We start from the raw sequence: 57,671 nt of genomic DNA, 5'->3' as shown, positions 1-57,671 counted from the left end.
GCCGGCGGCCCGCGATGACCGCCAGCTTTGCCATGATGAGTGCCGCGGTCCTATTGTTAGCTATCACGCCATCGTATGAGACAATAGGACTTGCCGCTCCGTCACTGGTCGTCTTCGCACGCTTGCTGCAAGGCTTTGCTCTCGGAGGTGAAGTGGGGCCGACGACCGCCTACTTGATGGAAGCAGCTCCCGCTGACGCGCGTGGTCTTGCTGTCTCCTTTCAGCCCGCGAGCCAACAGATAGCTGCGACGGCCGGAGCGTTGGTTGGAGAAATACTCTCGCTCAGCATGACAAGCGAAGCGCTCAATGCGTACGGATGGCGGATCGCGCTGTTGCTCGGCGCCGCTACGTTGCCGTTTGGACTTTGGTTGCGAAGCGTCTTACCCGAAACGTTGCACCGGCCCGAGACGCACGTCCTGGTCACCCAGCCTGGAGGGCAAGCGCATTCCAATCGCCGCATCATGAGCTTGGGATTTGTCATTTTGACCAGCTGCACGATCACTACTTATGTAACGGGATATATGACCACCTACGCCTTGAACACCCTCCACGTTTCCGCGCCGCTCGCCTTTGGTACCACGCTCATCAGCAATGCGGTCGGGATTGCTGCAGCACTGCTGGGTGGCCTGCTCGCCGACCGCGCAGGCCGTCGTCGCATCATGATATGGCCGCAGGTCACTGCATTGCTGATGACCTATCCGGTGTTCTTGTGGATTGCAGAGAGCCGCAGTGCCTTCGCACTTCTAGGAGGTCTCGGCGCCCTCACCCTGATCGGAACGATTCCGTATAGCGCCTTCCACGTGAGCATGGCCGAAGGGTTGCCGAGGAACATTCGTGGTGGCGCCTTCGCGACGATCTACGCTTTTGCGATAGCGATTTTCGGAGGCACAGCTCAACCAATCGTCACCTGGCTGATCCACCTTACCGGGAGTGCACTCGTGCCCGCCTGGTACATGCTTTTCGCTAGCGCGGCCGGGCTCTTTGCCATGCTCATGATGCCGGAGACGGCACCACTCAATTTCACACCCAACCATAAACGAAACGTCGTCACGCCACGACGGCTACCCTAGGCATAGCGGGAACAATGGACATCCGTGGCGTCCGAAATGCGAACCATTGAATGGAAGGGCGCTATGGGCGTGGCATGGAAAGCAATAGAATCGACCAGTTTTAGTCGAGCTGGGGCTCGCATCGGAACAGATCGTGGGGGTCTAAAACGACTTTTCCGGTTTACGCCACGTTCGCCGATGCGGCGGTTGGTCACCGATGGGCTGAAAGACCAATCACTTTGATCATCTTAAGAGAATTAAGACGGCGCCGCTTGCACCGTCTGCCATTGTAACCGTACGGCACGAGGACGCGGCCGCTGTCGGAGCAAGCGGCCGCACGAGGCTCAATCCTCGTTTCTCTGCTTGACTTGTTTTCAGTCCTCAGTGTCGCACGCACGAGGGATCGGTCAAACAAAAGAACAGGTCGCAGATACCTTCCAAGGGGTCGTCCGCGCACTGAGGATATGATGTATCCGCTACCTCCACCCTGCCGGCAACCGGTTGCGCGGCAACTTTGGCAGAAAAAGGAGGCACCACCGCCGTCGCAAGCGCGAAGGCGCTCGCCGTCACTAACACAGACTTTTTCATTCGAGAAATCGCTTCCCTAGCTTAGCCCCAACCGTCCTCGACGGTCTATATGACGATCCTGTAAGCGGTAAAATATCTTGATCAGTCTATCTACGGAATGGATAAGCTCGGACATGACCGTATGGCTCAATCTTAACCCGCTCGGAACCTGCAAATCTGCTTCATGATCGAACGCTCGACGAGCCTCGGAGCCGTCGATGTATGTGCCGGAGCGCTCGAGAGCAGCCTCTTTTTGGATTTAACTTGTAGTGTCTGAGCGAGGCCGCAGTCGGTTGCATGGTCGCGAACATGCGCTCCCCGAACGCAGTTGCGTTACACTTTGACCCGCTTCCATCACCGCGACGGCGGAGCCGATCTCTGCGGCACGCTAGCAGCCAGCGTGGCTGCATTCGTGACAAGAGCTTGCCACCGCCGAATATGGTTGTTGGACGTAGCCTTTCCCGATCTCAAATTAGCCAGCCGAAGAGTTAAGACGGGATAGTCAACGTGGCAAGGCTTCGCCGACGAGCCCGGTGCGCAAGACTATGCTCGTTTCCTCGACCGGCTTGCCGGCACGGTGGGTTACCGCAATGAGGAATTTCGGCAGGCCATGGGCGAGGATCTGCGGCAGGCCGCGGCGAGGCCTCGACTATTTCCGCGCTTTCAATGAGTTTGCCTGTCCCTACAGCTCGGACAACATCCCGTTGAGCCGCGTTAACTTGTCGTGCACGGAACTTGCGAAGGGGTGAGCAGGCCACGTCGGCGACGCTCCTACAACAGGCCTCAATTTCTCCGGCTTGCGTCTGCAAGCGCGTAATTACGCAATCCAAGAGGTGTTCGGCGCCCTCGGGCTTCATCTGGCGCGTTTGCGAGACGCTCCTTTGCTGGGACGGCAGATCGAACTGCAGCAGCTTGTCCAATCGCTCAAGTAATCCCGCCAGTGCATCCTCCGACGGCGGCGCCTGCCACATCTGGGGGTACTCGGTTGCAGCGGAAGAGGTGCGTGCTTCCTCCGTGGTGGCGATTTTCTTTGTCCCGAGATCGGAGCGCACGATAACCCTGCGCGTCGGAGCCGTAGCCGTATCAGGCTTGCCTAGTTGCGGCTCGTATGAGCTGGCCGTTGAGCTTCCCTCGCCTCCAGCCGCTGCGCGCCTTCCTTTTTGCTTTTCCTTTTCCTTTTCTGCGACCTGAATTGCCTTGGCTCACCCCGGTAGTATTTTCCAGCAGCTCAGCCCAAGCCGGCGGTTCAATAGTGGCTGGCGTAGTTGGCTGCAATGCCAGCAGCCGCATGACCTCGTTCGCGGTCACCCACGCCCCTTCCACGATCTCGTCCAGCAACCGCAGGGGAACTTCAGCTCCCGTTCCGACCTGCCTCAGGCTGGCAACCATGCCGCTCAGCCCGGATGCAAATTCCGAAAGCCTCTCCATGACTCCTTCCAGAACTGCGCGATGCTCCGCGTCGAGCACTGCTCCATCCCGGTGCAGAACGGCGTCGCACGTGGAGACGAATGCCGTAAAAACATCCCCGATGAAGGTCCGAGCAGACGCACCCGCCCGACATCAGATCATCGCGTACGTCTGGGTCGAGCGTACTTGCTCGCAAGTCAATCAAGAGCTCCGCGAGAGCGATCCGCGCTTGCAGATACATGCACTTCGTATTGAGAGCCCAGCCAGTATGCAGTCATAGTGCGGCCTCTTCGGCCTTGCGCATCTCGGGCGTGCTGCTTGGCAAGCTGGCAGTAGCCGCACAGACAGACTGCACCCGCTCGAAGCGCAACACCTTCTTTCCCCACCACTCCATGCAGGCTGCATAGTAGTTCGCCACGCTTTTAAACGCTTCGCTCACCTGGTCGGGCGTACCGATGGGTGTGATCCCCTCGAGAACCAATGTTGCTTTCTTTCTATCCTTCTCCAGCTTGTAGACAATCTGGGTGGCCACTGAGTTACATTCATCGGCCGCGTCCAGCGTGTCATCGCGGAGCCGGCGAGCCGGATCGTCGGGCAAAATGCGACGCGCCAAAGTGACAGGCAGATCCGCGTAGTACTCCAGAACTGTTGAGCCTGCTTTGATGACCTGATCGATCAGCTCTTGCGCCTCTTCCAAGTTCTGGGCGTGCGTGGCCGCTCGGCGGCTGGTTTCAAGCTCCACAAGCAGGCTGGTCATTTTTCGCCTTGCTGCCTTGATCTCGTCCCGCGTTGGCGCCGCCCCATCCGACGTTGGGTTGCCAAGCGCCGCGGTTCTGTCTTGAGGCCCAGAGCGCATCCGCTCCATCACGGCATCGAAGGATTGATTGAGTCCTCCCGGGAAAGGCCTCGGCTCCAGGCTCGAACGGCTTACGTCCCCGGTGGTGTCGCCTCCTGCGGCCCGCCCCTCCGATGTGCCAGCTCGGCCAATCCCTGTCATGCTTCGTCTCCGATAAAAGTCGCAAATGTGCAGCCCGTCTGGATAGAGCGCGTGACTGAGGACTAGCTGACCAAAAGCGTTCTTGCGGATGCACAAGAAAGCCGATGTCGCCTGGAGTTCCATTTCAATCGGAGCTCCAATGTTTCTGAAGAGAGCGATGCCAGGGACGCCTCGGCTATATCCAGCTGAGACGAGATCGCGGCGGACGTGCGCTGGGCAGGATGCCGTCGGTACGAGTCCCGCCCGCTTTGTCGATGGTTCGATCCCGGCCAATTGGGACAAGTTATCCCGAAGCGTTTAGGCAACCTGGGGGAAGTTCGCAGCTTGCAAGCAAAATATGGTCAAACGGCAATGAGCATATATCGATTGGCAGACCTAAGATTGCCGTCTGGTCGTGCTAAGGGTAAGAGGACTTTGCCGGAGAGCGTATCGGCGGTCCTTTTACCGATGACGATGAGTGCAAGAGGCCGATCAGCAACGATATTTTTTCCGTTCGAATCGGCAGATTCGCCCTTCCGCAGCTTCGGTTCTCGCTGCATTTCGCAGAAGCCCGGCGCCCATTTAAGCTCCGTCAGATCACCTTCATAGAAATAGGGCAGCGAGCGCACCAAACGCACCGAGAACCAGCCCAATCAGCGAACCGGCGGTTGGTACGTCTCTAAAGAGCAGAACCGTGAGTATCGGCTCGATGACCAGGATGGCCCCCAGCGATATCGCGACAATGATCCAGATATTCTTCAGATGCATGTAACCCAGCGCGTATCCAAAAACGAGGAGGATGCCACCCAAGCTCACCAGGACAAACATCGGCCAAAGCATCGCCAGATCGCCACCGGCCTTTCCGAATTGCCTTGAGGCAATCAACTCGGCGACTATCGAAAGAGCTTCTCCAAGGAAAATCGCTGCCACAGCTACAATTCTCAACATCAAGGTCATTGGCCTCTATGGTTTCGGCTATTCGAGGTGGCCCGGAGACCTGCATCGGAGTAGCCGTTGAGGTTCAATTTTCGGCATGCCAAGCGTTTGCGACTCGAGACGCGCGCCTCACTTGTCGCTTCTCGCAGGTCCTTCTAAGCGTCTGCCGGGCCGGTAGTTAGCTTCCGATATACAGCATTGTTTCTCGTCGATCACCCCGTCTGGCATTGCTTGCAGAAACCAAAGAGGTTCAGGACAAGCCCGCCCGCCGCCTGCCCTCTGCGTGAGCAGAGCAATTTGAGCCTAGGCTGCAATCCGCACGGGGAGAGCGGAATAGCCGTGCACGAAGTTAGAGGCAATCCGCTCGGGTTCGCCGACGACCTCGAACCACAATCCCGCAGACAAAATCTCTTCCCAGAGAACTCTCAACTGCAGCTCCGCAAGATGTCGACCAAGACAGCGATGGATGCCGAATCCAAACGAGAGATGTTGCCTCACATTTTTGCGATCGATCACGAAACTGTTGGCGTTCTCAATGATCTCTTCGTCCCTGTTACCGGAGATGTACCACATGACGACCTTGTCGCCTTTCCTGATCTGTTTTCCACCTACGATGCTGTCGATCGCGGCGGTACGGCGCATATGTGCGATTGGCGTCTGGTACCGAATAATCTCGGACACGGCGCTTGAGATAAGCTCGGGATTGTCAATTAGTTTTCGCAGTTCGGAGGGGTACTGATTCATGAACAGCAGGCCGCCGGTAATTGAGTTGCGCGTGGTGTCATTGCCCCCAACGATCAGCAGAATCAGATTTCCGAGAAACTCACTCGGCTCCATCTGGCGGGTGGCAGGCGAATGCGCCATCAAGGAAATCAGGTCGAGGCGCGGCTCGGCTTTGATGCGCTCGTTCCAAAGCCTGGTGAAATAGTCCAGGCACTCGGACAAGATGGTGCTTCGCTTGTCCCAGCTGTCGATTGCATGGCCTGCTTTCGGAGCTGTAACAGCGACGTTTGACCAATAGGTCAGCAGTCGCCGATCCTCAAATGGGAAGTCGAACAGCGTGGCGAGCATTTGCGTCGTCAACTCTATGGACACCATGTCCACCCAGTTGAAGGCCTCATTGCGCGGCAAGCCCGCGAGAATCGCCCTGACCCGAGATCGGATCAAGCTTTCGAGCTTCGTCAAGCTTTCCGGTCCGACGATCGGGCTCACGGTATTGCGCTGCTCGGCGTGCTTTGGAGGCCCCATCTTGATGAAACTCGGGGTCCAGTGCTCGCCAGGCACGTCGACAATAGTGACACCTTGCTCTGACGAGAACGCTTTGTGGTTTGTGTCTACGGCTACGATATCCCGGTATTTCGTTACGGACCAATATGGACCATGAGCGCTGTCTTGACAGTAGTGAACGGGATCTTCCTTTCGCAACCGCTCGAAGCAGGTCCATATGCTGTCGTCTTGAAAGCGCTTGCCCTCGCTTACATCCAGCTTGCTCAACGGGATAACACACGAAGCCTCAGCCCCATAATCTTCCGATCGCCTTGTCATGATCATCTCTGCAGATTCCGCTCTCGAGAGTTTGCGGTGTGGCGCGATTCATCGCTTCGAGCTACCGCAGCGCTTAGCTGCGACGGGCCGCTCGACCAGGCTACCTCACAGTGCAGCTAGCCTCGCCCTACCACGTCGGGCAGTAAGGATCGTATTGACTTTCCAAGTCGATCTACTCAATGGATCAGTGAGCGCTCTCAGCGCTGGTTAGAGATCGCTATGCGCTGGAGGCAACATCAAGCCTAGTACACCTTCATAAGGCGACCCTCGCCTTGGGATACGGCCGGAGCGGATAGCTTTCTCAAGGTCATGGATGAATAATCGTCTGGCTAGGACTGTTCAGGCAGATCGATCCAGATATCCGAAGGACCCTTCATGAGGGTATCCTGATCTGGAACGTAGATATTATCGAAGATCCTGAGACCATGAGCCGTTGCCGCTCCAAAGATTATGAAAGGGATCTTGACTTGCTCCAGGTCTTCGAAGTTGTCGGCGCCGACGATTCGAACAAAATCGAGCTTAAAGTGTCGGAACTTGATCTGAGATGTAGCCGACGCGACCAGATCCTTGACGCTAGATACCCCGTGGGCGATCTCTTTCCTCGAATGGTTGAGTGCTGTGAAGAGACACGACAGCTCATCAAGCTCGGAACGGCCAAATCGCCTCAAACGCGACGAAATAGGCACTCCGTTCTTGTATCTCACGGTCGGCACAAACCTTATCTCGCAATCCAGAAGGAGGTCTGCGACGGCGCGCTTCACCAGGATCGCCTGACCGATATCTTTTAAGCCGAAGTAGCTGCGAGTTGGCCTTGCATAGCAGATCCAGCGGACTGCCCCGGTAACGGCTTCCTTCAAATACGCATCACGCCCCCCTAAACGCAAATGACAGTCGCCTTGCGATATAAAGGTTCGATAGCCAGGCGGGAACATTTCGGCGTCGTTGGAGGAAATCACGGCAGTTGCTCCCGAACGCAATGCAAGTCCAATATCCTCGTCCAAATTGAAATCGTAGCTCCCACCTGGTCTAAGCTGGATCTTGTTCGGGTAGACTGTGACGATCGCGACGTCATTCTCCGATGCCGCCCTTCTGATCAGTTCTGCATGCCCAAGATGCAGGGCGCCGAGAGTATGTACCGTCCCGATTGTCTGCCCTGTTCTCGCCACCTCCCGGATGAACGCTTTACCTGCGGAAAGACATGCCAGATGCATTTTCCTACTCCAGTCTCTTTGAACGCCCAAAGAGCGATCTGATTGGTCCGATCGCGCAGAAAGTCTGCCCTGCCTCTCCTATCCGCCGGCAATGCCAATACCCCCATAGCGCTTTAGCGCTCGCTCACAGCCCGGACGACCGCCCAAAGCTGTCCTAAGCTCACCGACACTGCATTCCGCAGTCTCCAAAGCCGTCAGGTGGACCCTTCTCGACCCCGTCTGATCAACGATGAGAATTCAGTTAGGTAGCTTGATGGCTCGCGTGGCTGATCCCCCTTCAAAGCGGCCTGTAGGCCCGGACATCGGTCTGCAAAGAACGGTGGCTCGAATGTGGTTATCTTAGCGCCCGAAAAGTCGACCTTTACCAAGCTGGCCTGGAACGGCGACATCCCACTCAGGTTCGCCTCGCGCAAGGACGATTGGTTCATGCGAACGTACGCGGCCCGCGTTGCCTCCAGATTGGTTCTCGTCATTCCTGCGGCCAGATATGCCTGAACGAGATTCGATCCTTCGAGATTTGCCTCATCCAGTGCCATTGATTGCGGGGGATCACCGGTGATCATCGACCTATAGAGATAAGCATTGGATAGGTCTGCGCGTTCGAGATCGCAGTCGCGCACAAAGGCACAGCGGCCACGAAAGCTCGATAATTTGGCGGCTCGCATTGTGCTCTCTGTTATCGAAATGCATTCGCCTGATGCCAGAGACAGGTCCGCTCCGTCGAGCTGGCAGGAATGAATGGATGCACCGTTGAGCACGGCACCGACGAGGTTTGCGTTGGACAAGCTTACGGACACAAGCCGCGCCTGGCTCAAGTCTGCCTGCTCAAGCTCTGCATTTGGAAGATTTGACAGGTGAATATCAGCAAATGGTGCGCTCATGGCTCTCGCTGCAATGCGGCCGCTTACCTTTGAGAGTCTCAGATACGGAAGATGAGCGCCTTCCAGGACAAGACCATCGACCGAGGTGGGACGCACGATCGATAAACAGTCCCCCTTTGACTGGACGAACGAGCAAGACGTCAGATGCGCTTTCGTGATCGTGAGTTGGCTCAGCTTGGCAAAGCGGAAGGAAGCGGATGGAAGGAAACATTCATTGATGGTCGAGCCCTGTAGCTCCGCGCCATCAAATACAGCATCACTCGCGTCGCATTGATAAGCGAGAAGCCCGCTGAGCATGGCGTTGTCAAAGCGTGTCCTTTTCATGCTGCAACCGTGAAATAGACTGCCGGTTGCATCAACTACATTGCGCAGACTGGCATCATCGAAGTCGCAGACCTGCGCAGCGAGCGCGTGCATATATGCAAAATCGAGCTTGGCCCCGCGGAAACTTGCTCTCTCTAGCCCCGGACAGATAAGATTCGCCCCAGAAAGGTCTGCTCGGTCCAATTTGGCTCCGTAGAGCTGCGCACGATTGAGGGTACAGCGTCGCAACGGGAATTCTGACAGGTCGAGACCATTAAAGTCCTCGGAGGATAGCTGCAAGCCAATCCCAGTCCTTCTGATCGCCTCTTCGGTTCGCCACCCGACGGCGGCCACCGCGCGCAGCCGATCGGCAGCTCGGCTCCAGTACCGAACAAAGTCGCCATCTGATGAAAGGTTGTTTTTCGGATCTGACCAGTGCTCTGCCCCTTCATTCGCGGTGCACGCGCTATCAGCGCCGATCGTTTGCGACATGACCACGATTCCGTATTGCCCGGATTACGGGGGGCCTGTTATTGACCTCTTTTTGCTGCGCCTTGGAGGTACGCTATGCGACCTGTGGCGAACTCGTCGGCGAAATGGCGACACGATGCGTCGATGAGGTGCCTATTGTGTCGGTGACCTCCGCAGCCGGCACGCTTGAGCACGTCAGCCGAATTCTAGTCATGCGCTCCCACTGCGGCTCGCTGAGACTGTTCACCGAGCCCGGCGACGCTGACCACGCAACGGTCGTTTGACAGTGTCGATATGTCCAGAAGTTGCGGTTTGGCTCGTCGGTTCTTATAGTCAAATCCAAATCGCTCTCCATCAAACCGAATGCGAAAACTTCAAGGTCTTGCTCCTTTTTCAGAATGGACCCACGGCTTCCGGGCGGATAAGTGATCGTTCACAGGGCTGAAGTCAGCCCTACTCGGCGTTACCTCATTTCCGATAGCAATGACCGTGCCAGCCGCATCAGTCGCAATTAAGGGCTGAATAGGCGTCATGAAATCGATAGTGATGCCGACTGTCTTGAACCTGACAAACACGCTCTCGTTGTCAGGGACCGCACCATGATCGACAACGCTATCGTGAAAGCGAAGATTGCGAGCTCGTCTGCACGAGCACAAGAGCCGCCCGTCCTAGCGGGCATGCAATCGATAACTTGCAATCCGACAATTGCGGATCGCCGACCTCACGGTTAGCGAGCGTTCGAACTCGGCTAACTCTGCTCCGCGCGCCGACCAGTCCATCTAGCGGGAACCCGTGCCACAGACTGACGGTCGCGCGATGAACGAGCGCTAATCGTGACCAACTCGGTGCGCAAAGGCGAATGCCCCGCGATTGGAGATAGACAATTTTATCATAAAGGATCGAATTCGAAGGCGTTCATGCGATGCCTTCTTCGAGGATCGTAGCTGAATGACCTATCCGCTGGTCCCGCACAAGACGCGGCATGGCGGCGATAAGGCTCTTGGTATATTCAGACTGTGGATTACGAAATATCTCGTCAGTGGCGCCACTATCGACAATTCTCCCCCGACGCATAACTATGACGCGATCGCTGATATGACGAACAACACTGAGATCATGCGAGATGAAAAGATAACTTACGCCGAGGTGGTCTCTCAGATAGCCGAGCAGGTCCAAGACCTGGGCCTGAATCGAGACGTCGAGGGCCGAAACCGGCTCATCGCAGACGATTACGGCAGGATTCGGTGCGATCGCGCGTGCGATCGCAACGCGCTGGCGCTGACCGCCCGAGAGCTCGAGCGGTCGTCGGTCCAGCAAGGCCTTGGATAGCCCGACCAGATCGAGCAGCTCGATAACACGCTCCTGCCGCTTGCGCCGTGTCTCAACGTCGCTCGAAAGGCTGTCGGATATGATGCGTCCGACCGTCCAACGTGGATCAAACGAGCCAAGAGGATCCTGGTAAATGATCGATAGCGACCGCCGCCGAGCCCGCCGTTCGCGCTCGGCGAGCGTGGTCCAAGGCCGGCCTGCAAACTGAACGGCTCCCTCGTCAGGCTCGTCGAGCGCCAGGAGCATGCGCGCCATCGTTGACTTTCCGGATCCGGACTCACCCACGATGCCCAAAGTCTCGCCGGATCGCAGTTCGAAGGAGACGCCGTCCACAGCCGCCCGTAAAGTGCCATCCGGGCCCTTGAAGCGCTTCACCAGACTTGTCGCTTCGAGCAGGATGGGACCAGATTTCGGCGGCGATTGCACGGCTAGCTGCGTTTGCCGGGCAGGCGAACGCACAATAGTCGATGGTGAGAGGCGAGAGCCGCGCGGCCGGCCTGATGGCACCGCGTCCAGCAGCTGCTTAGTATAAGGGTGCACGGGATCTTTGAATATCTGGACGGCGTTACCGCGTTCGACGACCTCGCCTCCTCGCATGACGAGGATCTCATCCGCCACGTGGGAGACCACTGCCAGATCGTGACTGATCAGGATCAGAGCCTTGCCCCTCGTTTTGGTCTCCTCGAGCAGTGCCAGCACATGAGCTTGCGCCGTCACGTCGAGCGCGGTCGTCGGTTCGTCTGCGATCAGGATGCGCGGATCGAGTGCAAGTGCCGAAGCGATGAGAGCCCGTTGACGCTGGCCGCCGGATAATTGATGCGGCCGCTGCTCGGCCTTGGTCTCGGGCTCAGGGACACCGACGAGCTTAAGGAGAGCAATGACGCGCTGCGCGAGCTCCTCGCGTGATGATACCGCACCGTGGAGGATCAAGCCTTCACCAACCTCTTTGCCGATCCGGCGAAGCGGGTCAAGCGAGACAAGTGCATCCTGTAATACAAAGCCAATCTCGGTGCCGCGGATGCGCCGCCAGGCACGATCGCTAAGGCCGATTAGGTCCGTCCCGCCGAATCTTAGCTGGCGTGCATGAACATTGGCGTAGCGACCAGCAAGGCCTATGAGAGACCGCGCAGTCACGCTCTTGCCCGAGCCGGATTCACCGACAATCGCAAGACACTGTCCCGGTCGGACGGAGAAGGATATGCTGCGCACGACCGTGTTCTCGGCGATGCCGCGCCCGAAGGAAACACGCAGCGAATCGACCGTGAGGAGGTCTGGCTGCTGCGGGACAGGCTGGGGGCGACCCTGCGACATTCACCTTTTTCCTTCCAAACGGTCCTGTAGATGGCGCCCGATGATGGTGAGGCTGAGGGCAAACGCCGTAACTGCTAAACCGGGTATGATCTCCAGCCACCAGGCATAGATTATATAATTGCGCCCGGCATTGAGCAGCGCGCCCCATTCAGGCGCCGGGGGAGCGACGCCGAGTCCTAGAAATGCAAGACCGGAGGCCCATATAATCGCCTGACCTACGCCGATCGTCATCATTGCCGTCAGCGGGTTCATGGCGTTGGGAAGAATATGCCTCCAGACAATACGGGGAAATGGATGGCCCAGCACGTTAGCGGCCTCCACATAGCCTGCCCCTTTGATGGAAAGCATCTGGCCCCTGATCATGCGCGCATAGCCTGGCGCTGTTCCGATTCCGACAGCTACGACTTCGGTCAATACCGACGGCCCAAAAACTGTCACGAACACAAGGGCGAGCAAGAGCGTGGGAATTGCGAAGAGCACGTCAATAATTCTGCTGAGAATGCTGTCTAATAAACCGCCAGAAAGTGCAGCGGCGCCGCCGATGGTTATTGCAACGGACATGCTCAGCGCCGTCGCGCCAAGTCCGATAGCCAAGGATTGGCCTGCGCCCTCGACCACGCGAGAGTAAAGATCTCGACCCAATTGATCAGTTCCAAACCAGTGAGCGATCGACGGAGACTGCAATGCCGATGTCAGATCAATAGCAAGCGGATCGTGCGTCTGCAGCACCTTTGGCGCCATGGCTGCGAGGACAAAGACGCCAACGATGATAAGACAGACCGCAATTCGAAAGGGGACATGGCGCAGGATCGCGAGGACTTCTCTGAGCAGCCGAGATATGGCGACTTCGGCGAACATGCTCATGTCAACTTGATCCTCGGATCGACCACCCGGTAAGTCAGATCGACAATCAAACTGACAAGAACGAACAGGCCCGCAGAGATCAAAACAGCTCCCGAGACAATCGGAACGTCTCGCGAGGACGTTGCAGCAACAAGGACTCCACCTAGGCCTTGACGGGCGAAAACCACCTCGATCAAAATCGCACCCGAAAGCAGTTTGCCGAGCGCCCAACCTGATAAAGTTATGCCAGGCAGTGCTGCATGGCGGAGAACATGGCGAAGCCTGACGCCGAAATCACTCATACCCCGCGCCCTTGCGGACGTAACGAACGGCTGCTCGAGCACGCGCGTGAATTCGTTCTGAACGACTTGTCCGAAAAAGCCCGACAGTTCAAGAGCCAACGCAAGCGTCGGCAGAACGAGCCCAATCGGCGAATTTCCCCCGATCACCGGAAAAATGCCTAGCTTTACCGCAAAGAGCACAAGCAGAATTGTGGCCAGCCAGTAAGGCGGCACCGTTGCCAAAAAGACTTGTGCGTCATTGAGCAGCTTCGACCATATGTTGTCTCTGCCAGCGATGAACAAGGTTGTCAGAATTGCGATAAGCCATGCGATCAGCAGCGCAGCGATGGCCAGAACAATCGTGGGGCCAATCTGTTCCGCAATAATCGCTGCGACAGGCCGATGTTGCTGGTACGACTCGCCAAGATCTCCATGAAGAATCTGCAACATGTATTTGCCGTATTGAACCGCGAGCGGTTGATCAAAACCATATTTCGCATTGATCGCTGCAAGCTCCGCCGACGACGCCGGCCCGACGTTGCCACTCGTTACATTGATGATGATCTGGGCGCGGTCGCCAGGGAGCACACATTGAATCAAGAATGCAAAGGTTGCGGCAGCCCACACCACGACCACGCCGGAGAATATCCGGCGCGCGAACCAAACGATGGGATGATGGACTACTATCCTCACGGCGTCACTTCCCATCATCGAAATGAGCGTCATAGAAAACGGGTTCGCCAACCGAGCCGCGGTCCAGCCAAACGTCTTTGAGGTTCGGCTTGGTCGCCAACGTTACGTCCAGCACCGTGAGGCCAATCACAGGAGCCTCATCCACGATTTTCCGTTCCGCCTGCTGATAGAGGGCGGTACGTTGCACCCCATTGAGTTCCTGCTCCGCCTTTTGAATGACGTCCCAAAGCGTCAGATCTTGATAGCGTGAGGGATTGAAGCGATTGGTCTCGCCGTTCTGATCGGGCTTCCACGAGATCCGGAATATCTCAGCGCCGGGGGCAACCCAATAGAGGAGAACGACCTCATAATCATCGGGTCCGAGGTTTTTTCCGGCGAAGAAATCAGCCGGATTGGTGGGTTGAAGACGTACGTCAAAACCGGCCTCCCTTGCCTGCTGCTGGATAACTTGCAAGGCTTGCTCGCCGTCCGGCTTCAGAAAAGCGTTCGAATAGGAAATGCGCACGATGAGCGGATTGCCGTTCTTGACACGAACGCCGTTACGATTACGCTCAGTCCAACCCGCCTGATCCAGCAGCTGATTGGCCTTCCGAACATCGTATCCATAGGAATGGCCGAGCTCAGGCAGGTATTCCGGCGAGCTCTGACTTAGCGCCCCGTTACCCTCAAACGGCAAAGAGCCAAGGAAGGATGTGTCGACCGCGGCCCTTCGGTCAGTAGAATAGGCAAAGGCCTTGCGGACGAGCACGTCGTCAAATGGGGGTCGGGCCGTATACAAGGCCAAGCGCAGGGGGGTGCCGCCGGTAAGGTGCCGCAATACTGGAAAGCGGGAGTTGGCGTCCTTCCATGCGACAGCTGGGATGTCGTATATGGCATCGGTCTCGCCCGTGATCAGCGAGCCGTATCGGACAGTCTGATCTGGCAGAAACTTCCAGGTGATCCCGTCAACGTAAGCCGGCCCTTGATGTTTTGCGGTGGCCGGGGCCGAATTGTAGTCGGGATTGCGGCGGAAGGTGACCTCCCGTCCATGGCGCCATTTGTCGACAATGAATGGACCTGAGCCGACTGGGTTCTCGCAGTTCACCGCAAGTCCGCGTTTGAGCGCGGATGGTGAGAGAATGCCCTGTGAGGATTGAGCAAACACGTTCAGCAAGGGTTGAAATGGTACCTTCAAGGTTACCTGTAACCGCAGAGGAGCGATTGCACTTGCCGATTCGAAGCTATCGCTAAGATACGGAGCAGCAGTCGGATTACGCAGATCAGGGTCGTTGCTGAGCCACCCGTTGATATTGTCCGCGATGGCCTGCGCATCCAGAGAAGTGCCATCCGTGAACTTCACATTCGGCTTTATCTCGAATGTGTATATCTTCTTGTCATCGGAAATTGTCCATGACTCGGCCAGCCATGGCACAATCTTGCCATCCTCGCTGCGGGCGACCAGATTATCGCTGTACTGGCGTTGCAGATACCATTGCTGCACCCATCCTCCGAAGAGGCACGCCGGCTCTTGAAAATGCCCGTAACGAATAACGCCCCCTCGCTTTACGCTCCCGGCTACCCCTTCTTGAGCATGAATGCTTGACGGCAGTTGCGAAAGGCCCACGAGCACGAGAAGGGTCGCCTTCGCGGTTCTTGCTGGATAGTTCGACTTTCCAGTGAAGCGCCTCGTTGGCCGGGCATTCGATGAACGCATATCCAGTCTCCAAATCATTTGATGTTGAGGAAGCGTCATAGCGGTGAGGTGGCTGTGGCTCGTGCCGGCTCGAAAGGAATGGAAAGCCCCAAATGCTCTCGCAGCGTCTGCCCCCCATATTCTTTGCGAAAGAGCCCGCGCTTCTGCAGGATGGGCACCACATTGTCGACAAACGCTGAAGTGCCATCTTTCAGCACGTCCGGAATGATGTTGAAACCATCAACCGCGCCAGCGCGGAACCATGCCTCAATCGAGTCCGCGATCTGCTCGGGTGCACCCACGAGCAACCGGTGGCCAAACGCTTGAACGCTGCTGATGATTTCGCGAACCGTCCGACCTTGACGCGCCAGAGTCTCAATCGTGCGATGGTGACCGACAGAAAACGGAACATCATCTGCAGTAGGCAAAACCTCCTCCGGGATTGGCTTTTCCAGGCTGAGCTTCTCGACCGCCACGCCCATGCTTCGTGCGAGAGCGATGATGGCGCGCTCCAGATCGAGCAGTCCGTCAAGGCTTTCCTTGCGACGAGCCGCTTCTTCCTCGGTGCCCCCGATACAGGTGACAAGGCCTGGCAGAATGAGCGGAGCCGCAGGGCGGCCGAATTGCCGAGAGAGCGCGCGCAAGCGCTCTGCCTCCTGTAGAGCCGTTGACAAGTCCCCTGCTGCCGCAAACACGACATCTGCACTGCGGGCGCCAAGCCGTAGTCCGGGATCCGAACCGCCCGCCTGAACGATGACTGGGTGGCCTTGGGGCGAAGCGGGGTGCGTAAGCGGGCCTCGGATGCCGAAACTATTGGTAGCGGGATCGAGCAGACGGAACTGACTCTGATCTGCGTAAACACCCGCTGCCTGATCGGCGATGACCATCTCGCCGCTCCAGCTCAGCCAGAGAGCACGGACCGTTTCAACGAAGTCCTCCGCACGCCTGTAGCGATCCGCTCGACCGACCTCGCGACCGCCGAAGTTTGCAACCGTCGCCGGACTCGACGTCGTGACCGCGTTCCACGCAACGCGGCCGCGGCTGATGACATCGAGGGATTGGAAGCGCCGGGCAAGATTGTATGGCTCGTTGTAGGTAGTCGACGCGGTCGCAATCAGGCCAATTCGCTCCGTTTCACGTGCAATCACAGCGAGAACCAGCGTCGGTTCGAGCCCATTAAGCGGCGGCTGGCGCGTAATGTCGGAACTTATCGCGGGGGTGTCGGCGAGGAATACAGCATCCAGCAAACCATGCTCCGCAATCTTCGCAGCGCGGACGTAGTGCTCGATGTCGAAAAAGGCGCTTGGATTTGTGCCCGGCCAGCGCCACGCGGCAGAATGACCACCGGCACCATGAAGATTTAAGCCAAGATGAAGCATGGAGTTACCCGAAGACATCACAGGCCCTCATGCGGCGGCCTCTGAGCCGTTTGGCGGACCTTCTGGACAAGTTGATCTCGGCAGCGAGCCTGCCTTTTCGCGCAAGCTCACCCTGAATGTGCCTCCGCATCCGATTTGAGGGATAGACAACAAACAGTTGGCTGATGCTAGAGCAATGCCACCAAAGAAGCTTTGGCTACGTCCTGTCATGTTGTCCAAGCGGGAGCCGCCGAGAAGAGCTTCGGCGACGCTGGCCGCCGATTGACGCCGACGTGCGTACAGCCCGCTTCCAGCGCCCAATTGATTCCACACGAGTACACTCACATCGGCTCTCCAGAATTCATCAAGTAGCCAGCTCCTTTTCAGGAAGGTGTTTTGGATGCCCATTCGCCGATCGAAACATTTGGACTCCCGACCGGGCAAGAAAGGATCAAGCTAGAAGGATCTGTAGAGGTCGAGAGCATGCAAACGCAATAGTTGAGTATTTCAATCTACTATCGTCCGTTGGCATCCTCTTCTATTGCGATGCCTAATGGTCTCTGATCGGGCTCACCGAAGCACGCGCTGCCTGATTGCAGCGGCTTCAACTGGGCAGCGGCGGCTCGAAGCGAATGACATGAATTGATGCGTTCGAGAACACAGAGAGATTTGGCGCGACATTGTTGATCACCCGCTTGCTGCCCCGTTGCAAAGCGACATCCGATCAATAAGGCCGCGCCAAGCCAACCATCCAATAATGCGATGAAACATTCCAGATTCTCGATGCCTTGTTAAAGGCAACGCTTGGGAGCTGAACTCTCTTCTGCACCACCCGAGAGCTTTGATGCCTCTTTCGCCGTTCCCGAGGATTTCTCCCATGGCACCCAGGCCGCGCTGAATATGATGCGCTCCAGGCTCAGCCGCTGGGGTCTGTTGCCGGATGCAGCACAGCGGGTAAAGACCTACGACATTCACGGTGAACGCTATACGGCCGTGCTAGGACCGCGTGGGCGCAATGATGTTCAACTCATACATCTGCGGTCTCCTGCTATCGCCGATACGTTTGATGTTTCGTTCGCCGTGCCCATGGATTTTTATCATGGCCCCCAGTTGCCCCCCCGAAATGTTGCTTTCCACGTTGGGCAAGTGGGACTTCTTGCCTAATGGAGAACATCCGGTCATGAACTATGAGATTGGCGGGGATCGCTACACGGCCGTGTTGGGACCGAGAGGATCCGACGACGTCCAACTCATTCATCACCCGAGGCTCGCTTTGCCGGGTGAAGCTGCGCTTGTAACGCCGACGGCTCCCCCGCATGCCTACGGCGGCCTTGCACCTGGCTTTAATCCGCTCTCCTCGTTCGTGCGAAAGGACGCTCCTTTGGCGCTGGTGTCAAACATTCCACTGCCGTCTGCCGCACCGGGATCGGGCCATCAGCCGTCCCCGCAAGTGCCTGAACTCGGAGAGTTGTTGGGCGACGACTGGAGGCACGGCCCCAAGAGGCTTCGCCTGTCGTGATCGATATGCTTCAAAACCTGGGCTTTCTGCCGAGCCAAGAGGTCCCAATGACCCGTTTTCTGATCCACAGTCAGCCCTACACGGCCGAAAGCCTACCCGGAGGCCGCGTCCTTCTCTTCCATCGGCCGCAATTTGGCTGAACGAGGTGCTCGTCGGCACCTCGGGCAGCTGTTCAAGCTGGCGAAACCACGTCGATCGTTTGCTTTCAGAGAGTTTAGAACTGAGTCCGACCGACAATTTTAGCGGCGAGCAAACCCCCGGCCGCCAGTCCCAGCATGATCTTAAGCGGGATGGTTCAATCCGATATGGCCGCATTCGGCAGCACGGAGGTTTCAGGTGAAAGGATCCGAAAAGACGCGGGATGCAAGACACGAGCGCATCCTGGTGGCCGAGGGACGAGCGTCATCAACACGGGCTCGCGGCTTGACGGGATGGAAGTAATGTCATCACAAGCGCGGACGGCGTGCGGACGTACCTTGGCGAGCCAATCTGGAGCGTTCAACTGAGAGGCCTTGCTCCAACCCATACACGATAGCCTGAACCGCCGATCTTCCAATCACTGAGATCGAATCGAGATCGACGGCCCTCGTAAGTTGCCTTGATCGAACTGCAGCAAGTTCGTGCAACTCGATGCCTCTTCCGACGAAAAGACGGCCAGAAACACTCTGGCCGTTCCTGGCGATCGAAACGATCCGTGTCATGGCTTGCGAAGGTGTCCACACGATTAAAGTATCAAGCCTTCGAAGCGCATTCCCCTGTCCTGTGCTCTTCGTTACCAGATGAACTTTGCGCCATCCGGCAGTTCGCAGATGAATTCGCCCTGGTACACGAGTTCGGTGGTCCCGACGACCAGCTTCGAGGCTCGCACCGTCAGCTTGCCTTCGCGGCTGAGGCTATGGCGGATGTACTCGGTCACGGCATGTCCGGAGCTGTCGACCGTTTGGTGCGCATTGGAGAAGCTGATGCCGTTCTGGGCGGTCACCCTGAAGGCATTGATGACCAGACCGGCCTGCGTCGCCGACGCAGGCTTGCCAGCCTCCGCAGTGGTACAGCGGCTCATGTCCAGTATGAGCTTCACATTCTTCCCGGCCTGCAGGGCATTGAGCACCTCGGTGTATTTCGGCGAAGGCTCATCGGCTCTCGCCAGCGCGCTCACGCTTGCGGTCGAAAGCAAGGACAACAGGATCGTCACTCCTATGCCAGTAAACTTCATATGCTCTTCTCCCTCGATAAGTACCACAGATCTCGTTTTTAAAACGTCGTGCTCGCAAACCGTTTGGCTGATTTCAGACATCAAGCGCGCTCGCGCCTGCGACAAAAACATCCTGTCGCAGCCAGGCGCAAGTAGTTGTGATGGCTATTCCGACATCACGACCTCGTATGTCAGGTTTGCGGAAGTGGCTTAGCCTCGCGCGACGTCGACTAGAACGATCTGATCGAGCGTCTGCCGCTTGGAAACCACAAACGGCAACCGATCTCACTCCTCCATCGCAGGCCCAACGACCGAGAGCATGCAGTTCTCACATCTGCTGCATGAGCAGACGATCTCCGAAAGAACACTCCGACCAGCCGCATGCGCCAGCTTGTCCATCTTGATATGTGCTAGGACTGTCTGGCCTGGACGACGGGTCCGCAATGAAGTGGTGGAGCGAACCTGACGCGGCGGTCGGATCAAGCTCCGTCAAGGCGCCCGATCTCGGCCTAGTCGAAACAGCAATACCAGAAGACACAAGGCGGCACCGACAATTGATCCGTTGCTTTGGGCGGCTTCCGCCAGCTGACCGCTCGCCTCACTGACTGACCCTATTCGGCATCCCTCAAAAGGCTAAACCTAAATGGCTTCCTTCCTGGTCCGTCAGCTTCTCGAAAGAAGCACCTGCAACAATCTACGCCGACAGCCGGCACTCGAAGGGAGAGAGAGAAATGAGTGTTGATCCGCGGAATGCCGCAGACACTCCCTTTGAGGTTCACGACGCGCTGCAGCACTCGCACAGTGTCGACTGGCAATCGGACGAGCTTAACGCACAGACCGGCGCACCGGCACACAGTTCAGAAGATCAAGAAAGCTTTGAGCAGCAGCTGAATGACTTGGATCTAAACGACTCATGTTCGGTCTACCCGACCTCGGATTCAGTCTCCTTAGAGGCAAATCACGCGGTTTCCACGTCGTCGTCTGCGCCAAACGAGGTGAGCCGGAAATTAGTCGCTATCCAGTCTCATCATTGTCAGCGCACGCACTCAGCTTGCCGCATTGACAGGCGCCACTCTTGAAGCGCTTCGGAACGAGATCGACCTTGCCGAGAAACAAACAGCACATTGATCATCGGCGACCGCAGCTCCTGTCGATCGGGACCGCCTATTCGACGAGGTGGTGGGGTCGTCATATGTCACACTGCGGCGTTTTCAGAATGAGGGCAATGATTGCAAGCCACGCATGGAAGAAAACACGAGCGCAATACCGCATGTCCGCACCACGGCTCGGGATCATTCTTCCGTTGGAGATCCTCTGGAGCGGTATCCTATGGACCGAGCTGGCATATGCGCGCCAAGACAACAGCATTCCCCTTCGTATCGTTGGTCGAGGATCCGGCAAAACTCGCCGTTTCTCGCGATCCTTGGGCGAGAGCGATCGCCAACAATGCGGACGCGCTGCACACCTACACGGTACCGAAGCCAACTGTCTGGACCACCGACGGCGTGCTGAGTAGCATTGGGCTTGGAATGAATGCCGAAGATCAGGACAACATCGATGAGGACGTCGATTTGATGTGCTCACTGGGCAGAACGCCAGCCCGAGAAACCGATCGCCTGTTCCTGGGCGGCAATTTGGAAAGCTACCGGACCGCTAGCGAAGCAAATCCCTATAACCGCGAGAGCAATGAGTAGATCGTCTGTCGACTGCGCCATTTGGCAGGTTCGTTGGCATTCGAGCAGGAAGAACTGGAAAACAGCGCACCAGCTCCGCCTCACGCATAACAGCTTGAGCATAATGGCGGGGTGACGGATGGCCCGATCAATGCGCCGATCGAGCGGTACAGCGGTTGAGAGCTGCGCCGGAAGATACACCGCCGACGGACGCGGGGACGCCGGACCATCCTCTCTCCCCTGCGCGCTTGTTGGAGCATCCTGGCGCCTTGGCTGCGTTGTGACATCGCCCGGCATCAATTTGTTAGCTGCCACCACGGTTGGCCGGCGAGGTAAGCCGCTGAACGCTGCCCGCCTTAGCTAGCCCGGCCTGACATTAACCGCGCGGCCAACCAACAGGTATTTCGGTGGCGATCCTATCAGGTATTCACTGGTCCGCAGCAAGCGGCGCTGTTGCAGTACGGCCGATCCGCCACCTGGATGTGTTCCATCAAAACAATCGATTTTGCCGAGCACGCCTAAGAGCCCCATAGTCGATCGCAATGTATGGAGGCCGCATTTGACGTCTGGCAATCGATTCTCTCCTCAGTCCCTTGCCGAACAACTTGGCTCGCGCGATCGGCCGTCTGCATCTCGGACGTTAGCTCCTATCGTCACATGGACGCATCCCGCGCCTCGCCACGGTCTTCCCGCTAAATTGCCACGTATGAGGCGGATCGGATCGCCCGATTCTAGGGTCATGGCTTACCCAAAGCTTAGTAAGAACGACTGCCTCTTCGCGCACTTCAAAGGGTTTCTGGCGCTACGCTCAATTGGACGGACAAATGCTCACGACGTTGGACAGAGCGAGACCGACTGCCACGCGCAGGTCAACGGCATGGCCGAACTGTGTCGCCGTTGCCTCACAACGATTTTGAATTTGAGGGCACCGCTACAAGGAGCCTTTAAAGGCACTTGAATCTCCCGCAGCGTCAGATTGTAGGATTTCCGACAGTCTCGCGACAGAATCCGCTCGCGTGAACTGTTCCTGACAGGTAGCAACAATTGCGAACGTCTCAAAACCTCCATGCTCAGCCGATCCGCCTCGCCACACTACTCGACTGCTCCCCTTCAGAGCTTACGTCGCTTATCTGCTCTGTGAGCGCAGGACGCAGCGTCCTTCTCGCAGCCAGACCAGGATCCAGCGCGCGAGAACAACGCGGGCAATCGCTATTTCGCCTATGCCGACCACAGGCCGAGTCCAAGCTTGAGATTAGATCATTCCTGCGCCGTTCACTCTGTCTGACGAAACGGAGGCGGCGTAACCAGCTGAGACAATGCCAGACAGCAACGCCGGACTCAATCTGCCCTTCGTTCGCACCATTCGCTCGACCGCGGCGGAGAACGTCTCCGGAGCGACCGAACTTCGGGACAGTTGACATCGTGCTTGGCTATCACCGGCTAGCGAGAGGATGTCTATCCCGCAGATGGGCGTGTTGATCGTTTCGTCGCATGTTGGCCTTTTCCAGCCATTGGCCGATGCATAGTGCGTGCCTTCAAACGCGGAAAAATTGCGTTGTCGTGACTTGACGACACTACGGGCTCAACAGCCTTGCAGGACTGACCGCGGTCAAGGCGAACTTGGGGAGTTTCCAATGTCGGTTTCGCAAGTCTGTTCGGCGGCAAATACAGCCGCTCTCGCCTGCGCTTTCGTTTCGTTCGGGCGGTTTGGCGCGATCGCTACTGCAGGCGCTCGTGTAGTGCATGCAGGCACGGCTATGCTCGGCCTACAGATGCATCAGCGCGCGGCCAGGCCTCTCGGCTTCGTGAGAGCTTGCAGAGCTCTGGCCGGCGTAAGGGAAATTTTGAAACGCGCCCGCCCGCACAGGCGATCCGCCGCAGGCCGCCGCCTATCCGATGACGATGGACGCTCAGACATGGGTCGCCCGCCACCAACGTCTTGCGTGTCGTTTACAATTTTTCGAATTCACGCCAAAGCGGCAGCCTCTGGGTTCCGCCGAATCTCATGGTCGGCGTGACACGCTCAAGTCCTGCCGAGGACGGACGAGAGGAGATGAATGCGAATTCTCTTGGTTGATCATCATGCGGACTTTGCCCGCGACGTGAAGGAAGCGCTCTTAAATTGTGGCTTCGCCGTCGACGTGACCCGCACGCTGGATGAGGCGGCGGCCGCGCTCGATTGCGCGAACTACCACATGGTCCTGCTCGAATCGGCTTTGCCCGATGGAGACGGATTGGACTGGCTGAAGCAGTTGCGGCGCGAGGGACGATCAATGCCGGCTATGATGATGAGCGGTCTCAATGATCTTAGCCGGCGGATTGCGATCTTCAATGCGGGCGCGGATGATTTTCTGCCCAAGCCCGTGTCTATCGACGAACTCATTGCCCGCATGCGAGCCATTTTGCGACGGTCAACGCAAATGATGGCGCCGGTTGTGACATTCGGGAATCTGCATTTCGATCCGATCGCAAGACAAGTCTCGATCGGTGGTCGAATACTGAGAATTGCGCGCCGCGAAGTGTGCATTCTTGAACATCTGCTCAACCGCGCGGGCCGTACCGTGCCGCGCGCATCGCTCGAAGATAGCTTGTATGCATTTGACGATGAGGTCTCGACCAACGCGCTGGAAGTCGGAATTTATCGCTTACGCACGCACTTGAGCCAAGCGGGCGCAACGCTGAGGATCAAGACCGCGCGTGGTGTCGGTTACACCCTCGAACTCATCGGCGCAGCATCGGCTGCCTAGCCGATCGAACTTGAAAGCAGCACTCCCTTGAACGTGGCTAACAATGACGCCGGCGAGCCGCCGATGATCGCCAGCGGCTCGCTCTATGCCGTTTTTCCCCGCCTCAGGTACGTCCTGTGCGCACTCGCTCTGCTATTTCCGCTTGCTGTCACAGCTCAGACAAGGCGCGATAGCAAAGGGGAACCGCCACGTGCGGCGCCTGGTAGCACCACGGGCACGATCAACCTTACCTCCTCACAGGGCAAGACAGTTCATCTGACCGGGCCGGCTGCGAGCATTTTTATAGCCGACCCGGCGATTGCGGATTATCAGGCGCCATCGAACACCACGATTTTCGTGTTTGGCAAAAAGGCCGGACGGACGAGCCTGTTTGCCCTGAACGACAACGGAGAGGCTCTCGCCGAGCTACGTGTTGTCGTCACCCAACCGATCGAGGATCTGCGGGCAGCGCTTAAGGCCGAGGTCGGCGACTATCCAATTCAGGTCAGTTATACCCCGCGCGGCGCGATCCTTAGCGGTACGGCGCCTAATGCCGACGTCGTCGAGACCGCCAGGAAGGTCACTGAGCAGTTTCTTGGCGCGGGCGCGCTGGTTGTCAACAAGATCCAGGTCGCCGGCTCATTGCAGGTGAATCTCAGCGTACGGGTGGCAGAAGTCTCCCGCAGCGCCGTCAAGGATCTCAACATCAACTTCACGGCCTCGAGCCCAAACGGCGCTTTCCTTGTGACCGGCAAAGGCGGTGGGTCCGGCGCGGCCGGCGGCGGCGGCACGATCGGGATTGGGTTTAGCGCCGGCAATACCAACCTGAGCGCTGTTCTCGACGCTCTCGCGAGCGAGCACCTCGCCTCAATCCTGGCTGAGCCGAATCTAACGGCCATGTCCGGCGAAGCCGCAAGCTTCCTCGCCGGCGGCGAATTCCCCATTCCGGTGATGCAGGACAACCGGCAGGTTTCCGTCCAATTTCGCCAGTTCGGCGTGAGCCTCGAGTTCGTTCCGACGGTTCTCAACAATAATCAAATCAATGTCCGTGTGAAGCCCGAAGTCAGCGAATTGTCGAGCGAAGGCGAAGTCAAAATCAATGGCATGGCGGTCCCTGCCCTCTCGACTCGGCGGGCGAGCACGGTGGTCGAGCTCGCCAGCGGTCAGAGCTTTGCAATCGGCGGCCTCATCAGGCGCAACTTCAACACTGATATCGGCGAGTTTCCCTGGCTCGGCGATGTGCCGATCCTGGGCGCGCTTTTTCGCTCCTCATCGTTTCAAAAACGTGAAACCGAGTTGGTCATTATTGTCACGCCCTACATCGTGCGGCCCGTACCGAATCCGAACCGGATGAGTGCGCCGAGCGACCGCATCTCACCGCCCTCAGATGCGGGGCGGATTTTGACGAACACGGTTGCACGGCCGCCGCGAGAGCGCAATGCGCCCCGCGCCAGCGCACCAGGATTGACCGGCAGCGCCGGCTTTATTATCGAATAAGGATCGCCAAATGACTTTGGGACATCTGTGCTATCCGATCGTTATTGGAGCAACATTGGGGGGCTGCGCAAATACTGCCTCGATCCAGCCCGCGCCGGCTGACCAAGAGATCCAGGTCGAGCAGAAGAGTAGCGTGCTGTTCCTGCAGAGCCTTCGTGGCCCCGAACGGCATCGGCTGCGAAGCTTTATTGCAGCGACGAGTCGCGGCCGGCGGGATGCCCTCCATGTGGGTGTCATCGGCCCACCCAGACTCATTGCACAGGTGGCCCACGAGGCTCGCGCCATGGGCGTTGCCACCTACAACATCCGCCTGTCCGCTTCTCGTGTGGATTTGCCGGCTCGTTCCGGGGTGAGGATCGAAGCGATCACTTTCGAAGCCCATCCTCGGGTCTGCCCCTCGCTCTCCATCGTCGGTCCTACAGTGAACGACAATTCGTTCAATCCAACCCTTGGCTGCTCAGTCCGGAATAACCTTGCGGTCATGGTCAATGAACCTGGCGACTTATTAGGCAATGGCGCTGTCATGCCGACCAGTGGTGATCGTGCAGTGCTTCCCATCACCGCACGTGGGGCCACGTCGGCGGGCAACAGGAGCAATTTGGAGGATGAAACGCATAACAGGGTTGCGCCAGAGACCCAATAAGCGGCTCGTAAGACCCCAGCAGCATGAACGTCGGTTGGTCATTCTTGTCCATATCAGTCTTGGAATCGGCCGACGAGCCTCCTGGAATCCAATCTTTGCTCGATCCTTTTCTTGGGATCGTGCAGCTTGCAGATCAGGTTTTGGGACAGTTGGGTCGTTGACCAGAGATTTGAGCGCATCGCTGTTTTGTACGACGCTAAACTAGGCCGGCGGCAAAGACTGCCTTTGCAACCCTCTCGAAACACTCCATCGGAACGGCCTTGCCCATCGCACCTTTTCGGATCAGCTGACGCGCCAACACATGATCCTCGACAATGCTCAGACCTTGGGCACGCGCCTGCGCCAGTAACTGTGAAGCCGTTTCGCCCTCGCCGCGGCACACCAGTACCGGGACGCCGGTCTCGCCCCGAACGTAGCGCAGTCCAATCAATGTCGCTCGCCCCGTCAGTATCACTGTCGCCCGATGGATGCCGAGCGGAGACTCGTTCGCCGACTCCCGGCGGAGCCTGCGGTGTTCACCCTTGATCTGCGGATTACCATCCTGTTCCTTGGACTCGCGCTTGGCTTCGCTCTGTGTCATGCGCATGTCGCGCAAGAACAACCAACGCTGAATGAGCAGATCGGCCAAGCCGCCAATCAGAAGAGCGCCGGCAGCAATCGCGATCAGCACTTTGAGCTCTTTAAAGACAAGACCAAAGCAGCTCAAATCGCACACGGGCAAGTATACCAGTGCCCTCCAACTTGCGAGCACAGTGAAAACGAACGTAGCGCCAAGAAACAAAACTTTGACGATAGACTTTCCAAGCTCGACAACCGACCGCTGGGAGACAATCCGCTTCAGCCCTTTGACGGGGTCCAATTTTTCAAAGCTGGGTTTAAGCGGCTCAACCGAAATCGTCAGCCCGCCGCCGGCCAAGACACCGGCCAGAATCGCCGCGACAACCGCCGCACCTACGATGGGAGCCGCGGCTGTTATAGAAAGGTCCATCAATCCGACCAACGCCTGCCGGGCCGCACTGTTGAACGGCTGTTCCTGCAGCTTGTCGGTGAGCCGCACGGCTTCGCGCCATCCGTCTTCGATCGGGCCCGCCCTGAAGCACAGGCAGCCGAAACCAGCGCAAAGGCTTGCCGCGGTCACAAAGTCGGCGCTCCGCGGGCTCTGCCCTTTCTTACGCGCGTCCCTCAGCTTCTTGTGACTTGGTGGAAGGTTTTTCTCTTCGCTCGTGTCGTTCATTTCAAGAACTTCTCGAGCCACTCCAGCACGCCGTTGAACCGAATGATCTCTGCTCCCATATATTCGATCAGGAAGACGGCGTAGCTGACCATAATGATGCCAAAGGCGGCATTCTTGATGGTCGGAGAGAGATCGCTCAGCTTGATTTGCGGCGCAAAGCGCCCGAGCAGCATGAGGGATACGTCGATCAGAAGCAGCAGAGCCAGCACGGGGCCGGCAACCACGAGGGTCGTATGCATGATATGGTCGAGAAGCCCGATAAACTCCATTGCCCCGTGGTGAGTCAGGGGCGGTAGCAGCCGATACACGGGCCAGATCAGATAACTTCCATAGAGGCATCTGACCATGGTCTGCAGACCTCCTGATACAACGAAGATCGTAACCGCGGCAGTCCCGAGAAAGAGCCCCATCGGGGCGGTTTGACTGCGTGTGGCAGGATCGTCCACCTGGCTGGAGATGCCGCGCTGGGTGTCAATGATGTCACCAATGGCCTGGATGCTCCAAAGTGGTATACTAAGCAGAAAACCGAACAGCAGGCCGATAAATATCTCCTTCAAACCGAGGAGCGAGACCGCAACCATACGGGTGCCCGGATCTAGTGTCTGCAAGCCGTTCCTGATCTGCATCAAGCAAGGCAATCCAATCACAACCGTCACGCTTGCGCGGATAATCCCGCCAATGTGCGGTCGCGTGAATACCGGAAGAACCAGCATAATGCCGAGGGCCCGGGCCGCGCCAAGTCCGGCCGCAACGACGAACTCGACAGCAGTCTGAATCAGATTTTGCGTCTCGCTGGGTGACAAGGCATCCATTTGAGCTCAGTTCGTCGTTCCTTCAGCCAATGCAACCGTCGCACTCACGTCGCCATGATGTGAGACGTCAAGAACTCTGCAGATCTCGCGTCCCGCGCGGTTGCAGAGCGACAGGCCTCCCACAAGGCAGACGACTTCGGCTTCAACCATCCATATGACTACAGCCATCCGGCGCAGAAGTATGACCATTCGATGAGAGCACCGGCGAAATCGCGCGCGGCCTACAAGCCACGCTTCTTCTGCTCTCACCGGCCGCAGCGCGATTTGGAGACCTGGGGGCCTCAAAGGTTTCATCAATTTCGCAGTCTATGGAGATCTGTCACGAGCGGTACCTTCATTCGCAGGCTCATTCACCAGAATGCCAGAATCGTGGGGCCGCTTGCAATCAAAGCGGTTGCCCGTTCACTTGCGTCGACAATTCGCCAGGCTGTGCATCGAGGACCAGTTCTCAGCAGGTAATTCCATCACATCGTAAGCAAACCTGAATCGAACGGATAGAAATTCCAAATGGGGTCATTCGTCCTCCGAATACGGCAGGCTCATAGAGCCGAACAGGACAGTTCGGATGTCTATCCGTCTCATAATAGTGAGGCGAGCTTTCGATAAGATGACGAACTCGCTCTTTTTTGGTTCGCAATGAAGGCTAACCAACGCGACGCTATAGCTGAAACTTAGACAGGCCTGCGTTCTGCGTGCACTAATACCTCGCTGTGAGCGCAGGGAACTCAGTGAAGATACGCTGGGCTTGCTCGATCAGCGGCGCGCTCAGCACCGGAGCAAACAGAACGAGCACGGCGACGACGACGAGGAGCTTCACGGTAAGCGGCAAGGTTTGATCCTGGAGCTGGGTTGCTGCCTGCACGATGCCAATACCCAATCCGGCCACGAGGGCTGCCAGGAGCGGCGGTAGAACCCAGATCATGAACAGGACCAATGATCGGCTCAGGTGGGTGAGGATGCTGGCCTCGTCCATCTTACCCCCCCGGCGATGCGTAGCTTAAGACCAATCCGTGCATGAGCCGCGACCAGCCGTCGATTGTGACGAACAGAAAGAGCTTGAAAGGAACGGATATCATTGTTGGTGATACCATTGACATGCCCATGGCCATCAGAATTGTCGTCACAATCAGGTCGATCGTGATGAACGGAAGATAGAGAAGGAAACCGATTTCAAACGCACGCTTAAGCTCCGAGATCAAAAAAGACGGCACGAGGATCGCAAAATCATCGGCTGTTGCGTTGGCGCGCATCTCCTCCGACCAGATATGTTCCGTCGACGAGAGGAAGAACGTGCGCTGCTCCTCAGTGGTGAACTTTTTGAGATGGGCGCGCAGCGGCTCGCTACCTTCCTTGGCGGCGGTCAACCAGTCATCGGCGGTTTGGTAACGAAGTTGCGTATCGGTCACGCGGTTGTAGGTTTGCTCGAATACTGGGGCGCCTATGAACACGGTAAGGATCAATGCAGCACCATACAGAACGATGTTCGGTGGTATGGATTGAGTGCCGAGCGCGTTGCGGATCAGGAAGAGAACGACGGAAACCTTGATGAACGCCGTTGTTGTGACAACTGCGAACGCCAGCAGGCCGAGACCGGCGGTCGCCGCAACAAGCGCAAGGATGCTCGGTTGAATGTCACCCATTGACCGCCAACTTGCTAAGTAACCGGATGCCCAACGCTTCACCGACACGTATGATGTCGCCGCGGCCGATTAATTGACCATTGGCGACAATGTCGACCGGACCGTCCAGCTGCCGGCCAAGCTCGAACACGTGCCCCTCGTTGATGCTTCTCAACGTACCCAGCGGGATGGGCCAGCGGCCGCATTCGAACACAAGCGTGATCTCAACGCTGTCGATGTCGGCTTCCGAGGGCGGGATTGCTTGCTCCGCTTGGGATCGTATCGTCATATTTGCATACCTTAGAGGATGGGACTGCAGGCGGAATGGTCCCCGAAGGATAAGTCTGTCGCCCGCGACCTGCGCTGGCGCCCACAACTTGTCCGCAGCGAGGATGAGCTGGCCATAGGCAAATGGAATGACGTCGGGCAGCAGTGCGTCGCCGGGCTGTGCTTGACGAAGAAGCCTGACGGGCGCCCGCAGCGAGCCGATCTCTCTCGCAATCACGACCGGCAATTCCGAAGAAATCTTGCCTAAGTCTCGCGGTAATTGGCCGATCAACTCGCCTAACAGACGAAACGCAGACGGAACCAGACCGTCAAGTGGCGCGAACAAGAACAGGCGGGCCTTGGCCGCCACCGGCCCGAAAGTAACGTCGAACTCCAAATAGGGGTCTTTGGCCGTTGCGTCTTCGACGCGGATCAGCTGCAAATTCCGCGCGAGCACGATCTCTAATGCAGCGAGCCAAGGTTCCAGTGCAAGTTCGAGAAGGAGCGAGCGGGTTGGGTCGGAAGGTAAAGTAAGGCCATACTGGACCGTTGAAATCAGTGCCTCGACGAGAAGGCGGGGCAAGGACAACACAGCGGTCTCGCCTTCGGCGCAAAATACGCAGTCGAGCACCGATGTGGCGTATGGCTCGGCCTGCCAAACAAGCCGGCTCATACGGATCGATAGCGGCTTATCGCCGATGCGGCTCTGCAGAACCGTGCGCGGTGCGGCGGTCTCGTTGAGCCAGGAGACCACTTCATGCGACAGCTTTACCGCTGGCTGAAATAGTGCGGGGTCACCCATGGCATTTATCGAGAGGTTCCGCGGGCGCAGCTCGCGACGTGATAAGAGAACCAGCCATTAGTTCGAGCCATCGACCGTCTGGCTGCGCGAACCACCCCGATATCGGAGCAAAACCTCATCGTCGGCATCGATTTCGGCTGCAAACTCCGAACGGACAGCGGTAGTGCGCTGGACATCGCCCTGAATCTCCTGCCATTTCTGGCTCGCCGCCGAACGCTTGGCCCATATGGTCCGCGCCTCATTCACCGCCCGCTGGGCCTGCTCATGCGCGATGCGCGCCTGCTCACGCGCCTGGCGTGCCGATTCGATCTCTGCTGCCAGCCGCCCAAGGACGAGTTGACAGCGACGATCGAGCTCGGTCACGGACATCATCTCGAGCGACGCCAGCTCCTGATAAAGTTCAGCTTCGGCCTTGGCGCGACGATTCTCCGCGCCTTTAAGATTCTCAGACGCTCGCTGCAGCGCTGCGACCGCAATTTGGCGCCTGGCTTCCATGTTCGACAATTCACGAAGCGCGCTTCGCTCTCTCATGTCCTTTACCAGCCGCAATTTCGACGCTTGCACGAGATTCAGGCCGTCAGACGCGACATCCATGAAACGGTCTCCTCAAAGCTAGACGGCTCGTCCTGTCCCTGGCGCAAGAATGCGCGCAGTTCCTCGATTGACTCGATTGACCGATCAGTCAGTGGATCGTTGCCCGGCTTGTATTCACCGACCTTGATCAGGAACTCAGCCTCATTGTAGCGCGAGAGCAGATCGCGAAAAACGGAAGCCGCCTTGCGATGTGGACCAGAGGCGACCGCATCCATGACACGACTTCGGCTCGACAGCACGTCGATGGCGGGAAAATGCTCTCGCGAGGCCAGCGCGCGCGAAAGAATGATATGACCATCGAGAATGCCGCGCGACTCTTCGGCGATCGGATCGCCCGTGCCGTCACCTTCGACAAGCACGGTATAGAATGCCGTGATCGAGCCCCGCTCACCCATACCCGCACGCTCCAACAGACCAGGCAGCAGCGCAAAGACGGAAGGAGGAAAGCCGCGCCGGGTAGGAGGTTCTCCTGCGGCAAGGCCGATTTCGCGCATCGCACGGCTAAAGCGCGTCAGCGAATCCATCATCAGAACGACCTGCAGCCCTTGATCACGAAAATACTCGGCGAGTGCGGTCGCCATATGAGCGCATTGCGCCCGCTCCATTGCCGATCGATCGGATGTCTCAACGACAACGATCGTGCGAGCGAGGGCATCTCCAATATGACGTTCGATGAATTCACGCACCTCGCGTCCACGCTCTCCTATGAGCGCAACCACGGTGACATCTGCGGCCGCGCCTTTTACAATTTGCGCCATCAGCGTCGACTTACCGCAACCGGCATCTCCATAGATTCCGATCCGCTGACCTTCGCCACACGTCAGAAGTCCATCCAGCACGCGAACGCCGAGCGGGAACGGCTGCTCGATGTCACGCCGCCTCATCGGGTTGGGCGCCTTGCCGCGGAGCGGACACGTGTGGACCGTCTTTATCGGCCCCTTGCCATCGAGTGGACGGCCGAAGCTATCGATCACGCGGCCGAGCAGGTCGGGCCCGACTGACACCTCCTGCATGCGCCCGGTCGGGAGCACTTCCGCGCGGTGGGACAAGCCTACCATATCGCCAATGGGCGTCAGCAACACCCCGTCCGGCAGCAAACCAATGACTTCCGCCTCAAGTGACCATCCGGAAGCGTGATCCTGCAATAGGCAAAGTTCTCCAACACGGGCCCCTGGCAACACGGCATGGAGCAAGGTGCCGATCGCACGCGTGATCCGCCCCCGCACGGCACGCGTATCGACATCCTTTGCTGCGAGTCTTAGAGATGCTATCGCCGCATGCACATCTCCTTCTCCGGCCGATTGATCATGGCCTGATCGTTGCGTCGTCACGGAGCGCTTTCCTGAGAAGATGGGTTAAGGCTGAGACGCAATGTGCGGAGCTGCGCGGCAAGTCCTAAATCGACACTGCCGAACTCACTCCACAGAACGCACTGGTCAGGCCCCACGGCCGGGTCCGGATCAATTCTGACTTTCGGCCGACTATCCGTTCCATCGAACGCCACGAATTCATGCCTTAGTGCATCAGCATTCACAGGAGACACGTGAAGGCATACTTCTGCGCTGCCATATCTTTGCTCGATGGCGTGACGAACGGTCCTTACCAACATCTCACCCGGATCAAAGGAGCCCAACAAATCGGTCAATATCTCAATCACGAGCTGTGGCAACTCCCGTTGCAGAACGGCTTTTCGCCGGGCCACATCGGAAGCAGCTCGGGCGACCAGCTGTGCCATTTCGTCCGAGCCTGACCTAAGACCTTCGCAATGGCCGCGCTCCCGCTCCTGCTGATAGGCTTTTCTTGCCCAACTGCGAACCTGCCGCAGATACCGCTCGGCTAGCGCGCGCGTCTGCACCGCATTGTACCAGATACCGAGTTCCGCGGCTGGTATGAGCGGACCAAGCGGCCGTATCCGCGGGCTATCTGGCAAGACTGTTTCGTTGGCCGTCATACCGCTGGCTCCTCCGTGGCCAAGTGCGCCACCACCAAAGACAGTAACTGACCCGCTGAATTGTGGTGTTCGGCTGCTGGGGATTCCGCGGTGGTCCCCACAGGTAAGCGAAAAAGAACGCGCACACGGTCAAGCTCTGTTGCGTCCTTGAGCCAAGCACCAAGGCAGGCACATCCGTCATGTTCAATCTGGTTCGCGAGCTTCTGCGGATCGTCAATCGATGTGGTTGCGACGGCGCTGGATAAGTGTCGGATTGCGAAAGCATGAGCTTCGGCACCAATATTTTCGATCAGAATCGCTACATCGTGCTTTGACACAAGCTTGAGCACCGAACGCGCATGCCAGATACTGCCGGCGAGCAGGGCCGCCCGACGCGGATCATGCCCGAGCAGAACGTCCTTACCCCAGTCGGTTCCGTTCGAGACCAGCTCACTGCCCATTAGCAATTCGACCAGTCTTTGCTGCAGTCTCGGAGACTTCCGCAACTGCAGCACTGTGGCGGCCGACAGGAGCCCATCAAGATGGCCGGCAAACCGGCCGGGATGAATCAAAGCGGCAAGCTCGCGCACGCGATCGGGATGCGGGTTGAGTGAATGATTTGGATCAGTGGATGCCATCGATACGGACCTGCTTGCCGCCTATTTCGGATCGGAGGACAGTTTTTTGCCGGCGGACTGGACCGCTGGCTTGCTGGCACCTCTGCCGAGATTTGTCACTTTGCGCCAGGATTGACGAAGCTGTCGCCCACGTGTGCTCAGCAGTACGTAAGATAGAATGCCCAACGCGGCGAGCACACCTCCTGCACCGATCGCAATGTGAGTTGCGACGAATTTGGTTGGTTCTGCGGAAGCTGCCGCAGGCACAACGGAGGCCTCATGCTGAGCTCGCTCAACCGGCACGAACACGACCGTCACCTTGTCGTACGATAGACCTTCGATGCTATTGGCGACGAGCATCTTGATCTGCGGCAGCAAGGCTGAGAGCTTCGCGTTGGAGGCGTGTCGAATGAAAACGGACGCCGAGGACGGTGTTGCATCCTGTCGCAAAAGATCATTCTTCGGCAGAACGACATGAACACGGGCGGAGAGAACCCCATCGATATCGTTGATCGTGCGCGACAATTCTTCACTGAGAGCGTAGACGTAGCGGGCTCGCTCCTCAACCGGAGAGGCAACGAGGCCCGCCCCCTTGAACACCTCACCAAGGCTCTTGAAGGATTGGCGCGGCAAGCCATGGTCATTCAGCACCTCGATTGAGTAGGCGAGCTGCCTTTCTTCCACCTGAATTGTGCTGGTCCCATCCTTACCGACGACACGGATGGCATCGACGCCCTTGCTCAGGAGCAGCCCAAGCATCTCGTTGGCTTCACGCTCCTGAACTTTGGTATACAGATCAGCTTTGCAACCGGCGAGGGTCAGCGAAAGCAGCAACAGGACGAGAGCATCAAGCCGCTTTCTTGCGGGCCGGCCATTACCGATCTTGTCTTTCGTCAAGACAGCCAACGGCCCACTCAGCCCGCCGATAGAAGCTTATTCAGGGATGAACTGACAGCACCTGTCCCCTTGGAGATGAGCGAAACCTGGATGACGCCGTTGTAAACATCCCGCAGATTCGTCAGCGCCGAGTCGAAATGATCCGCACCCTCCGGTTTGCCCACTGGATGTACCTCCACTTGCTGCACACGCAAGACCGGTTGCGCGGCCGGCCCAAGCTGCAGATTCTTGGTAGGATCAGGCTCGCCGACGAGCGCCGGCGAAACTGCACCCGACGGAAATGGTTTGCCCTGGTGAATAGCAGAAATGCTCTGAAGGACGCGATCGCCTAGCGGGCTCGCCGGCGCCACTGCGCGCTGCACTTCCGGCAGCGATGGAGCTGGCGCGTGCTCGGTCACAGAAGAGGCGACACCTTGGTTCGAGGCCGCCTGCGCAAGACTCTCGCCAAACTGAGCGTGTGCCGGCGAACAGCCGTTGGAGGCACACTCGACGGAGTTGGCAGAGATCGACGTAACGCCAAACAGCATGGAGGAAATCATTTCTGTCACGTGGTGAGATGAGCCGTTCGTTCACACGAAGGGCCGCACCTTGGAGAAGCAAGCTGACCAAAAACTGACGAGCATCTGTCATCTAATGATCACGGGTAGCTTCCAATCTGGAACGAAGCATCGGCTTCCACATTTTGGGACGAATTCCGGTGCTTGTTCTCAAGTGCAAAAATAGCTGGAATGCTCATCCCATCCACAAGGCTCCACATCTTGACGAAAGTTCTCTACGCTGGTGTTTTCATTTGCTTTGGCGTCGTTGAGGCGCTCGGCGCTCCCCTGGCGCTGCCATCGACGCCTTATAGTTACACAGTTCTGGATCAGGACCTCGGGGCCGCACTGCAGGAATTCGGCAACAACCTAAAGATCAGGGTCAATGTCAGCACCGGGGTGAAGGGGCGGATTCGCGGGCGAATGCCGGATCTCCCACCGCGAGAGTTCCTCGAACGGTTGATTAATCTCTACAATCTTCAATGGTACTACGATGGGCTGGTGCTCTACGTATCCGATGCGCATGAGGCGCAAAGCCGCCTTTTGGTCTTGAGTCCAATCAGCTTTGATGCGTTCAAGGCGGCACTCGATGCGCTCAACATCTCCGACGAGCGTTACATCGTGAGACCCGTACCGGGAGATGGCCTCGTCTTCGCCTCCGGTCCACCCCGCTTTGTCGCGCTTGTGGAGCAAACAGTAAAAGGGCTTGCGGCGGAGGCACAGGCACGGCGAAGCCCGAGCGGTACCGAAAAGCCGCCGCACGAGTCGGTTTTGATGCTGTTTCGGGGATCCTCCAGCGTGGTCATTCGAGAAGGACGACCGAACGATGCTCCTTCGCCGGAGGCACCACATCAAGACGGCGTGGTTCACACACCTGATGCAGGTAAGAAATGACCTGATGGCAATGGATGGCCTGGAAGAGATGCAATGCGTCTGCTTATGCCCTCTGTCAGCTTTTCGAAAGCTACTGCTGCATTTTCAGAGCGCGGATGTGTAGATGGCCGATGCCGCAGGGTGGCGCAATAAACGTCCAAACCGGAGCCACTGATGCGAACCAGAATTCTAGCCAGCAGCATCGGTGAGCGTGCTTTGCCACTTTAGCGCCTCATGCGAGCTTTTGAACAACTGCATGAAGTCCGTCATGCAAATGAGCTTCGTCGCATAAGAATGAAAGCCACTCCGTTGTCCAAAAGGAGGAACAGGATGGACTTCGACGCGCTAAGCCGGGCGGACAACAGCCCAGCGTCCCACTCGTCCTCATCGCCCGCCGGTCCAAGGGAGTTTGAGCGTGAACTAATGGCATTGCATGAAATACCCGAATACAGCCAGGGCCTAATTGGGCAGGAACTCGGAGGCAGCATCGCGTGTCGAGCCATCATTGAGCGGCGGCGAGCGGTCCAATTCCCAACAGCCGATCGCTCAACACCGCGCGGACGCCTCCGATCTCGGAGTTTGGCAAGATCTTGAGCCTTGGTTCATGCGGGCCGGGTCACCTCACGCTGGACCGTCTCAAGCCGGGCCCACATTGCACGCAGGGGTTGCTCCGCCGGAAATTGGAGATTTCGCCATGGCGAACGGTCGTCGCGCCAAGGACGACTGGGTCTTCACTGGCCAAACAGCTACGCCCGCTCAGATCGAAATGCTAAGAAGCTGCGATCTCAAACCTACCAGGGGTGTCCGGACAACAACGTTCACCATCCTGGGTGTGCCTCACACGGCGGAATGGCGAGAAGAAGGTGTTATTCGTCTCAAACCGTCGCTGGACCCTTGCCTTTGACCCGTAGGTTCGAGCGAACACTCGCCAATCGGCTAAGCATGATGACATGAAGAATGCGGAGTGCAGCTGAGCTTCGATCCGCTCGGGGCAATAGGGTCCGCACAACACCGTCGGACTCTTTCGAGCATCTAAGCAAGCGCCAACACTCTCGTTGGGCGCAGGCGCGAGGTCGCTACGCGTGGGTGATTTCACCATAGGATGCTGCAGAGACCTGCGACGTTGTTTCACGAATCAGCGCACGTGACCATCTGCAGAGCGGCAGACACGGCCTCGCTAATCGACCTAGTTGGCCCGGAGGCGAGCGATCGAGCATAACAAGCAAGCCGATTCCGATATCGAGAACCCATCACCGCCTCGCACACCATCATTGCGCGTCTCGTTGTGAAACCTCTGGGCGCCGTCAGCTTTTGGAAAGCTAATCGAACCTACCATGTGGCGTGAATATCTAGACGGCGATGTGCCTATAGATTGTAGCGGAACCGAGCGCTGGGGGCGCACTGAGCAATCGGAAGCGAGTGTTTCTTGCTCGTTGTTCGTCGCGATTCTCGGGCTGCGCCACATGACCGGCTTGTGGTGCGATCTCAAATCAGAGGACGTATAATGTCAGTCAACAACCTATCGCTAACCGCCAGCTCGAGTTTGTCCGGTCTGGCCCCCGGACCCTCATCGGCGCGGGATCTTTCAAACTTCGAGGCGATGCTGGCTAGTTTCTCGTTGAAAGACAATGCCGATGACCGTTCCACTCCACAGGATCCGCCGGCTGCAGACTCGGTCAAGCAGCTGACGGAGGAACTCACGCAGGAGGTGCGGAACATCCTTCCGCCGGAGATCAAGGCCGCACTGGACGCATGTCAGCAGGCCCCAGAAACATCCTCCGCGGAGTCCTCCTCCGCTGCGAGCGCCCCGAAGATTGCAGAGGCACCCGTACAAAGCTCCAGGATCACGTGGAACAGCGGCACACTGACTGATGCCGAGCTGGAGATTGTGTCGGTGCTGAACCGACACAAAGACAAATGCCCGCTGGATTGGAAATCTCTTGGAGATTTGGCCAACGATCCCTCCACACCGCCGGATCTAAAGGCGGCGATCGAGGCGTTGCAACAGGACCCAGAGCTCTTCTATGCGATAGGCTCGCAAGGTGACGGCCGCTGCGGCGGGAAGATCAAAGCAGGTGATCTCTCCGGCTTCTCCGATCACCACCCTCAGGTTGCTGCTTTCCAGGAGCAGCGGGCAGAGAGCTATACGCAAAACTACATCCCTTCCGACGGCACCCGGAATGGCGAGCCATCGGTTATGACCCAGACCGATGCATTGCGCGAGCTCTATCGCTATGCCGACAACCTGCCTAAGAACCTGAGCCTTGCGGATTTCAAGCGGATCGTCGACGGCGAAGCTAAAACCGGCAAATGCCCGCCACAGGTCCTCGCGGCCGCTCAATACTTCCTCGACCACCCGGATGAATGGAAGCAGTTGTACGGTGGCTCGATAGACAAGGTCCACAAAGAGGACTTCCTGCAGGTTGCTTCATCATCGATCAATCTCACGCAAGCCGAGCTCGATACGCTCAATACGATCAGCAAGAACAAAAACGCTTTCTTCGGAAAGGGTGACCTGACCCGGGAAAAGCTGGCGAGCATGGTCGATGATAAGAGCCTCGCGCCTGAGGTGCGAAAGGCGGCCTCCCAGCTGCTCTCCGATCCTGTGTTGTTCGGGTTGATGAACAACGCGATTACGGGCTACAAAACCCACCACAAGTTCTTCGACTTCGGTGGTGGCCATACGGTCGATTCCGGCAACATCAGCAACAGCGACTTCAACCAGTTCTTCAACAACATGTCGGGTGCGAACCGCACCGTTCACCAAGTGAAGACGCATGCCGTCCGAACGCCTGCCGAGCAGGACGCTGTCGCGGACATGACGATGGGCATGGCAGACCAGCCCGACATCAAGTCTCCCAAAAAGAACGGTGGCGCCTTCATGCACGCACTTAATGACGTGCTCAAAGTTGGCTCTAAGGTATTCGACTGGGCCGCGACGGCAGTCGGTGTACTTGGCTTGATTCCAGGCTTGGGTGAATTGGCCGATCTGGCGTCGATGGTGCTCGAAGCCGAGGCGCAAGCCGCAAATCTTCTTCATACTGCCATCAGTGGTGGCAACATAAAGCAAGCGCTGGAAGAAGCCGGGCTGAGCCTTGCGGCACAGGCGGTGGGCTGCATCGCCGGACCTGAGGTCAAATTAGCAATGCGAGAAGGCTTGGTGAAGCAGGCAATTCAAGAAGCCGCGACGGCCGGCATCAACCTGCCTGTTTCGGTGGCCCAGTCCTACGCGGAGGATTATCTGAATAACCTAAAGGCTCGCATCGAATCCGAGCGCTTGCAAGCCGCAGGCGCTAACGCCTAGGCGGAGCGACGCTATCTTCTCAGGATCACGCTGGAAACGGTAATGAGCTTGCGCGGCCTCCGCGCGGTTGGGCCTCTCTGCCGAGCAGTAGGTCGCGCGAAGCTCTACCAGCATACTTGAGACCGCCCCCGAATCCGAGGAACTTATTTCGGCTCTTCACTGCGTACAAGCTATGCTGGCCGCACTCGAGACCGCGATGCATTAACACTACGCGACAGTCGGCCGCAGCCGCGGAGCCTGCCGATTGCGCAAGGATCGAGAGCACATTGGTCCAGAGCGGTAGAAGGCCGAAGGGCTCTTTCTCGACTGGCGGGCTTCTGCTCGGTCTCCCTGAAAGTAGGTCGCGATTGACGGATCTGCTATGGGCCCGCCAGGACCGAGGGACCGCTCTTGGCCGCTGAATCGGCCGTCACTCTGGCTTTCCGCCTCGCTCCGACCAGGTCAAGCTCCATGCCGCTTCGCCTGACTGCAAGCAAATTGTCAACAGAGCTCGGAGGCATCGCAAGGGACGTGAGCCCGAGATTACAGCATGTCGGCCTCAAAACGTTTTTGTTAGTGGTGGCTTTGGTATTCCGCTATTGAAGCTTTCGAAACGATGAGCAACGTGCTCACCCGATCAAGCTTCACAAACGATTGTTGGTCTTAACCATCTGATCTCCAGCTTTCGCGGGCAACTTGTTCAAATACGGTCGGCTGGTGAAGACGTATAATGACGATCGACCATCAGCTCATTGCATTTCTACGACTCGTCAGCTTGTCGAAAGCTAATACTTGCATAGTGGAGAGCGGAAACTGCCTCCATTGGCACGATCGAATTGACATAGGAGAACCCGATGCGCGTTACGAGCTCTAGCGCCGCTGGGCACGTTGATGCTGACCTCCATGCGGCTGGCGGCAAAAGCGGCGGCAAAAAAGGATCTCAGAAGCCTGGCGAGCGCGACGATCATGCCCGATCGCCTGATGCAAACATTCCCGTAAACGGCGGCGCGTCCACTCCGGGTGGCAACTCGCACGAAGCCGCTATGCAGCAAGCGTTCAGCGCCGCTTTGGGAGCCGCTGCTCTCCAAGTTGCGAATAGTGCAATGAGCCATTTCGACGATGTCATGGCCGAGACAGAGGAGGATTCCTGACGTCGCATGTTGCGACGTTAGGAAATAGGAGCCGCACGTCGCGGCGAAATTCGAGCACACAGGAGAATAGTATGTCTAAAAATGTTGGTGCGTCTCATACCTCGACTGCAGGTGGAGCAGCCGGCACCGCTACTGCTGCAGCCGCTTCCACCGCTGCTGAAGCTGCTGGAGAGGCGGCATTCCAACGGCAAATCGCCGCCCTGACTTTGACCAGCACAAAGGCTGCTGAGAGGGATGTGGAACTTCGCGTCGTCTCGACCGAGCTCTCGACCGTCAAGAAAGCGGCCGATGAGCGGGTGCAGTAAGGGATGAGATGGGGCGACGTCGCCGCCCCACTTTCACCGGCTGCTTAGTCTGTGAAGTCGCACGGGCCGTACGGTTTTGCCGTACGGTTCCTTTCGCTGTTCAGGAAACCGACCGTGAATGAACCAAATTGCCCGCATTTCGAAGTGTTGTCGGGGTGTTACTCCGGGCTGACAAGTAAAGTGGGGGTCGGATCGTGTCTGATTGGCAGCAGCCTCGATGCTGATTTGATCTTCGTCGAACAAGGCCTCGAACCGCACCATCTTCGTGTCACCCCCCATTCCAATTCAATCGAGATCGAGGCCCTTGCGAGGGACGTTAGGATCGAGGGGCACGAGACTGTTTTACCAAACGAATCCATTGTTGTCCCTCTTCCTGTCGTTTTGCATGCCGGGGCGATGTCCATTCGCTGGACGATCGAGGACTACAAACAAGCTGGCTCCATCGACCGCCGGCATATATCGCTCGTCTTTCTTGCTTTGGTCCTGATCAGCTCTGCCGCGGTTGGCGCAGTCTCACCCAGTTTTGTCCAGACCGACACCACCGTGGCGTCAAGTCCGTCGTCCCCTGCTCCGGACATTGCGCCCAAGCTGGCGCTCAGCGCTCCTGATGCTCTGGCCACCGATGCAGCTGCCGAACGGTTGCAAGAGGAAGTTGACAGAGCGGGCCTTGTCGGCATCAAGGTCGGCTCTGGGGCGGGCGTTGTCACCGCCGATGGCACCGTTACGCCCGCCTCGCTCGCCACATGGCGAGACGTCCAGCAGCGGTTTGATCACAATAGCAATGGCGCTTATACGCTCGTCAATGCTGTGGCTATCAAGGATGAGAAGACGCCTCCCGCAATTGGGGTCCAAGCGGTTTGGCGCGGGAGCGACCCTTATATTGTCATTGCTGGTCAAAAGTATTTCGTCGGCGCGCTCTTAAGCAATGGATGGACCGTCTACGGGATCGAGGAAGGGCGTGTTCTGCTGAGCCGGGATGGCCGGCTTGCCACTCTACCCTATTAACGTTTTAGGCCGCAGGTAAGGAAGCAAAGTGCCATGACTAGGCTGCCCCCCGATCCCGTCGAGCCCGGCACCTCTTTTCAGGGGCCAAACGTTGATCATCATGCATCTGCCAACACGCCGGTCAATTCTCGAGCCAAGTCCATCGGGATTGACCGGACGCGTGGCAATGATCCTAAGAGCCACACCTCACTTTCTCGTCACAGTGACGTGCTGGATCGGTTGGTGGACGTCACGATCGAGAGCGCGCTCGAGCTCAGTTCGATCGATGCAGTTTCGCGCATCAATCTAGACGAGGCGCGCGCCCCGCCAGGTCAGATCGAGCCAAGCTCGGAACTCTCTTGGCTTAATGAGCCCAATCTTGCGCACAGCCTGCTCTCCTTCGTGACGCCGCGCTTACGTCATTCGCATGTTCTGCGTCCAGAGCAACACAGCCTTCTCCTGGAGCGTTTGGCTGATACGCTATCAGCGGCGCCAGAGGATTTGGTGCCACGTGAAGGGGCCGCCCTTCTGCAACTCGAGCTGCAACGTTTAATCCTGCTCCGGCAGAGTCACAATGGCTTGATCAAAGGCTAGCAATGGTCGTGCCAGACAAAGTGCAACACTTCACATCTACACAGCCGCCGATCGTTTCCGAAGCCGGCGCTATCGAGCTGATCTCCGGGCCGGAGCGAGATTTGCTCTGCGTGCTTTCTTATGTCTACCTTGCGTGCGGACAGAGCGCCAAGAGCCTGGCTCTGTTGCGGCTGGTCGCTCACGAACAGTCTCAAGACATCGGCCTGCTCCGCATACTGGCCTACTCTCTCATCTCGGAGCGTCGCGGTGACGAAGCACTGTCGGTATTGGACAGGCTTGACAAACTGGATGACGAGCCGTCTTCGTGTCCGCCCTTGATGCTGATGCGCAGCCACGCCCTGCGCCACGCTGGCCGCATGACCGAAGCGCAAGCCGTCTTCAAACGCTATGTTTTGTTGCGGGGCAGCACAGCTGCAATCAAACAACAATAAGGCTTCTCATGGCCAACCTTCTACGAAATCTCATCACGCGCGCGCCGGCTCACCCGGATTTGATGGTCGCGCTGATGCTTCTTCTTGCGATCGGAATGATGATCATGCCGATCCCGATCGTCATGATCGATATGCTGATCGGTTTCAATCTGGGGTTTGCCATATTGCTGTTGATGGTAGCCCTGTATCTCAACACGCCGCTCGACTTTTCGTCCCTGCCGGGCGTCATCCTGATCTCCACCGTCTTTCGTCTCGCTCTTACCGTTGCAACGACGCGACTGATCCTCGCCGAGGGCGATGCCGGCAGCATCATTCATACGTTCGGCGAATTTGTCATATCCGGCAACATCGCCGTGGGCATTGTCATATTCCTGATTGTGACCATGGTGCAGTTCATGGTTCTCGCCAAGGGCGCCGAACGGGTGGCGGAGGTATCTGCGCGCTTCACGCTCGATGCGCTGCCGGGCAAGCAGATGGCGATCGATGCGGAGCTGCGCAACGGCCATATCGATCAGCACGAAGCCCGCAGCCGGCGCGGCGCGCTGGAGCGAGAAAGCCAACTGCACGGCGCGATGGACGGTGCTATGAAATTCGTGAAGGGCGATGCCATAGCCGGACTAATAGTCATCTGCATCAACATGCTGGGTGGCATCACGATCGGATCGCTCTCCAAGGGCATGTCCCTCGAGGAGGCGATGCATCATTATACCACCCTGACGATCGGTGATGCGCTCATTTCGCAGATTCCGGCCCTGCTGCTGTCAATTACAGCCGCAACCATCGTCACTCGTGTCAACGGTCCTTCCAGACTCAATCTCGGCGCCGATATCGTCAACCAACTTACGGCCAGCACACAAGCGCTACGCTTGGCCTCCTGTGTCTTGCTTGTGATGGGGTTCGTTCCTGGCTTCCCTTTGCCGCCCTTTGTCATACTGGCCGCGCTGTTCTCCGCTGCCAGCTTTCTCAAGGTTGGCGTGCAAGAGGGCAAGACTGCTCTCAAGGCCGGCGCCGGTCCCACCGGTTCGGCTCCCGCTTCCCCACAAGGTCAGAAGCAAACCGTGCCCGCGGAGGCACTTCCGATTACGCTGTTGCTAGCGCCGAGCCTGATGCAGGCAATCGACGTAGGGGAACTCGAGCAGTGCGTCGCACGGGTTTCGGCACTAGTTTCAGCTGATCTTGGCATCACAATTCCACGCATTCCCGCCCAAAGCGCACAGCACCTCGCCCAATCGCAATTCCGGGTGGATGTCGAAGGAGTGCCGGTGGAAGAGGGCGCCATTGACCCGACACAACTCTTACTTAACGACGACGTGGCGAATATTGAACTAAGCGGGATCCCCTTTCGGCAGGACCCAGACACGAATCGGATCTGGATCGAACAAGGCCATGCGCCCGCTCTCAAAGCTGCCGGAATAGGGCACCACCGTCCGAGCGAAATCATCGCCTTGCGCGTCCAGTCGACGTTGACACGCTATGCACAGCGCCTGGTGGGCATTCAGGAAACGCGTCAGCTGCTTAGCCGGATGGAGCAGGAATATGCCGATCTGGTGAAGGAGGTGCTGCGCACGACGCCGATCCCTCGCATCGCGGATGTGCTACGTCGCTTGCTGGACGAGGGCATCCCGATCCGGAACACCCGTTTGGTTCTGGAGGCGCTTGCAGAGTGGAGCGAACGGGAGCAAAGTGCCGTACTGCTCACCGAATATGTGCGCTCCGTTCTGAAGCGGCAGATCTGTCACCGCTATGCCAACGCCCATCGTGTTGTGGCGGCCTTTATCGTCGAGCGTGAGACCGAGGATATCGTGCGAGGTGCGGTGCGCGAGACCGCTGTCGGTCCCTACCTCGTTTTGGAGGATCGGCAAAGCGAGATGCTACTTGCACAATTTCGCCAGATCCATTCGAGCATCGCACGTAGTCAGAACCAGCCAGTTATCCTGGGCTCGATGGATATCCGGCGCTTCGTCCGCGGCTTTCTCACCCGCAATGGAATAGACCTACCTGTTCTCTCCTATCAGGATCTCGCCTCGGATTTCACCGTCCAGCCGATTGGCTCCGTCAAACTTGCGCCTAGCAAGGACAAGACTCCTACAGGCGGGCATCGTGACCTCCTCCCTGCGGCCGGCTGACGAGCACAGGTTTGGGGGTCGTGAGGTCGCTTATGAATTCATGTAAGGTTAATGTTCTGCGGCGCCGGCGGAACTTTCGTCGCCATTCGTGCTCGGCCTTTCCCCCCATGCTTGCCATCGTGCTGCTCGCAGGTTGCGCTAACTCGCACAAGTCGGGTCTTTCACAGCAACCGACGTCCACGGCAGAACTGGTCGGGGCCAAGGAGGTCGATCCTGGTATGCGCGAGCGCATCGCCCACGCCCTCGGTCGGGATACTGACGAGAAGGCTTTGCGCGATGCGCTGAAGCAACGACCGGACAATGTTGATGCCGCGATTCCTCTTGCGCGGGCTTTGCTGGCACGCAAATGCCCGAATGATGCGCTTGAGGTGCTCGACGGGATCTTATTGGCAGCCCCTGGCGACCTGCGCGCATTGAATGCCAAAGCAGTTGCTCTCGATCACGAGGGCCGACATCGGGAGGCCCAAGAACTCTACCGCCAGGCTCTCGCAGCGGAACCCGCAAACCCGATGCTGCGGAATAACTTCAAACTGTCCCTCGCCCTTGAAGGTAAGACAGAGACCGGCGGCGCCAACCCACCACCGCAGGCAGACGGCCGGTACTTCTCGGCGCTATCTCGAACGAGCCAATGTGGGGGCGGATCGGAATGGTAACGTCTTGATGCTTAGCAGTCCGATTCCGACAGCTAGGTTTACCATCAACGCGGAACACTCAATCGGCGGCGGCCCCCGCGACCTCGTCGATACAAATGAGAGGCTTCATGTTTCAGCGCACCAGCAATTTATCCGATATCAAATGCGCCTCCGAGGCCGATGAAATGAGACCGCGCGCGACTAATGACCGGCACTACGCGTATCGCCCAAAGATTCGCTGGATATACTCTCATTCCTGAATTCGGCGCCATCGAGTTTCTCCTCTGATTCATTTTCGACTGGCCATACGCGCCGGTCAACGAGCCACCGGTGGTTGAGATCTCAAGATCTTCATTCGGGAACAAGCTGGGAGAGTTTTATGGCGGAGAGAGCATATTGCTGCGAATCAGCAGCGATACTCTAGCTCGGGTGTCTCGAAAGGCTCAACGCACAGGGGACATTGCGTTTTGCTTCGGCACGAAGTTTGGGTCGGAGGAAGCGCGATATTTCACCTATCAGCTCGGGAACGAGAGAGCCGGGCTCCTGAGAACGGAAGCCGTAGGTCGCCCGAGGCGAGCTGTTCAGGCGCAAAAATGATTGGCGCGAAACATTTCCTGCGTGAGATGAACTCACCTCAATAATAGATTTCCGGGCTACTCATCCGCTTGTCGATAACGCGGGCGATGTCTTGCTTGAACATCAGCTCCGGATCGACGGCACGAACCGCTCGTCCTCTCTCACTCTTTCAATCCGTGAGCGAAAGCCCGCGCAGCAGCGTTTGGCTTGTTGAGTTAAGTGACCCGATGATGGTGCTTGATCCCACCAAGAACGAGGACAAATGGAAAAACAAAGGATGCAAATGGCAACGAGCGGGCAAACCGCCTTTGTCTCTTGCCGCAACTGAACACAATAGCGGCAATGCCAGGTGTACCGAGAGTGCGGCAAAGCCCTCGAACGATCCGTATGATGATGAATATGACTTTATGTAGAGCGCATAGGCTCTCCACGAAGATAACCGGAGTCATTGGCCAGATCGACTTTGGGGAGGTCAGCCTCGCATCTCATGCTCTTCGCCATATAATTCTTGATCAATGATTTCTGCATCCGCAGGGGACGGCGGAGTTGCGCTTTTGATAAGCCGGAGTTTCCGTTTTCCTTGCGCGGCGCAACATCGGATCTTCCGGCTGTCTAGCGCGCGCGGACATTCATCAGGCGATCATTGAACACATCTGAGCTCCCCGCGGCTAGCAGATTTACTCGGCATGCCCCTCTTAGGGTCGGCTTTAGGGCTTAATGTTTGCACGGCACCGCGACGAGCGGTGCCCAACCAAGGAGTCCTGCTTGCTGAATGCGAACGCATCATCCCTCCGGGCAACGTAGCGGCGCGCTTGGTACAGCGTCGACGAGGGCGAAAGCAATCCACAGAGCTGAGCTATCCGGTGGTTCGACGAGGTCCCGGGATGTGCTGGCGGAGATGATGAAGCTGTTCGAGCGTTCTATTCGAAGCTCCCGCCTATTAATTCTCAGCGCGGCGCTTGCGCGACTGGATCGTTTGGCCAGCATTGCCTTTCATGATCCGACCTATTGGCCAGATGGTGGATACTTTCATCGTCGAGCGTAATCAAGCAGGACGTGCAGCAGAACAACTGAAGTATCTCTCGATCTCTGCGATCGCGCGTTCCTCCCACTCTGCAGCTTGCGCTAGCAATGAGTCCCGTTGGATTGGCCGAAATGCGGCGGACTGACGGCACAACGAAGCTATCGCGCGATAGCGGCGCACGTTTTCCATAACGGCCGGTCCGCTCATATGTGGATCTCCTCCCCTGCTATCCCGGGCAAGAACTTACTCAAAAACCGTTTTCGATCCCTTAGCGGTTGGAGTGGAAGCCGTGAATGGTTGGCAGAACCTTGCCGGCATGACGGAGGCCGATAATGAATGTATTCCACAAGGAGCCACATCCACATAAAACCTGGCTCGGCAGTGCTCCATCAGGGCGCCTCTGCACCCCGTTGGAGCTAGCGCGAGCGAGGCACGTTTCGGCCTGCAATCTTAATCAGGATGACTGTGAACTGGCCTGCCTTTGGAATCCTCACTAACTAATTTGAGCAATCCGTTTATTGGTGATTTGAAAGTCAGAGAGCCGGTGCTTTGTCGCCATCCTTTCGCCTCCATAAAGAGCAAACGGCACACAACTGTGGACTTTCTCAGTCTCATCGGAGCTAGCGAGATTGAGCGGTTGTTTACCTCGCCGGTCGACAACCGAAATGCAGCTTAGCGACGGATCCTCGCAAACACGCAACCCTAGGCAATCTACCAGGTAGCGTAAGCTTATCGCATAACCTTCCGAGTCTCTTCCGTAGCTCCGTTTACTTGATTTAGCGGTGCGCTGGCGCGGCGGGAGTGCACAGGTATTTCACTGAGAATTTAGCAGAATTGAAGAAGGCCAGAGATACTCATCGATACTCGTGGGAAGTAGTATCGCTGCAACTGCCGACAATTAAAGAGCTATGGGAACGAGGCTAACGTTCGGGATCCACTGGGACGCAGACTACCACCCATTGGTCCACACCCGATTGATACGGATGCCACGTGTGACGCTGACTGTCAAAACGTGCCGCAGTCCTACCCGTGAATTCGGCGGCGTCGTGAATTTTCTGAAACTATCGTGCCTGTCGGCATGGCGGGCCGAAAGAGCGCCCCTCGCGAGGTTAAGTGAGGCCGTTTTAGACCGCAACGAGCAATGACAAGTGTCCTCGGTTTTGGGGCCGTGTGGATCACAAAAGGCTACTGCGCCATTCAAGGGGACGCTTCAGCCAGCCGAACGACCTCTGGCCATCAGCCTACCAAAACAAGGAGACGACGGCCGCTTGTTTGTAACATATGCTCTGCGAGCGTACGGCTGACACAAGCGAACGGATCACATCAATTGTGCGCCGGCGCGCTCGCATCCCTACGCGTTTAGAGGCACTCGGATGATCACGCCATTTCAACGGAATTGGAGTCCGAAAGAATTATTCAATGCTCTTTCACCAACGATGTTCACCGCCGAGCCGTCAGCTGTCCGCGCACGTTGGGACAAATTGTGGCCTGATCTGTACACGGAATATGACGTCCGGTACTTGAAACAAGAATTAGTGGCGAGACTCTTATCGCTTCCGATGAAGCTGCTGCATTCTTCAACGCCTGGGCGATTGACGAAGAGCGCCACACCGACGGACTCATCCGGATCATTGAACTTGTCGCTAATGGATCCGAAAAGACTCTTCGGGAGAGATTGGAGGCTCGATCTCATGATTTTGGTCCGATCGTTGAACACCTGAAGGAAGAATTTTCCCTAATGGTTATGATCGTATTTGACGAGATGTGCACTTGTCGCGCTTATGCAGCAGAAAAGCCGTTTTATGAGGCCCTTTGAAACAAGACGTTCCATCATTGGCTGCAGGAGGTAATTACCGACGAGGCGGTCCACTCGATGAACGCCGTTAATGTTATCCGCTCGCGCTATCGCGATCGCATCGGCCAAGTCGGCACAATTCTTGATAACCTAATCCCCGCGGCCGATACTCTACGCTATTCTGGCACCTTCGTCCTGGACTACTTCGGCGCAGTGTACTCCAGGGAGCTGCTCGCCGGCTCCCGCCTCGCGACCATGAGAAATATTGCCAAGCCATTCATCGTGTAGAGCGAGATCTGTAACCGCGAGCCTACGTGAAACTTGGCCCGACGTCATACCGCTCTTCAAGTTTTCCATTCTGCCAGTTGACGCCGGGTTTTCTTGACGCGTCGTGCGTAAATGTCGTGTTCACGACATGTCGACGGTTCACCTTTTTCCAGGATGGTAGGTGGCAGTTCTGTTTTGTCTCCAGTTGGTGTGCGCGCGGCCGTGAGTACGCCACGCCAGCAACTGGCCCGGTGTTTGCTCTGCTGTTTGGCGAAACGAACGGCTCCGCGCTTTGTCGGATTTGTCTGCCATGAACGTGGTCAGCATGGAATGAAAGGCGATACCATGAGGAATCTGATTTCGGTCACCGCCAAGGCAGGAGGGACCGCCGCTAATACCTCCGGCTCGACGACGCTCACCGCGCCGGCGGTCGAGCACAGGATGGATGATAGCACTGACTTATATCTACCTGAAGAGGAGAGCGTCTTTGCCGACAGGGTCAGATCGGATCGACCCGCTAGCTTCACGCTTCAGAACGGCCTCCAGGTGCTCGCGATCCCGGATCATCGCACACCGGTTGTGACTCAGATGATCTGGTATAAGGTCGGCTCGGCCGACGAGCCGCCTGGCAAATCGGGGCTTGCGCATTTCCTCGAACACCTGATGTTCAAGGGCACCTCCAAACATCCGGCGGATGCCTTCTCCAAGGCCGTCCTGCGCGCCGGCGGCACTCAGAACGCCTTCACCGGGCTCGACTACACCAGCTACTTCCAGCACGTGCCGCGCGAGCACCTCGGCAAGATGATGGAATTTGAAGCCGACCGCATGACCGGTCTCATTCTCAAAGATGAGGACGTGCTTTGCGAGCGCGACGTCGTGCTGGAGGAATTCAATATGAGCATCGCCAACAATCCGCGTGCACGTCTCGCCGAGCAGATGACGGCGGCGCTTTACCTCAACCACCCCTACGGTCGCCCCATTATCGGGTGGCGCCACGAAATCGAAAAGCTTACCCGAGAGGATGCGCTTACTTTCTACAAGCGCTTTTATGCACCGAACAACGCGATCCTGATTGTCGCTGGCGACGTCGCCCCTAAGGAAGTCCGCTCGATGGTGACGGAGACATTTGGCGGCATCCCCACGCAAGCATCAATTCCCCTGGAACGCCTGCGGCCGCAGGAGCCGACGCCGGCCGCGCCGCGCACAGTGACGTTGGCCGACGCCCGCGTGGAGCAGCCAGCCCTGCACCGCTATTATCTTGTACCATCGGCTCGCACCGCGGCCGCCGGCGAGGGTCCAGTGCTTGCCGTGCTCGAGCAGTTGATGGGCGGCGGGGTCAACTCATATCTCTATCGCTCGCTGGTGGTCGAAAAGCAGCTCGCGGTCACTGCCGGAGCGAGCTACCACTCTGCCGCGCTCGATCCCTCGCTATTCGCGATTTTTGCCCTACCGAAACCTGGCGTCACACTCAGCCAGATCGAGCGCGCCATCGACGAGGTAACGGCCGACATTGCGGGTAATCCCGCGAGCACCGAAGATCTCGATAGGGTCAAGACGCGGCTGATCGCGCAGGTAACCTATGTCCAGGACAATCAGGAAATGCTAGCCCGCTGGTATGGCCGCGGCCTGACAACGGGACTATCCGTCGACGATATTCGGAGCTGGGCCGACCGCATCCGCGCGGTCGGTGCACAGCAGGTGCACGAGGCCGCGCCGAAATGGCTCGACAAGAAACGATCCGTGACCGGCTCTCTCATCAAAGAGTCCACCCCAAAACACGGGGAGAAGCTCTAATGATCCATTCGTACACACGACGTGAGGTCCTCCTTGGGGGAGCCTCGCTCCCAATCGCGATGCTCGCTTCGCCCAGTTCGCTTGCCGCCACGAGGACGCTTGCCCGGACCGGGATCGAGCGCCTGGTTTCGTCTTGCGGTATAGAAGCCTGGTTCGTGCAGGATTCCACTGTCCCGTTGATCACGATGGAATTTGCCTTCACCGGCGGCGCGACTCAGGACCCCGAACAAAAACCTGGCGTAAGCCAAATGGTTGCTGGCCTGCTCAAGGAAGGTTCCGCCGGCCTTGACTTCAAGACCTTCCATGATCGGCTCGACCATCGCGCCATTGATCTGCATTTTCACTCGACCCATGATCACTTCCGCGGTTCCTTGCGCACGCTTGAGGACAACGCAGACGAAGCCTTCGACCTTTTACGGATGGCGCTAACCTCGCCCCGTTTCGACGCTGCCGATGTCGATCGGATCCGTGCCACTGTGCTTGCGCGCCTTCGGCACGACTCGACTGATCCGTCGTCGCTGGCCCATTGCAAGTTCCTCGAAGTCGCCTTTAGCGATCATCCTTATGCTCGCCCAGCCGGCGGCTCGTTGGAAAGCGTGCCGAAGATCGCGATCGCAGATCTCAAGGGCTATGTGCGACGCGTGCTCGCAAAAGACACGCTAAAACTTGCGGTGGTCGGCGACGTCCGTCCAGAGGTCCTCTGCAAACTGCTCGACAAGACCTTTGGCAGCCTGCCGACCGAATCGGAAGCGGTACCGGTTCCCGAAGTCGTCGCAGCAAAGCCCCCGCAGCGGGTCTTTATTCCGCTCGACGTGCCGCAGACAGTAGTGACTTTTGGCGGTCCAGCCGTCCGTCGCAGAGAGCCCGATTTCATGGCCGCCTATGTCGTCAACCACATCCTCGGCGGCGCCGGCCTGACGTCGCGTTTGTTCCGCGAAGTCCGCGAGAAGCGCGGACTAGCCTACTCGGTTCGTGAGAACCTGGTCTGGCTGGATCATTCAGCCATGTTTCTCGGCAATAGCGGCACCTGCGCCGATCGTGCCGAGGAAACGGTCGAGGAAATCGAGAAGCAGGTCCGCCACATCGCCGAGGAGGGACCGACTCAGCAGGAACTCGATGATGCAAAGTCCTACCTGAAGGGCTCGCAAATGCTGGCTCTCAACACATCATCAAAGCTTGCGCGGACGCTGCTGCAGCAGCAGCTTGACAAGCTGCCCATCGACTATTTCGAAAAGCACAACGCCGTGGTCGATGGGGTGACGTTGGCAGACGCCAAGAGAGCAGCGCGGCGGCTGTGGGGCGATGGTCTGCTCACAATTATTGTCGGCCGCTCCCCAAAGGACGCAGCGCAGCCGACCACCATGCCATCGGCTACCACCCCGCCGCCAGGCGCCCTGCAGCTAGACGCTGCTCCGACGGCGCCACCGAATTGACCTTCTAGCAGCCCAGGCGCTTATCAAGCGCGTGGCTGTTGCGCACAAAGTGCGTCTAGCTGACCGCCTTTAGCTCGCGGAGATATTCGCTCGTGGACAGTTACCATGCGGCCGCTCGAGCACCGTTTCTGCTCAATCGAGTTGCCAAACAAGCAGTCCGGGTTGAAGTCTTCAGGGCAACCAAATGCTAGATAGAAAAGGGTCCCAGCGAAGCCTAAGTTAAGGCACTGTCGTCCTGCCATTGGCAATACCTCAGACGTGGAGATAACCAGTTACCAAATGGCTTGCTCCTAATTCTTTTCATTTCCATGGTCGGATCGGAGCTCTTCGCAGCGCCAGAGGATCGCTACTTTCGGCCGCCTTCGGCGTGTGCTCGATCTGCGTTAAGCCCGCAGGCGGGCGTTATGTACCCTGGCGCGCCCTTCCAGCGCACACTCTAGGGGTGTCTGGCAACGCTCCGGTGGTTGCCCCATATGAAGGCAAGCATGGCGTCGCTTTACGCCGAGGCCGAATATGCAGAGCAACTATCTAAAGCGCGACCGACCAGAAGAAGCGAGAAATGGACGCGCACCTCGCATTCCATTTCAGGCGGGCGCACCTAGTAAATCGAAAGGGTGGTCAGAGTGGGAGCTTCAAAACGGTAACGTACACCGTCCGCCGCACCCAAGGAAGCGGCCCACCGAGAGCGCACACGCGCCAGGCCATCTGCAGCTTCCCGCAGCGTCATCAGTGAAATCTGTGCCCGAGGGAAGGATCGCCGGTCCCATTCGCTCGACCCCGGCTTCTTTTGACGGAGCGTCCTCGATGTCGCTTCATCACCGATGTCGCGCCGCCGGGCGTGCCCCCCTTACCTCTCGATCTCGATCTCCAGGAGACGATAATCTCGCCTCGACGCGAACAGATGCTTGCTTGCTATTTGCGTCAGCTACCCATTTCAGCGCTCGCATATCTCGATATTCTTCAGCAGAGCGAGAGCTCGGTCGTTGAGGGTCATTGTCCGCCGAAAAGTCGGACGATCTGATCCAGCAGACCTTTGATGATTTCGTCAAGCCATAGTCGTATTGCGTAGCACCGCCTTTATTTCTTCCGCGAGTTCGCAATCTGACGCTACGTAAGATTCGGTAGCTTCATGCCCATCTAGATGGCGGCGCCGATAGATAACCTATGGCAATCGCAACGATCATCACAGGCAGAACGTTGGTTCTTGGCCAGCCGCTTACAAACCTCACGTAGATCACCACTACAAGTGATTTACTCCCCATTCTCGACCTGCATCGTCGTTGCAATCTAAGGACGTCACTCGCTTGATGTTGACAATGTTCATCGGTTGCAGAGCTCTCGCATCCGAAGGTTCATTGGCCCTTCTTTCTGCCATGTTCGCACCCAAAGCAGAGACGCGCCGGTTGCGCAGTTCGCGACGGCTATAGCGAGTGTCTCAGGAGATTTCCATGGTGAAGCCAGTTGTAATTGTGGTAGGTGCGGACAAGGGAGGAGTCGGCAAAACGACCGTATCACGAACGCTACTGGACTACTTCAGCGTCAACAACGTGCAAACACGCGCATTCGACACGGAGTCGCCGCGGGGAACGCTGAAGCGCTTTTATCCCGAGATCACCGAGATCGTTGACATGACGACGACAGCGGACCAGATGAAGATCTTCGACACCCTGAACTCAGGGCTGTCCGTCACTGTCATTGATGCTCGCGCAGGCTTACTTTCTTCTGCGCTGGCTTCCTTGCGCGACATCGGATTTCTGGACTCGGCGCGGTCTGGCCAGATAACATTCGCCGTGTTCCATATCTTGGGATCATCCATCGCTTCGCTGGACGAGATCGCGGAGACCGCGACCTTCATGAGCGGCGCAAAGTACTACCTAGTCAAGAACTTCATCAACGACACTCAATTCTTCCAGTGGGATCAAGCGACCTATAATTCCTATTTTCACCGCATCAAACATGCGACTGAGTTGGTCATACCGAAGCTTAACGAGATGGCTTATGAGCAGGTGGAAGTCGCATCAGTCCCATTCATAGACTTTGTCGCAAACAAGGGGCGGAACGATGAACCCGCGAACAACTCCTTCGTGCTGCGCGGTTATGTCCGGCACTGGCTGGCAAATGTCTGGAGCGAATTTGATCGCATCAACTTGACGGAATTGGCCGGCGCCAAGTCCGCCACCCGAGCCGGCGAGAAGTAGCCGCATATTCGCCGAGCTCGGTCGGGCCCACGCACGAAACGAAATTGATCTGCTGGCTATGTTAGCAACTCCCATCTACATCATTTGCTCTCCTAGCCCGCAGGTCGGTAAAACTCTCATCGCTCGGGCCATGAGCGAGTTCTTGCTGCTGAAAAACGGCACAGCGCTGTCGTTTGACGTCAACTTGAAAGAGCCGTCGTTGCTCGACTACCTCCCCAACATCACGGAGACTGCGGATGTTATCGACACTTATGGCAAGATGCAGCTGATGGACCCTCTTATTATCCACGACCGGGTAGCCAAGGTGATCGATCTCGGCTTTCACGCCTTCGACGAATTCTTCAGGATGTGCGAAGAGATCGGGTTCATGAAGGAGACGGCGCGCTGCTATGTCGCCCCCATCATCCTCTTCGTCGCGGGCGCTGACCGCATCTCCTTTCGAGGTTATGAAATGCTGCGGCGCCGAATTCCGCCGGCGTCGCTGGTCACCGTCCACAATGAATTCGTGCTGCGTGGCGAGTTGCCTGAAGCGATGGATGGCGAGCGGGTGCTTCGGATTCCCGCGCTTCCAATGTTCCTCAAGAGATATATCGACCGGGTTAGCTTTTCCTTCACTGGATATCTGCGCAACGAGAAGGACTGGTCAACCGAGCTGCATCAATGGATCCGACGGAACTACGGCATGTTTCGCGATCTGGATTCGAGTGTGATGCTGCGAAAGGCCTATCGATCTCGTGGCACGGACATTGACAGCCTACGTTGCACAAGGGCTACTTGAGAACCCGATCTGCTCGCCATCTATTCGTCCGGCCTATGAGTAATCTTCGATGGCGCTCTCAACGGGACGCGAACGCATGAATTGCGGTATACGAATCTTCAGTGGACTGGGCGTCTTTGCTCGCCGAAAGAACAGGCGGGGAAGTCGCATGTTCTCGGATGCAATTATTCGGCAGGAATGCGGAGCCAACGAATGGCCGCTCGATGACTATCGCTATGCTTGATACTCCAGGGACGAAGCATCTGTGATGACTTCAATTGATGCTGCATTAAGTGAGATCAGATCGCTGCGGAGCGAAATCTGGCGGTGCCGTCGACTCCTTAAACGGGACCTACCTGCCGCGGAGCGCACGGCCGTTGAGAATCGTCTGGTTGAACAACTTTCTGCCTTTGAACGGCTCCTGTCGACGGCGTTTCCTTTGACCCTTGAGCCCGAAACGGTATTCGGCCAGGAGCATCACGATCGGGCAAACTGATTCCCCTGAAGCGCCCATCGACAACGCCGTAACGGCAGTTCCTTCGGGAAGTCGATCGGCGGATAACAAAAGAGGTTTCCTGGCTCTATCTGTATCTTGAGCCCGGGAGCCGAAACCAGGCTATTCTCCAGCTGAGAAACCTGAAGAAGACCACGACGGAACACCCTCCAACGCTAAGGTTCCAGCGATCTTTTGCCAGTTGTAGCCGACTTAGCCACCTGCCCGGAAAATACTTGATTGCCGACCATAGATTGATGGGCGGCACGATTCCTGCAGATGTCGGCCGTAGCCACCGCAGTTACCCAGATTGTCCTTCCGACCAGCTATGGGACCAAGCCGATGGCAATCTCAAGGCGGGCCCAAAGTCAGCGGATGGCTGCAGCGCTGAAGAGCGCAACTGCTTCAGTGCGAAATTGAAGTTCAGAGCGCATTGCAATCTCGTAGTACGCGTGGGCGCACATCGATCGCTGATCGGGGCCAATCGATCCACGGAGCTCGGCCCCCGGATAGATGAACTGCGGCCCGGCAGGCTGATGCTTCAGCCCGATCGACTTTCGGCCACGCTGGCCAAACTCTGGCCCGCAGGTCTGAACAACCTCACTGTCGCTCAATTTCTGCGACTGCCACTCGGACGCCTTCACTCTCGATGGAGGACGACCGGAAGCCTATTGAGACGCCGTCTTGGTCCTTCGTTTCTCTCCGCCGCAATTGGCATCATGCGGCGGCATTCGCTGCGTAAATTCTTGAAATTGTCCCTAAGGCAAAAGATGGCTACCTCCACATCGCTAAGCCCTCTAAAGCGGTCACAGAAGCGCATCAGGTCTAGTCTGCATGACATTAAGACTTGCTCGGTCCCACGATCTCGCGCACGAGCTTGTTCTGTGCACCACGTAGCTGCGATCGCGATCACGATCGCAGCGAGGGCGGATGCACAGCAATGCGCATTGCAAATCCAGCTCATTCGTTGCTCTTGATTCACCAAACCTGTCTTAAGCCGCATATCCTTCACTGTTATTCCTTGCCCCGCGAGCGTAATCTGTTTGCCGGATTGGGCGCCTCGGCAGCCATGATCGCGCCTGTTGCGGGGCAGCCGCAATGATTACGGCCTCCGAATCATCGTCCCACCACGCGCAACGCGCTTATTGCGAAGACGGAGGTACGACAAAGATCGGCCGTTTAGCGCATGTGTGGCGATGCTGTCTCCTCCGTGGCGTTCTGCTTCGCAATGCCTACAACCTGACGCCACGGTCGATTCAAGCACTTTGAGCGTCCGGCACGTGTGAATACGTGCTGAGACGGGCATACCCACATTGGTGGCAGTAGGACGAACTTCGTAAGCGGCAAGCTGAGGCCGTCAGGTGGCGTGGTTCCATGGCATAAGCGCGTCGATTTCGCTGTTGGGCCAGCCGTTGGCGATACGCTGAAGTGTGAGAGCAAGCCAAGCGAACGGATCGACGTTGTTCATTTTCGCAGTCTGCAGCAGCGTTGCGATGGTCGCCCAGGTTCGTCCGCCGCCGTCGCTGCCAGCGAAGAGGCTATTTTTTCTCGTGATTGTTTGTGG

General features: G+C 57.5%; 46 protein-coding genes and 2 pseudogenes (1 of these 48 running past the window's edge). 23 read left to right on the top strand and 25 right to left on the bottom strand.

The genetic code is table 11. From position 1 onward, the window contains the following. Both CVM73_RS18375 and CVM73_RS18365 read left to right on the top strand, forming a co-directional pair. Positions 1-1,070: the 3' portion of an MFS transporter gene (locus CVM73_RS18375; RefSeq protein WP_167406914.1), read on the top strand. 277 nt of this gene lie to the left of the window's left edge; 1,070 of the gene's 1,347 nt are visible here — the last part of the coding sequence; its start codon lies off the left edge, out of view; its stop codon occupies positions 1,068-1,070. Between the two features lie 1,054 nt (positions 1,071-2,124). Beyond that, a pseudogene (locus CVM73_RS18365) lies at positions 2,125-2,280 on the top strand (NEL-type E3 ubiquitin ligase domain-containing protein); the annotation flags it as partial. A 419-nt stretch (positions 2,281-2,699) separates the two neighbouring features. Here the strand turns inward: CVM73_RS18365 and CVM73_RS40685 are convergent. From CVM73_RS40685 to CVM73_RS18315, 11 genes are all read right to left on the bottom strand, one after another. Next, complete coding sequence (locus CVM73_RS40685) at positions 2,700-3,083, bottom strand: hypothetical protein (protein ID WP_208639217.1); 384 nt, start codon at positions 3,081-3,083, stop codon at positions 2,700-2,702. A gap of 214 nt (positions 3,084-3,297) precedes the next feature. Next, positions 3,298-3,780: a hypothetical protein gene (locus tag CVM73_RS40680; protein ID WP_208639216.1), complete on the bottom strand. Its 483-nt coding sequence runs from the start codon at positions 3,778-3,780 to the stop codon at positions 3,298-3,300. A gap of 822 nt (positions 3,781-4,602) precedes the next feature. Continuing rightward, positions 4,603-4,956, bottom strand: a complete 354-nt coding sequence (locus tag CVM73_RS18355; protein ID WP_100233341.1) for a hypothetical protein — start codon at positions 4,954-4,956, stop codon at positions 4,603-4,605. A 282-nt stretch (positions 4,957-5,238) separates the two neighbouring features. Next, positions 5,239-6,480, bottom strand: a complete 1,242-nt coding sequence (locus tag CVM73_RS18350; RefSeq protein WP_100233418.1) for a cytochrome P450 — start codon at positions 6,478-6,480, stop codon at positions 5,239-5,241. 329 nt (positions 6,481-6,809) lie between these two features. Continuing rightward, positions 6,810-7,691 carry a pantoate--beta-alanine ligase gene (locus CVM73_RS18345; protein ID WP_100233340.1) on the bottom strand — a complete coding sequence of 294 codons (882 nt, stop codon included), beginning with the start codon at positions 7,689-7,691 and terminating at the stop codon, positions 6,810-6,812. A 194-nt stretch (positions 7,692-7,885) separates the two neighbouring features. Further along, entirely contained in the window at positions 7,886-9,367 is a 1,482-nt protein-coding gene (locus CVM73_RS18340; RefSeq protein ID WP_100233339.1) for a pentapeptide repeat-containing protein, read from the bottom strand. Positions 9,368-10,261: 894 nt separating this feature from the next. Continuing rightward, positions 10,262-11,986, bottom strand: a complete 1,725-nt coding sequence (locus CVM73_RS18335) for a dipeptide ABC transporter ATP-binding protein (RefSeq protein WP_100233338.1) — start codon at positions 11,984-11,986, stop codon at positions 10,262-10,264. Then, entirely contained in the window at positions 11,987-12,850 is an 864-nt protein-coding gene (locus tag CVM73_RS18330; protein ID WP_100233337.1) for an ABC transporter permease, read from the bottom strand. It abuts the gene before it with no gap. Continuing rightward, on the bottom strand, positions 12,847-13,836 hold the full coding sequence (locus tag CVM73_RS18325) for an ABC transporter permease (RefSeq protein ID WP_100233336.1): 990 nt from the start codon (positions 13,834-13,836) through the stop codon (positions 12,847-12,849). The genes CVM73_RS18330 and CVM73_RS18325 overlap by 4 nt, the downstream gene beginning before the upstream one ends. Beyond that, positions 13,808-15,496 (bottom strand): ABC transporter substrate-binding protein, encoded by a 1,689-nt coding sequence (locus tag CVM73_RS18320; protein ID WP_245452330.1) that lies wholly within the window; start codon positions 15,494-15,496, stop codon positions 13,808-13,810. The genes CVM73_RS18325 and CVM73_RS18320 overlap by 29 nt, the downstream gene beginning before the upstream one ends. Positions 15,497-15,531: 35 nt before the next feature. Beyond that, complete coding sequence (locus CVM73_RS18315) at positions 15,532-16,872, bottom strand: NtaA/DmoA family FMN-dependent monooxygenase (RefSeq protein ID WP_100233334.1); 1,341 nt, start codon at positions 16,870-16,872, stop codon at positions 15,532-15,534. Between the two features lie 765 nt (positions 16,873-17,637). On the opposite strand from CVM73_RS18315, the gene CVM73_RS40985 reads away from it, so the two are divergent. Continuing rightward, positions 17,638-17,997 (top strand): hypothetical protein, encoded by a 360-nt coding sequence (locus tag CVM73_RS40985; RefSeq protein ID WP_245452329.1) that lies wholly within the window; start codon positions 17,638-17,640, stop codon positions 17,995-17,997. A 1,127-nt stretch (positions 17,998-19,124) separates the two neighbouring features. On the opposite strand, the gene CVM73_RS18305 is transcribed toward CVM73_RS40985, so the two are convergent. Further along, entirely contained in the window at positions 19,125-19,646 is a 522-nt protein-coding gene (locus CVM73_RS18305; protein WP_245452328.1) for a VirK family protein, read from the bottom strand. 1,244 nt (positions 19,647-20,890) lie between these two features. Between CVM73_RS18305 and CVM73_RS40980 the strand changes: the two genes are divergently transcribed. The 4 genes from CVM73_RS40980 to CVM73_RS18280 all read left to right on the top strand — a co-directional run bounded on the left by CVM73_RS40980 (position 20,891) and on the right by CVM73_RS18280 (position 26,083). Continuing rightward, positions 20,891-21,238 carry a hypothetical protein gene (locus tag CVM73_RS40980; RefSeq protein WP_245452327.1) on the top strand — a complete coding sequence of 116 codons (348 nt, stop codon included), beginning with the start codon at positions 20,891-20,893 and terminating at the stop codon, positions 21,236-21,238. 2,036 nt (positions 21,239-23,274) lie between these two features. Then, positions 23,275-23,964: a response regulator gene (locus CVM73_RS18290; protein WP_100233332.1), complete on the top strand. Its 690-nt coding sequence runs from the start codon at positions 23,275-23,277 to the stop codon at positions 23,962-23,964. Between the two features lie 27 nt (positions 23,965-23,991). Further along, a complete protein-coding gene (locus tag CVM73_RS18285) occupies positions 23,992-25,440 on the top strand; it encodes a type II and III secretion system protein family protein (RefSeq protein WP_100233331.1) in 1,449 nt (482 codons plus the stop codon). A 10-nt stretch (positions 25,441-25,450) separates the two neighbouring features. After that, positions 25,451-26,083, top strand: a complete 633-nt coding sequence (locus CVM73_RS18280; protein WP_100233330.1) for a CpaD family pilus assembly lipoprotein — start codon at positions 25,451-25,453, stop codon at positions 26,081-26,083. Between the two features lie 196 nt (positions 26,084-26,279). On the opposite strand, the gene CVM73_RS18275 is transcribed toward CVM73_RS18280, so the two are convergent. From CVM73_RS18275 to CVM73_RS39735, 11 genes are all read right to left on the bottom strand, one after another. Next, positions 26,280-27,317, bottom strand: a complete 1,038-nt coding sequence (locus CVM73_RS18275) for an EscU/YscU/HrcU family type III secretion system export apparatus switch protein (protein WP_100233329.1) — start codon at positions 27,315-27,317, stop codon at positions 26,280-26,282. Continuing rightward, on the bottom strand, positions 27,314-28,129 hold the full coding sequence (gene sctT, locus CVM73_RS18270) for a type III secretion system export apparatus subunit SctT (protein WP_100233328.1): 816 nt from the start codon (positions 28,127-28,129) through the stop codon (positions 27,314-27,316). The genes CVM73_RS18275 and sctT overlap by 4 nt, the downstream gene beginning before the upstream one ends. A 697-nt stretch (positions 28,130-28,826) precedes the next feature. Beyond that, entirely contained in the window at positions 28,827-29,102 is a 276-nt protein-coding gene (locus tag CVM73_RS18265; RefSeq protein ID WP_027563378.1) for an EscS/YscS/HrcS family type III secretion system export apparatus protein, read from the bottom strand. A 1-nt stretch (position 29,103) separates the two neighbouring features. Continuing rightward, positions 29,104-29,769 (bottom strand): type III secretion system export apparatus subunit SctR, encoded by a 666-nt coding sequence (gene sctR, locus CVM73_RS18260; RefSeq protein ID WP_100233327.1) that lies wholly within the window; start codon positions 29,767-29,769, stop codon positions 29,104-29,106. Beyond that, a complete protein-coding gene (sctQ, locus tag CVM73_RS18255; protein ID WP_100233326.1) occupies positions 29,762-30,817 on the bottom strand; it encodes a type III secretion system cytoplasmic ring protein SctQ in 1,056 nt (351 codons plus the stop codon). Before sctQ ends, sctR begins: the two co-directional genes overlap by 8 nt. Before the next feature lie 57 nt (positions 30,818-30,874). Then, a complete protein-coding gene (locus tag CVM73_RS18250) occupies positions 30,875-31,411 on the bottom strand; it encodes a hypothetical protein (RefSeq protein WP_100233325.1) in 537 nt (178 codons plus the stop codon). Further along, complete coding sequence (gene sctN, locus CVM73_RS18245) at positions 31,387-32,742, bottom strand: type III secretion system ATPase SctN (RefSeq protein ID WP_100233324.1); 1,356 nt, start codon at positions 32,740-32,742, stop codon at positions 31,387-31,389. The genes CVM73_RS18250 and sctN overlap by 25 nt, the downstream gene beginning before the upstream one ends. Further along, complete coding sequence (gene sctL, locus CVM73_RS18240) at positions 32,739-33,362, bottom strand: type III secretion system stator protein SctL (RefSeq protein WP_100233323.1); 624 nt, start codon at positions 33,360-33,362, stop codon at positions 32,739-32,741. Before sctL ends, sctN begins: the two co-directional genes overlap by 4 nt. After that, positions 33,359-33,979 carry a nodulation protein NolU gene (locus CVM73_RS18235; RefSeq protein ID WP_100233322.1) on the bottom strand — a complete coding sequence of 207 codons (621 nt, stop codon included), beginning with the start codon at positions 33,977-33,979 and terminating at the stop codon, positions 33,359-33,361. The genes sctL and CVM73_RS18235 overlap by 4 nt, the downstream gene beginning before the upstream one ends. A gap of 21 nt (positions 33,980-34,000) precedes the next feature. Beyond that, positions 34,001-34,864: a type III secretion system inner membrane ring lipoprotein SctJ gene (sctJ, locus tag CVM73_RS18230; RefSeq protein ID WP_167406912.1), complete on the bottom strand. Its 864-nt coding sequence runs from the start codon at positions 34,862-34,864 to the stop codon at positions 34,001-34,003. Between the two features lie 8 nt (positions 34,865-34,872). Continuing rightward, complete coding sequence (locus CVM73_RS39735) at positions 34,873-35,394, bottom strand: nodulation protein NolB (protein WP_158237577.1); 522 nt, start codon at positions 35,392-35,394, stop codon at positions 34,873-34,875. Between the two features lie 189 nt (positions 35,395-35,583). Between CVM73_RS39735 and CVM73_RS18220 the strand changes: the two genes are divergently transcribed. The 11 genes and pseudogenes from CVM73_RS18220 to CVM73_RS18175 all read left to right on the top strand — a co-directional run bounded on the left by CVM73_RS18220 (position 35,584) and on the right by CVM73_RS18175 (position 46,759). Next, positions 35,584-36,285: a secretin N-terminal domain-containing protein gene (locus CVM73_RS18220; RefSeq protein WP_100233321.1), complete on the top strand. Its 702-nt coding sequence runs from the start codon at positions 35,584-35,586 to the stop codon at positions 36,283-36,285. 1,483 nt (positions 36,286-37,768) lie between these two features. After that, on the top strand, positions 37,769-39,568 hold the full coding sequence (locus CVM73_RS18215; protein ID WP_430641306.1) for an HrpF/NolX family T3SS translocon protein: 1,800 nt from the start codon (positions 37,769-37,771) through the stop codon (positions 39,566-39,568). An 833-nt stretch (positions 39,569-40,401) separates the two neighbouring features. After that, positions 40,402-40,698: a hypothetical protein gene (locus tag CVM73_RS39205; protein WP_146006608.1), complete on the top strand. Its 297-nt coding sequence runs from the start codon at positions 40,402-40,404 to the stop codon at positions 40,696-40,698. Positions 40,699-40,769: 71 nt separating this feature from the next. Then, a complete protein-coding gene (locus CVM73_RS18210; RefSeq protein ID WP_100233319.1) occupies positions 40,770-41,003 on the top strand; it encodes a nodulation protein NopA in 234 nt (77 codons plus the stop codon). A gap of 114 nt (positions 41,004-41,117) precedes the next feature. Continuing rightward, complete coding sequence (locus tag CVM73_RS18205) at positions 41,118-42,008, top strand: SctD/MshK family protein (protein WP_100233416.1); 891 nt, start codon at positions 41,118-41,120, stop codon at positions 42,006-42,008. Between the two features lie 33 nt (positions 42,009-42,041). Beyond that, complete coding sequence (locus tag CVM73_RS18200) at positions 42,042-42,581, top strand: hypothetical protein (protein ID WP_100233318.1); 540 nt, start codon at positions 42,042-42,044, stop codon at positions 42,579-42,581. Positions 42,582-42,583: 2 nt separating this feature from the next. After that, entirely contained in the window at positions 42,584-43,012 is a 429-nt protein-coding gene (sctY, locus tag CVM73_RS18195) for a type III secretion apparatus assembly chaperone SctY (protein ID WP_100233317.1), read from the top strand. An 8-nt stretch (positions 43,013-43,020) separates the two neighbouring features. Further along, positions 43,021-45,138 (top strand): type III secretion system export apparatus subunit SctV, encoded by a 2,118-nt coding sequence (gene sctV / locus CVM73_RS18190; protein WP_100233316.1) that lies wholly within the window; start codon positions 43,021-43,023, stop codon positions 45,136-45,138. Positions 45,139-45,245: 107 nt separating this feature from the next. Beyond that, positions 45,246-45,791 carry a tetratricopeptide repeat protein gene (locus tag CVM73_RS18185; RefSeq protein ID WP_167406911.1) on the top strand — a complete coding sequence of 182 codons (546 nt, stop codon included), beginning with the start codon at positions 45,246-45,248 and terminating at the stop codon, positions 45,789-45,791. Between the two features lie 309 nt (positions 45,792-46,100). After that, positions 46,101-46,367: a hypothetical protein gene (locus CVM73_RS41925; RefSeq protein WP_488226282.1), complete on the top strand. Its 267-nt coding sequence runs from the start codon at positions 46,101-46,103 to the stop codon at positions 46,365-46,367. A gap of 40 nt (positions 46,368-46,407) precedes the next feature. Then, a pseudogene (locus tag CVM73_RS18175) lies at positions 46,408-46,759 on the top strand (hypothetical protein). Between the two features lie 632 nt (positions 46,760-47,391). On the opposite strand, the gene CVM73_RS40975 reads toward CVM73_RS18175, so the two are convergent. Continuing rightward, the gene (locus CVM73_RS40975; RefSeq protein WP_100233314.1) at positions 47,392-47,577 is read right to left on the bottom strand and encodes a hypothetical protein; all 186 of its coding nucleotides are present in this window, start codon (positions 47,575-47,577) and stop codon (positions 47,392-47,394) included. A 1,666-nt stretch (positions 47,578-49,243) separates the two neighbouring features. On the opposite strand from CVM73_RS40975, the gene CVM73_RS40970 reads away from it, so the two are divergent. The 5 genes from CVM73_RS40970 to CVM73_RS18145 all read left to right on the top strand — a co-directional run bounded on the left by CVM73_RS40970 (position 49,244) and on the right by CVM73_RS18145 (position 55,635). After that, a complete protein-coding gene (locus CVM73_RS40970; protein WP_245452325.1) occupies positions 49,244-49,453 on the top strand; it encodes a hypothetical protein in 210 nt (69 codons plus the stop codon). Positions 49,454-49,873: 420 nt separating this feature from the next. Beyond that, on the top strand, positions 49,874-51,226 hold the full coding sequence (locus CVM73_RS18160) for a M16 family metallopeptidase (RefSeq protein WP_100233415.1): 1,353 nt from the start codon (positions 49,874-49,876) through the stop codon (positions 51,224-51,226). After that, a complete protein-coding gene (locus tag CVM73_RS40355; RefSeq protein ID WP_430641305.1) occupies positions 51,226-52,659 on the top strand; it encodes a M16 family metallopeptidase in 1,434 nt (477 codons plus the stop codon). Before CVM73_RS18160 ends, CVM73_RS40355 begins: the two co-directional genes overlap by 1 nt. Positions 52,660-54,107: 1,448 nt before the next feature. Continuing rightward, a complete protein-coding gene (locus CVM73_RS18150) occupies positions 54,108-54,857 on the top strand; it encodes a P-loop NTPase family protein (protein WP_092302639.1) in 750 nt (249 codons plus the stop codon). Between the two features lie 58 nt (positions 54,858-54,915). Continuing rightward, a complete protein-coding gene (locus CVM73_RS18145; RefSeq protein WP_100233313.1) occupies positions 54,916-55,635 on the top strand; it encodes a hypothetical protein in 720 nt (239 codons plus the stop codon). 1,829 nt (positions 55,636-57,464) lie between these two features. Here the strand turns inward: CVM73_RS18145 and CVM73_RS18125 are convergent. Then, positions 57,465-57,671 (bottom strand): transposase domain-containing protein (locus CVM73_RS18125; RefSeq protein ID WP_146006607.1); only part of this gene is annotated, 207 nt, incomplete at its 5' end.

It is taken from the genome of Bradyrhizobium forestalis (assembly GCF_002795245.1).
GTDB lineage: Bacteria > Pseudomonadota > Alphaproteobacteria > Rhizobiales > Xanthobacteraceae > Bradyrhizobium > Bradyrhizobium forestalis.
Note: the sequence above shows the minus strand (reverse complement) of the source record. Positions and strands in the feature narration are given on the sequence as shown.

Coding starts and splice junctions, on each gene's coding strand:
- CVM73_RS18150 (WP_092302639.1), top strand. CDS start 54,108: ATGGTGAAGCCAGTTGTAATTGTGGTAGGTGCGGACAAGGGAGGAGTC.
- CVM73_RS40975 (WP_100233314.1), bottom strand. CDS start 47,577: ATGAGCGGACCGGCCGTTATGGAAAACGTGCGCCGCTATCGCGCGATA.
- CVM73_RS18275 (WP_100233329.1), bottom strand. CDS start 27,317: ATGAACGACACGAGCGAAGAGAAAAACCTTCCACCAAGTCACAAGAAG.
- CVM73_RS18265 (WP_027563378.1), bottom strand. CDS start 29,102: ATGGACGAGGCCAGCATCCTCACCCACCTGAGCCGATCATTGGTCCTG.
- CVM73_RS40980 (WP_245452327.1), top strand. CDS start 20,891: ATGCGCGCCAAGACAACAGCATTCCCCTTCGTATCGTTGGTCGAGGAT.
- CVM73_RS40355 (WP_430641305.1), top strand. CDS start 51,226: ATGATCCATTCGTACACACGACGTGAGGTCCTCCTTGGGGGAGCCTCG.
- CVM73_RS40680 (WP_208639216.1), bottom strand. CDS start 3,780: ATGACCAGCCTGCTTGTGGAGCTTGAAACCAGCCGCCGAGCGGCCACG.
- CVM73_RS18345 (WP_100233340.1), bottom strand. CDS start 7,691: ATGCATCTGGCATGTCTTTCCGCAGGTAAAGCGTTCATCCGGGAGGTG.
- sctL (WP_100233323.1), bottom strand. CDS start 33,362: ATGACGGCCAACGAAACAGTCTTGCCAGATAGCCCGCGGATACGGCCG.
- CVM73_RS18290 (WP_100233332.1), top strand. CDS start 23,275: ATGCGAATTCTCTTGGTTGATCATCATGCGGACTTTGCCCGCGACGTG.
- CVM73_RS18320 (WP_245452330.1), bottom strand. CDS start 15,496: ATGCGTTCATCGAATGCCCGGCCAACGAGGCGCTTCACTGGAAAGTCG.
- CVM73_RS18355 (WP_100233341.1), bottom strand. CDS start 4,956: ATGACCTTGATGTTGAGAATTGTAGCTGTGGCAGCGATTTTCCTTGGA.
- CVM73_RS18215 (WP_430641306.1), top strand. CDS start 37,769: ATGTCAGTCAACAACCTATCGCTAACCGCCAGCTCGAGTTTGTCCGGT.
- CVM73_RS18335 (WP_100233338.1), bottom strand. CDS start 11,986: ATGTCGCAGGGTCGCCCCCAGCCTGTCCCGCAGCAGCCAGACCTCCTC.
- CVM73_RS18350 (WP_100233418.1), bottom strand. CDS start 6,480: ATGACAAGGCGATCGGAAGATTATGGGGCTGAGGCTTCGTGTGTTATC.
- CVM73_RS18185 (WP_167406911.1), top strand. CDS start 45,246: ATGCTTGCCATCGTGCTGCTCGCAGGTTGCGCTAACTCGCACAAGTCG.
- CVM73_RS18340 (WP_100233339.1), bottom strand. CDS start 9,367: ATGTCGCAAACGATCGGCGCTGATAGCGCGTGCACCGCGAATGAAGGG.
- CVM73_RS18210 (WP_100233319.1), top strand. CDS start 40,770: ATGTCTAAAAATGTTGGTGCGTCTCATACCTCGACTGCAGGTGGAGCA.
- sctV (WP_100233316.1), top strand. CDS start 43,021: ATGGCCAACCTTCTACGAAATCTCATCACGCGCGCGCCGGCTCACCCG.
- CVM73_RS18250 (WP_100233325.1), bottom strand. CDS start 31,411: ATGGATGTCGCGTCTGACGGCCTGAATCTCGTGCAAGCGTCGAAATTG.
- CVM73_RS39735 (WP_158237577.1), bottom strand. CDS start 35,394: ATGATTTCCTCCATGCTGTTTGGCGTTACGTCGATCTCTGCCAACTCC.
- CVM73_RS39205 (WP_146006608.1), top strand. CDS start 40,402: ATGCGCGTTACGAGCTCTAGCGCCGCTGGGCACGTTGATGCTGACCTC.
- CVM73_RS40970 (WP_245452325.1), top strand. CDS start 49,244: ATGAACGCCGTTAATGTTATCCGCTCGCGCTATCGCGATCGCATCGGC.
- CVM73_RS18305 (WP_245452328.1), bottom strand. CDS start 19,646: ATGTCTGAAATCAGCCAAACGGTTTGCGAGCACGACGTTTTAAAAACG.
- CVM73_RS18200 (WP_100233318.1), top strand. CDS start 42,042: ATGACTAGGCTGCCCCCCGATCCCGTCGAGCCCGGCACCTCTTTTCAG.
- CVM73_RS18325 (WP_100233336.1), bottom strand. CDS start 13,836: ATGACGCTCATTTCGATGATGGGAAGTGACGCCGTGAGGATAGTAGTC.
- CVM73_RS18160 (WP_100233415.1), top strand. CDS start 49,874: ATGGATGATAGCACTGACTTATATCTACCTGAAGAGGAGAGCGTCTTT.
- sctT (WP_100233328.1), bottom strand. CDS start 28,129: ATGGATGCCTTGTCACCCAGCGAGACGCAAAATCTGATTCAGACTGCT.
- sctY (WP_100233317.1), top strand. CDS start 42,584: ATGGTCGTGCCAGACAAAGTGCAACACTTCACATCTACACAGCCGCCG.
- sctQ (WP_100233326.1), bottom strand. CDS start 30,817: ATGGGTGACCCCGCACTATTTCAGCCAGCGGTAAAGCTGTCGCATGAA.
- CVM73_RS18280 (WP_100233330.1), top strand. CDS start 25,451: ATGACTTTGGGACATCTGTGCTATCCGATCGTTATTGGAGCAACATTG.
- CVM73_RS18315 (WP_100233334.1), bottom strand. CDS start 16,872: ATGTCTTCGGGTAACTCCATGCTTCATCTTGGCTTAAATCTTCATGGT.
- CVM73_RS18145 (WP_100233313.1), top strand. CDS start 54,916: ATGTTAGCAACTCCCATCTACATCATTTGCTCTCCTAGCCCGCAGGTC.
- CVM73_RS18235 (WP_100233322.1), bottom strand. CDS start 33,979: ATGGCATCCACTGATCCAAATCATTCACTCAACCCGCATCCCGATCGC.
- CVM73_RS18330 (WP_100233337.1), bottom strand. CDS start 12,850: ATGAGCATGTTCGCCGAAGTCGCCATATCTCGGCTGCTCAGAGAAGTC.
- sctR (WP_100233327.1), bottom strand. CDS start 29,769: ATGGGTGACATTCAACCGAGCATCCTTGCGCTTGTTGCGGCGACCGCC.
- CVM73_RS18220 (WP_100233321.1), top strand. CDS start 35,584: ATGCTCATCCCATCCACAAGGCTCCACATCTTGACGAAAGTTCTCTAC.